Genomic DNA, 57,671 nt, shown 5'->3' with positions numbered 1-57,671 from the left:
ATAGGCAAAGCTGGTCAGAGCCGCAAATGCCAATACCACCGCGTGGATAATCATCACCCATACTGAGCGATCTTGCATGGCTTAGGCCTCCCGTCGAATGGCTACTGGCGTTGCGCCACCTTCGACGACGCTGACCAAGCCGACATTATTAACCCCAACAGGTACGACTACCACGCCTTCGGGCGCAAGTTTGGTACGGTGAACTGGCAAACTGAGGCTGCCACGGCCTGAGCTAACGGTGATCCGCTCGCCATTTTTGACCCCAAGCTTGTCGGCATCAACGGGGTTGAGCGCTGCCACGGCCTTAGCTTTGCGGCTGCTCAACAGGTTGGTGTCGGTCATCAAGCCAGCATCATCATACAAGAAGGTTGCGCCAACCAACGTCCATGGGCGGTCGGCAACGCTAGCTGGGGTATTGATGCTGAATGACTGCAAGCTCAGGGTTGTGCTGGTTTCAACTGCCGCTGGCAATTGCACGCCCAACCCACCAGTATTTTGGTAGGAAGTGCCATCGAAGTAGTAATTTTCGTTGGCTTGGCGACCCCATTGGCCAGTTGGGCCTTGCATCGAGGCATAGCTCACACCTTTGTAGCTTGGCACATTGGTTTGAATATCCATCAGAATTTCGGCTGGTGAAGCGTAATTCCATTCGGTACGCACCCGCGCTTTATCTTCTTCGCGGCGGGCTTGCTTGCGGCTCTTCTCGCCACCAGCCACATTCAACACCGCATCGGAGACCAATTGATTGGCCAGGGCTTGCAAAATTTGCCAATCGGGGCGAGCATTCAGGGTTGGGCGAATTGCTTGGCGGAAGCGTTGGACGCGGCGTTCGGCGTTGGTATAGGTACCTTCGCGTTCAGCCACGCTCAAGACTGGCAAGACCACATCGGCCAATTTGGCGGTTTCGGTCAAGAACAATTCTTGCACGACCAACAAATCAAGCTTCTTCAAGCTGTCGGCGGCAGCAGGATTATCGCCAACGGGATCAACTCCAGCCACATACAAGGCTTTGAGTTTGCCATCGCGGGCAGCGCTGAGCATTTGTTTGGCATCAAGCCCAGAATTATTCAAGGCTGCATAATTTGGCCCACGATCAGGCCGCACACCCAAATCGAGTGCGCCACGGGCATTCGCGCCTTTGAGCAAGCTGATCAAGCCGCTATTGGCAGCGCCAGCTTTGCGGGTCATCACCAAGAGGTTGGCTAAGCCAGCAGGCACGCTTGCTCCAGCCGTCAAGGCATCGCGGCCATAGAAAATCACCAAGTTTTCAGCAGCACCAATCAAATCGGCGACCGCTTTGAGCTTGTCGGCGCTGATGCCGCTAGCGTTTTCATCGAGATTGAAGCCTTTGAGCGAAGCCACTAAATCGTTGAAGCCGCGCAAGGTCGCACGTTTGCCATCGGCTGGGGTGCTATCGAGTAATGGCTTGAGCAATGCGGCCAAAACGCTGCTTTCGCTACCATATTTGTAGCGCAAGGCTTGCTTGGCGATGCTATCGAGTTTGGTTGGGCGACCGTTGAGCGTAATTACGCTGCCGCCACGGGTGTTGATGCCGCGAATCCGCAACAAATGAACTGGTGCTTCTTCTTCGGGATCAGCGCCAAACACAAGCACAACCGTGCCTTTGCCAAGCGTTGAAAGATCAGTGCCACTACGAATACCATAGAGTGCGCCAACATCATCAAGCGGCAAGTCTAAAGCTGAGCCTGAGCGATGATCGAGATTGGCTGAGCCAAGCGTTTCGCGGAAGAAACGTTGGAAGGCGTAGAGATCTTCGTTGGACAACGATGTGCCTGCCAAACCGCCGATGGCCTTGCCGCCAGTCGTGCTGCGAATGCCATCAAGTTGTTGCGCAACCAAGGTCAAAGCTTCTTCCCAGCTGGCTTCTTGCAATTTGCCTGCCTTGCGCACCAAAGGCGTGGTCAGGCGTTGCTTGCTGCTGGTGAAGTGATGGCCGAAGCGTCCGCGATCACACAGCCAAATTTCATTGACTGCATCGTTTTCGCGCGGCATGACCCGTTTGATTTCGTTGGAGCGGGTATCGAAGGTCATATTACAGCCAACTGAGCAGTGATTACAAACCGTTGGAATTGGCTGCAATTCCCAAACCCGTGCTTTGAAGCGGAAGTCGGCAGAGGTCAACGCGCCCACCGGACAGATGTCGGTAGTGTTGCCTGAGAACTTGCTATCAAATTCGGGGTCGGATTGCGAGATGATATGCCAAGCGCGGCCACGATTGTAGAAACCGAGCACCGGATCGCCAGCGATTTCATCTTGGAAGCGCACACAGCGAGCGCACAAGATACAGCGTTCGCGGTCGAGGTAAATTAAATCGCCCAGTGGCACTGGCTTTTCGAAGTGAACTTTATCGTTGTAGTCGAAGCGGGTTTTGCCTGGCCCCCAACCCATGGTCAAGTTTTGCAATGGGCATTCGCCACCCTTATCGCAAACTGGACAATCGAGTGGGTGGCTGGTGAGTAAGGCTTCCAAAACACCGCGTTGGGCGTGTTCAACTTCGGCATCTTGGGTTACCACGACCATGCCTTCGCTGACTGGCGTGGTACAGGCGGTTTGCAAACGTGGCATCATCGCAATCACTGATTTGCCATCAGCATCAACGACTGGCTGGCGGGTGGCGGGGTCCATCTTGGGCGTGCCCACCTTGACCACACACATGCGGCACATGCCAACGGGAGCCATTTTGGGGTGATAGCAGAACACCGGAATCAGATTTTCGACTTGACGGGCAGCTTCGACGACCAAGGTACCTTTTGGCACCGAGACCGTCTGCCCATCAATCGTCAACGTAACCATATCAGGCATGAGGCTGCCCTTTCTTGTATAAAGTACGTTTCAATTATTATTTTTTAGCCACGAACTTTTTAGCCACAGATTAGCACAGATTAGCGCAGATTAGATTATTTAGCGCACTAAACGCTTGTATTGCAATGATGTACTGCCAAAATTAAGTAACAAGGCAATGTTCAAGCGTGTAATTGCTAAATAATTAAGGGTTTGTGCAACATGATTGGGATGCAATTTATCAATTGCTTTAATCTCAATAATGAGGCTCTGCTCAACCACAAAATCTGCGATAAAATCCCCAACAACGATTTGTTTATACCAAACAGGCAAATGTTGCTGTTCGACAAAAAGAACATGGCGTTGTTGCAACTCATAAGCTAAGGCCTTTTGATATACCGATTCTAGCAGACCTAGCCCAAGTTGCTGATGAACTTCCATCGCGGCCCCAATAAGCGTGTAGGTCAACTCACCGTGTATAAATTTAGGCATCTTGACACCTTTGGTGATTCGCACAATGCCAGTCGATGGTCATCTGTGTCATCTGTGTCAATCTGTGGCTAAAAATGTGCGCTATAAAACTTCACTGAAACGATCAATAATGCTTAGTGTTGTGCATCGATCGCTGCATCAAGCTCAGGCCGGAAGAATTTGATCGCGCTATTGACGGCTGAAACTGATGAATCGCCCAGTGGGCAGAAACACTTGCCAAGCATTTGCTTGCCAACATCAGCCAATAATTCAATATCGCCAACCCGCCCGTGGCCCTCGTCGATCCGCTCCCACACCTTGACCAAGAAGTGCGTGCCTTCGCGGCAGGGCGAACACTTGCCACACGATTCGTGTTTGAAGAATTCGTCAACCTTCAAGGCAGCTCGCACCACGGGAACCGAGGTATCGAGCACGACCATCGCGCCTGAGCCGAGCATTGTCCCGGCAGCGGCCATATCATCCCATGTCATTGGCAAATCGAGGTGTTGCTCGGTCAGCCAGTTGGATGAAGCGCCGCCTGGGATAATAAACTTCAAGGGCAAATTAGGGTCGCGCATGCCGCCAGCCCAATCGAAAATGAACTCGCGAATCGTGATGCCCAAGGGAATTTCATAGTTGCCCGGGTTTTTGACGTGGCCGCTAATTGAAACTGCTTTGGTGCCAGGCGATTTTTCGGTGCCGAACGAGCGGAACCAATCAGCGCCTTTTTCAATAATCCGTGGCACGTTGGTCAAGGTTTCGACGTTGTTGACCACGGTTGGTTTGGCATACAAACCAGCGACAGCAGGGAAGGGTGGCTTCAAGCGTGGCTGGCCGATTTTGCCTTCGAGCGATTCGAGCAAGGCAGTTTCTTCGCCACAAATGTAAGCGCCAGCCCCACGATGGACATAAATTTCCACATCGTAGCCAGTACCAAACAAATTCTTGCCGATCAAGCCACGTTCGCGGGCTTCGGCAATTTTTTGCTCAAGGAAGCGTGCGCCATAGGCAAATTCGCCGCGAATGTAGATATAGGCCACATTTGCGCCAATTGCAAAGGCACTAATCACAATCCCTTCGAGCAATTGATGCGGATTTTCGTCGATAATTTCGTGGTTGTTGAACGTGCCTGGCTCGCTCTCATCGGCATTAACCACCAAATATTTGGGGTTTAATTCCTTAGGAACGAAGCTCCATTTAACCCCAGTCGGGAAGCCAGCGCCGCCACGACCGCGCAAGCCCGATTTTTTCACTTCGTCGATAATCGCGGCTGGAGTCATGCTGGTCAAGGCTTTCTTGGCCATTTCATAACCGCCATTTGCCAGATACACATCGAGATCGCGAATATTTTCAATTTCGCGATTGCGCATCACAATATATTCTTTGAGTTCAGTCTTAGGCATAAGCACCCTCACGAATGATGAAGTATGAATTATGAAGGATGAACATAACCGTAGCTACTTCATCTTTCATCCCTCATCCTTCATCCTTTATATTAGCGTTCTGCAAGGCGGCCAGAGATGCTCACGGGCTTGCCAGATTCGACATCGTTACGCAGCTTGGTGAGCATGGCTTCGACTTTATCGGGCAAGACGCGGTTGTGAAACTCTAAGTTGGCTTGCAGCACTGGGGCTTGATCGCAAGCGGCAATACATTTCACGCGGCGCAAGGTGAAAACCTTATCTTTGGTAGTTTCGCCAGCTTTGATCCCCAGGCGATTTTCCAAATCGGCGACCAACTCTTCAGCACCACAGAAGCAGCATGGCACGTCGTCGCAGACATCGAGCACAACCTTGCCAACTTCTTCGTTATAAAAGAGTGTATAAAAACCTACGACCTCAAAAACATCGGTATAGGGCAAATCAAGAATCTCGGCCACTTCGCGAATTGAATCGCGATCCAAGCGGCCATAGACATCTTGGGCCAAATATAACAACGGCAACAAGGCCGAGCGTTTGCGATCTACAGGATAGCGGGCCAAAATTCCATCAATTTCAGCCTTGTGTTGTTCGTACAGCACCCGAGGCTCCTTCTTAACGATCCACTTCACCAAGCACCGGATCGATGCTCGCAATCAATGCCACCAAGTCGGCCATCAATTTGCCTTTGGCGATGTGGGGCAAGGCTTGCAAATTAATAAATGACGGTGCGCGGAAGTGGACACGCCATGGTTTGGGAGTGCCATCGCTCACCACATAACAGCCAATTTCACCTCGTGGTGATTCGATTGCCGCGTAGGCCGAACCACGCGGTGGGCGGAAGCCTTCCGTCCACAGCTTAAAGTGGTGAATGAGCGATTCCATGCTGTAGGTAATTTCGCTCTTGGGTGGTGGCGCAACCTTACGATTTTCGGTCACATAGGGCTGGCCATGCATTTGCTTGACGCGCTCGATCGCTTGACGGGCAATCTTGACGCTTTCGCGCATTTCTTGCACCCGACAGCGATAGCGATCGTAAATATCGCCAGCTTGGCCGACTGGTACATCGAATTGGTAGGTTTCGTAGCCACTGTAGGGCATGGTTTTGCGCAAATCCCAATCGACACCACTGGCGCGTAAGTTCGCGCCCGATAAGCCGAGGGCAATTGCATCAGCAGCATTGACCACACCAACGCCTTTGGTACGTTGCTTCCACAACAAGTTGTTGGTCAACAAATCTTCATATTCATCGACCTTTGGCAAAAAGTGGGTCAAGAAATCTTCCACCGTTGGAATGAAATCGGCTGGAATATCCCAAGCCAAGCCCCCAACCCGGAAATAGCTGGTCATCATACGTGCGCCAGTCAGCATCTCGAAAATATCGAGAATATACTCACGTTCGCGCATCGCATAGAAAAACACACTCATCGCGGCCAAGTCGAGCGCGTGCGTGCCCAACCAAACCAAGTGCGAGTTGATCCGCGTCAGTTCCAGCAACAATACCCGCAAGGTTTGGGCACGTTCTGGCACATCTTGCTGCATCAATTTTTCAATCGCCGCCACATACACCATATTATTCGACATCGGCGCAAGGTAATCCATGCGGTCGGTCAGCACAATTGATTTGGTGTAGGTTTTGGTTTCGATGGTTTTTTCGATGCCAGTGTGCAAAAAGCCCACGTCGGGAGCCAGTTGCACCACGTTTTCGCCATTGAGTTCGACGGCTAGCCGGAGCACCCCGTGGGTTGAAGGGTGTTGCGGCCCCATGCTTAGCACCATGGATTGCTCGCCGTTTTCATCAGGCTCGTTATTTAATGCCACCGCCGCAATTTGCGAAGGTGTTGGAATTTCAATATCGGGATACGCATGTGCGTGCATCACCATAGCGCATTACTCCTTCGCGAAGGGCTTATTGGCGTAAATCCAATCTTCGTTATGGGTGAAAGCCACTTCCTCATAGCCCAAGGGATGATCCTTGCGCTGGGGATGGCCTAGCCAATCTTCGGGCATCAAAATACGTTCCAAGCCAGGATGCCCGGTGAAGATAATGCCAAACATATCGTAGGTTTCGCGCTCTTGGAAGTTGGCAGTTGGAAAGAGCCGCGCCAAGGTTGGAATAGTTGGATCAGCTTCGGGCACTTCAATATGCAACGTTACCCGCATTTTATTTTGAAATGAGGTCAAATGAACGACCACCTCAAAGCGTGGATCACGCCCCAGGTAATCGACCCCACATAATTGATTTAAAAAGGTAAAGGCGAGATCTGGCTCATCGCGCAGCCAACCAGCCAGCGCTGGCAATTGCTGGCGTTCGACGGTGAAGCACAAATCGCCGGATTCATCGCCAATGCGAACGGTAGGGAATTGGGCAGAAACGCGCTGCTCCAAGGTTGCTCTATCAATCATAGCTTCCTCAATGAAGAGTGACGCAGCCACGGCGAGACGCTGCAACAGGGCGTTGCCAGCGTAATGGTGGCACCAAATACAACGTAGGGCAATGCCTTAGCACTTGATCGCCGGTGATCAAGGCCCATTGCCCCACGACAGATTGGCGACATTTAGCCAAGTGGCTTAAGTGCGCCACGTTCTGCTTGTTCGATCCGAATCGGCTTGCCATCGGCGTGATCGGTGATTTTGTCGCGCTTGATCTTCTCGTGCAATTGCAAAATCCCGTCGATCAAGGCTTCGGGGCGAGGTGGGCAGCCAGCCACATAGACATCAACTGGCACAATTTCATCAACACCTTGCACGATGGCATAGTTGTTGTAGACCCCACCACACGAGGCACAATCGCCCATGGCCACAACCCACTTGGGTTCGGGCATTTGGTCGTAGAGGCGGCGCAGCACCGGAGCCATCTTACGGCTGACCCGCCCTGCCACAATCATCAAATCGGCTTGGCGCGGTGAGGCCCGCATCAACTCCAGCCCAAAGCGTGACATGTCGTAATTTGAGGCTTGACCAGCCATCATTTCGATTGCACAGCAAGCCAAACCAAACAACATCGGCCACATGGCCTTGGTGCGACCCCAGTTGACGACTCCTTCGAGGGTTGTCGTAACAATCCCCAAATCGCCAGCTTTTTCTTCTAATCCCATCGGAGCGCCCCTTTCCGCCAGATGTAGACAAAGCCAACTAGCAGAATGCCCATAAATGCGCCCATTTCGGCTAGCCCAAATAGGCCCATTTGGCGGAAATAAAGTGCGTAGGGCATTAAAAAGATAATTTCAATATCGAACAAGATGAACAGCATGGCAACCACATAGAAACGGACTGGCATCCGTTGCATAGCATCGCCCAGCGGGGTCATCCCTGATTCGTAAGGGATGAGTTTGCGCTTTGTTGCTTTTTTGGGGCCAAGGATGGCCGACAGCACCAAGGCTGCCACGGGAATCACCACCCCAACAACAAAGATAATGAAGATCGGCAAAAATGGCCGTAGCATAAGCTGCTCCTCCGGCACGGACACAATCGGCATAACGAATTATATCCTTATTGATGATTGTGTCAAAAAGGACAAAGTACGCTCACCCGCGTTTTGCGGCAACCTGACGCGGCTAAATTGACTTTGCGTTCTACTGCCTATCATACCCGATTCAGCCAATTTTGAGTAGCGCACAAAGTCAAAAGTCAAAAGTCAGAAGTCAAAACGGGTTTAGGGATCAGGGGGCAGCGGCGAGGGGCTAGCTTTAACGCAGAGGCACAGAGCGATTGAAGGATGAAGGATGAGGGATGAAGTCCAAAAGGCAACATTTAGAGATCAGGTGGCCAGAGTCCAGGGGTTAGTTTTAACGCAGAGGCACAGAGCGATTGAAGGATGAAGGATGAGGGATGAAATTTAACGCAGAGACGCAGAGGATGTATAGCTTTGGGCTATTAGCTATTGGAACAATAATCAAGCTAATCTGTGCAATCTGTGGCTAAAACATACTTCGCGATCTTCGCGGTTTCTGGCTCTTTGGGTTCTTTGTAGTTTCGGTTTTTACCTTGAGGAGCATGTATAATGTTGCATTATGCTTGTACTTTTTCCTGCCGAACCATTTAATTTGCCGCATGTTGATGCTGTGTATGCTGCGGAAGTTGTTGCCGCTACTCAATTAGGGCTAGCTTGGGCGGTCATCGATCTTGAGGCTTTATTTGATGGTGCGATCAAGCAGGCCTTACGCCGTGTGCCTGTTGCTTCCGCGACAACTCTCGCCATCTATCGCGGTTGGATGCTCAGCCTTGCCCAGTATCAACAATTGGCACAGGGCTTGGTGGCTAAAAACTACCAATTAATTAATGATCTCGCTGCATATGTCGCTTGTCATCATTTGCCGAATGTGTTGCCCTTGCTTGGCGACCAAACTCCAGCTAGTTTAGTGTTTTCCCACGAGCAAGGTTTGGATGCAAGCAACATTGCAGCCCAGGCAGCAACGTATTTTAATCAGCACGCCTTGATCATCAAAGACTATGTAAAATCGCGTAAACATGAATGGTATGAAGCTTGTTTCATTCCCAATGCTAGCGACCAAGCCCAAAGTGCCCGCGTGATTCAGACGTTTATTGAGCGCCAAGCTGAGGCCTTGGTTGGTGGGGTGGTGCTGCGTGCATGGCATCCATTGCAGATTTGGCAAATGCACCAGCAAAGTGGCTTAGCCTTGGCCTACGAGTATCGCAGTTTTTGGCTTGATGGCAGGCTGTTGTGGGCTACGCCCTACTGGGATCATCAACCGAGCCAGCCAACCCCTGATTGGTCGCGCTATGCCGCGCTGGCCCAACAAATCCAAAGTCGCTTTTGGACATTAGATCTGGCCTTGACCCAAACAGGTGATTGGCTGATTATCGAACTTGGCGATGCTCAAGTATCAGGTTTGCCCGATCATGCTGATGCCCAGGAACTATTGCAGGCCTTGGCTCAACAGTTAACTATCTAAATCTTGGGCAAGCCAAGCTTCGGCTTCGGCAAGGGTTGCACAGAAATAACAATGGCCTTGTTTGTTTTCCTCGCCTGCCATCTCGGCAAAATATTGACTATGGGCTTGTTGGCTCAAATCAACAATAATTGCCAATTTCACATGATACTGACGGAGTTTTTGCAAAATTTCACCCGCCTCACGGGTGCTTAAATCAAAAAAGCCTAGGGTTAGGTTTTCAGCATATAACGCCAGATTCAGACAATCTTCGCCAAAACAATGCTCTAAAAGCAGGTTGATTTCACTTATTTTTTGCAAAACTGGTTGTTGCTGTGGCCCAAGCAGATAGCGCAGGGGTGGTTTTTCCACAAGCTCAAGCTTCATCAAAAGCGCTCCTTATCTCGCGTTTCAAAGATTAATGGTGCTATTGAACCATAGAATCAAGCAATTGAGCTACGGCTTTGGGCGCATTTAGCCTAGGCATCAAGCGGGATTTGGCGATTGTTAAGCGAAATACTGCAAAATCTCATCAAGTTCTTAGCCAGTTGGCACGGAGTTTGCAGGGTCGCTATGCTACAATGGCTGCCATGAAGCGCGATGAGATTATTATGCTTAAAAAATTTCCACACGTAGCCTTGATTGTGCTACTTTTAGCCAGTTGTAGCCGCGATGTCGTCGGTCAACCAACCGCCACGCCGCTAGCATCCCCCGCTCAGTTGTTGCAGCAAGCCGAGCAACATCAACAAGCCGACCAAGTTGATTTGGCCTTGAGCGATTATCAACAGGTTTTATTGCAATACCCTGATGCACCCGAAGCACGAGTTGCCAAATTTGGGGTGGCCTATAGTGCCTTCTTGCGCCAAGATTGGGCTGCTGCATGGTCGCAATTAAGTGCTTTTATCAACGAGCAAACCCATGATCAATGGCATTTGCGAGCACTGTTTTTGCTGGGACGGGTCGCTGAAATTCAAGGCGACCATGCGATCGCGATCGAGGCCTATCAACAATATGAAGATCTTAAAGGCTTGTTGAGTGGCTATGCTGCGCAACGCCGCGCCGCCCAACTGCAAGCAACCAACCAAACCGAGCAAGCGATTGCAGCCTATGCTGCCAGCGGACGCTATGATATGGCTGGGCCGCAGCGAGTCGCCAGCTTAAACAAAGCCTTAGAATTTTATGATCAAACGGGGCAGGCCGAGCAAGCACTTACTCAACTCGAAGTTATTTTGAGTTTCGCCCGCACCCCCAGTTTTCGTTCAACGACCTTGCTCGATGCGGCGCGGCGTGCTCAGCGCTTAGGTAAAACTGAACAAGCCCGAACATGGCTCCGCGAAATTATCAACCAACACTCAACCATGAGCGAAGCGCCAATTGCGATTGATGAACTGGCAGCTTTGGGCGAATCAACCCCAGTGCTGGCCGCCGCTGGGATTGCCTACAACCATGGTCAATATCTTGATGCGGTCAGTTTGTTCGACCAAGTGCTGGCCAATGGCCTGACTGGCGAAGAAGCCGCCGAAATCGAGCGCAAACGGGCTTTGGCCTTGCGCCAGCTCGATGATTATGCTGGTGCCCAAACAGCATTTAATAGTATTGCCGAGCGTTTTGCCGAGCTGCCGATTGGCCGCCAAGCGCGACTTGATGCGATTCAAACCCAAGGTCAAGCTGGCGATCGCGAAGGCTCACGGTTGGCTTATCTCGATTTTGTCGAGCGCCATCCCGATGATCCGTTAGCACCCGAAGCCTTGCGCCGCGTCGTCGAAATCACCTCATGGAGCGGCGATCCAGCGGCCACCGCCAATGCGCAAATTATGCTTGGCCAGCGCTACCCGTGGAGTCACGAAGGCCAACAAGCCTTGCACGCCGCAGGCCGTTATGCCTGGGATACGGGGCAGGTTGAGCAGGCAGCGGCAGTTTGGCAATTATTGGGCGATAGCAATATTGGGCCACCCCGCGCCGAAGGTTATTATTGGCTGGGGCGCTTGGAAATTAGCCGTGGCAATCGTGAAAAAGGTGAGCAATTGCTGCGTTCGGCTCAAGCAGCTGATCCCAATTCGTACTATGCGGCACGGGTCGCCGATGCCCTCAACATTAACGATGGCGATCAACTGCCAATTGGCTCACCAATTAGCCCTGAGGCTGAGCAAGCAGGCTGGCAATGGATCGCCAGTTGGTCAACCGCACCAACCAGCGACACCTTAGATACTGAGCCATATAGTTTACGCGCCGAAGAATTAAGCTGGACTGATTTGCACGGCGAAGCCCAAGCCGAGTGGATCGCCGCGCGTGATGCCGCTTTGAATAATCCATTTAGTATCTATCGAGTGGCGTTGGCCGCTTTACGAAGCGATATGCCCTATGCTACTGTGACCACAGCCCAAAAGTTGGTACAACTTGCACCAATTGAGGCTGGCGAGCCAAGCGTCGCAATTCGCCAATTGCTCTATCCTACGCCGTATCCTAGCGCTGTTGTGACCAAAAGCCAAGAGTTTGGGCTTGATCCACGGGTGTTGTATGCAGTGATGCGCCAAGAGAGTATTTTTAACCCGAATGCAACTTCATGGGTGGGGGCGCGTGGCTTGGCCCAAGTGATGCCCAGCACTGGCGAGGGTATTGCCCAGAATTTAGGCATTGAGGGCTTTAGCGTCGATGATTTGTATAATCCGGTGACCTCGATTCGTTTTGGAGCTTATTATATCGATGCTCAAATTGAATATATGAGTGGCAGCCTACCCGGCGCGTTTGCCGCCTACAACGGCGGGCCGGGCAATGCCGAACGTTGGGCTAATGGTCGAGTTGTGGCTGATCCCGACCGTTTTATTGAAATTATCGATTACGCTGAAACCCGCCACTACGTTGAAGTAGTTTATGCCAACTATGGAGCCTATCGGCGCTTGTATCAGCAACCATAAGCAAGAACATAGGACATAGAGCATAGAACATAGGGAGTTTTGATCCACGAAGGGCACGAAGAGCGATTGGCTATCGGCTATCGGCTTTGGTTTGTTGATCGTCCAATCCATTTCCGATAGCCGATAGCCATAGTTCCTTTGCGTCAAAAATTCTATGTTCTATGTTCTCCCTTTCATCCCTCATCCTTCATAATTCATCCTTTGTTAAGGGTTACATGGCAAATACTCGATACCACCGTAAACTTGAGATTTGGCCGATTGACCATCGCTGCCTTGGGCCAAAATGTAATATTCGAATGAGCCAAAACGTTGCCCTGACATTTCGCGTTTCGCGAGCAAGGTACGGCTCCAATTACCACCACCACCTTGCATCACCGTCGATTGCCAGCGGCTTGGTCCAGCGTGATAGTACAAGCTCACATCGCCAGCAGGCAAATTATCGACTGACACGCTAATCGTAATTTGGTCGGGCAGGCCACAGGCATTTTGTTCGGCAAAAGCGCGAGTTGAGGCTACTGGCTCGCCAATAATTGGTGGCAGAATTGGCATAGGCGTATCGGTTGGCGTTGGCGGCACTGGCGTATCGGTCGCGGTTGGCGGTACTGGTGTATCAGTTGGCGTTGGTGGCGCAGGCGTATCAGTCGCGGTTGGTAGCACCGGCGTATTGGTACTGAGCACCGGCGTATTCGATGGCCGAACGGTCGTTGGGGCTGGCCGGGTTGTATTGCTTGGAATTGGTCGCGTCGAAGTTGCGGTCAAGGTTGGTGAGCTCGTTGGAGTTGTCGTTGGGGTAGTGGTTGGCGTTGTAGTGGCACTCGGCACGCTGGTTGCACTGGGCAAGGCTGCTACTCGCAGGCTATTAATCTGGCCAACGGCGACCTCAGCACTCGCCGGATCGCTCCATTGGCCTTGGCTGCTTTGGGCACGCACGGCTAAACGGTAGGCGGCGGCTTGGCTCGGTTGCCATTTGAGATTGGCATAGCCAAATTGTGAGCCGCGCATGGTTGGTTGTTGGGTTGCCACAACTTGGCCATTGACGCTTAATTCAATCGTGCTGAGGCCCATTGGATGATAACCATGCGCCAGCACTTGAATCTCACCAAGTTCCAAAGCGCTGCCAGTTAGTGGTGCGTCGATCCACACTTGGGGCATAATTTGGGCTTGACTTGGTGCGGCGGCTGGTTGCTGTTGGCAAGCGCCCAAGAGGCCAATTAACAAAATTCCAAGCCATCGTTTCATGGTTGCACCGTTAGTTTCAATGAAAAATCGCCTAGCTCGCTACTGCAACGTTGGTTGCGATTGGCAAGCTGGCGCTCGGCTTGAAGTGTAAAGTTCAATTTGGGGTCATTCGATTGCCCAATTTGTTCGAGCAAGGCTTGATCAACAGTTACGGTAACCACACCATTCGTCGGCCAAGCAGCTAAATCAATTATTTGGCTAGCCCTCCCAAGTTGCAGGCTAGCGCTGGCGGGGCAAGCTTGATCGGCTGGCTCACGTTGACTTGCAATGCTAAAGCTTAATTCCAAGCCACCGACTGATTGATCGAGTCGCGGCAAAATAAAGCTCACACTGCCATCAAACCAGCTGGCCGTGTAGCGCCGACAGGCAGTTTCGGCGACGGCATTGCGCTGAAGCAGCAACAAACTGCTGACATAAGGATAATTCAGGCTGGTTGATTGGCTTTGGTCGATCGTCAAGGCTGGGCAGCCATCACCAACCGTTTGCTGGGTCACGCCTGCATTCAGATTAAACAGGCTTGGAGCGAGAGTATAGCTGCCGGCTGCCAATTTAAGTGCTGGCAAACAGAGCACTTCACTATCCAGCGAAACGGCCAAACCACGAAAAGCTTGCACGCTCAAACATTCATCGGTTGGGCTGGGCATGGTGCGCGGAGCCAAAAAGACTAGGCGTTGGGTAGAATTGACGCGGGTTAATTCGAGCGGTGTTCCAGCCAAGCGATCGTTAATTTGAAAGCCTTCAAGATTGGCGTTGGCACTACAATCTTGGCCGTCAGCGCTTGGGAAACAAGCTTGTTCGCTCCATTGCCAGGTTAAAACAGTCGCGCCCGCCGCCAGATTGGTGCTACAGGCAGTGCGCCAAAAATCGTCATCCTGTGGTGCTGCTTGCACACATGCTTCTAGATCGGTGGTTAAGGCGAGGTTGGTTGGCGGCGCAATTGTGCTAAGCGTGGGCACTTGCTGAATTTGGGTACTAGTGTTCAATTGGCCTTGCAAACTGAATAAATCGGCATCGAGGGCAATTATTTGCTCCTGCCCAAGATTTAATGTGGTGCTGGTGTTGCCCAATAATTGTGGCTGCGTGCCATTCCAACCCCAGCATTCCAAATTCCAAGTTTGGCTGGCACTGATCGCGGTTAGTGGTAAAGCGCTGGCTAAATCGTAGCCTCCAGCAATTGGCAGCAAAAAGCCTTGATTTGGCACTCGTTGCCATGGGCCGTTCGCTAACGAGCTATAACAATAAACATCGCTGACGGCAATTTTTGGTGTGAGCAGCAAACTAGCAAATTGAGGTATTTGCAACGTTGCACAGGCCGAATCGGCATTCTCTAGTGCCACCACTGGGCTAGCCGCTGCCCCTGCTGGATTAAACGCCACCACATAATAGAGCGTTTGGCCAAAATCCGCTGGTTCCTGCCAAAGCTGTGGGCCAGAACCGTTGGTGGCAACAGTTGCCACTAACTCAAAATGGCTTTGGGTTGGTCCAGCGCGATAGATAAAGAAGCCATCAGCATCATCTGATGTGGGCGTAAACACCAACTGGGTTTGGCAATTGCTGCTGCCAACCAGCGCCTCAGGAGCTAAGGGCACATCGGCTGTGCCAAAACGGCGCTGCAAATCAAACCAGATTGCATTAGGATCATAGGGCGTAGCCAACGGCAAATTGGCAACATCAGATGGAAGTGGCGCTTGAGTCGCACTCAGGCTAGTGGTAGTGCTAATTGGGGTAAATTGACCAGCTAGCTGAATCGTGATTGGTTGATCGCTGCCCAAGGGTTGGTTGAAGGGCAAATTACCAAGTTGGGGGTTGAGTTTCAGTAGGGTTTGGGGTGCAACATCAAAGGCCTTGCTCAGGCTTTCGAGGCTTTCGCTCGATGCTTGTTGCACCTGGAAGGTGGCAACTGGCTCATATGGCAGCACAGCATTCAAGCGCACAATCGCCGAGGTTGAGGGAATTTTGCTGGTATCGTTGGTGCGAGCAACCAAACTATGATCGCCCAAACCAAGCGATTGCCAAGCAAATAAACCTTCGTACAGGGTTGCATTATTCGCCGCTTGCAGCGCCCATGGCTGGCCATCAGCCCATAATTCGACGTTCTCGATCGGCTGGCTACCCCATGAGCGCGAATGCACCGTCAGCACCTTGCCCACTGGAATCAAACTCTGATTGAAAGGGTATTGCAGCTGGGTAAAGAGGGTTGGTGGCGTTGGTGAAAGTTGGGCGACAACCGGCTGCACCAACAAGGCATAGCCAATCAAGCCAACCAGAAGCGCCAAACTGAGAATGGCAATAATTAAAATTCCAGCACGTCGGCTCATCATAGCTACCTCCCGTTGAAGCTCAGCCATGGCTGCGCCTCAAACGGTTATGCGTAAAGACGCTGGTCAGATCGTGAGGTTGCGCAGCGTCGGATCACCGATGCGTAATCCGACGCTTGGTCTTTACGTTGCATTGCGCAATCAATCAATTAAAGGTTGTTGATTGCGCTTGTTTATGTCACTTTGAGCTATTGACGAATCGTTGCTGCTGCTTATTTCCCAATCAAGGGTAGGTAAACCACGTTGGCTTCGATCGTGAGTGTGCCAGCGGTAAAATTAATCTGGTAGTGCTGAGCCTGCAAACTACCTTGGCTAATTGGATACTCACCAAGCGGGCTGGTGAGAGTTGCGGTTGTGGTTAATGTGCCAGTTAATGCACTTGCAGCCGTATCTTGCAAGCGCAAGCCAGTTACTTGATAGCTCAAGGGCGGGTTGGGTTGGCCGAATAAACGACGTTGGTTATCAGCAACGACCTGTAATGGCGCTTTGGCAACGGTCAGCGTAAAGCTTTGCGTTACCATTGTACCAATTCCGTTGCTCACTTGGAAGATCAAATTTGGGAAACTACCACTAGTGGTCGGCGTGCCCGCCAAGATTCCGCTTTGGCTATCAAAACTTAAGCCTGCTGGCAAGCTGCCAACAAGATTGAGGGTTGGGGTTGGGATGCCGCTCGCCGTCAGGGTGTGGCTATAGGCCGTGCCATAGCTCGCCGCTGAAGGCAAACCACTGGTAATCAACGGGGCAACGCCAATCGTGGTCGCATCGCTGGCTTGAACCGTGGTTTGCAATTCGCCAGTATCGCGATAGCTAAGGCTGGCTTGATGCTGAATTGTGCCTGTGGCATTGGGCTTGACCGTAGTGGCAACTTGCAACAAACCTTGGCTAGCCGAGGCAAATGGTGTGGTCAGATTGAAGGTTACTACACCATTTTGCTGGCTACATGTGCCCACCAAGGGGCTAGCAATTGTACAACCGTTGTAGCTTAATTGGCTTGGCACAAGATACTGCACTTGAACTTCAGTTGCGGGGCGGGCGCTTGGCTCAGTTTGTTGATTATTTAAGTTCAGTGAGGCAATGACCGAGGTGTTGGGTTGCACGCTGGTTAAGCCATCGCTCAGGCCCAAGTGCATGCGAGGAGTTTGGGCGCTAATTTGATAGATTGAAACCGAGCCGCTCACTTCGTTAGCAACCAACAACAAGGATTTGCCAGTTGGGCTATCTTCGGCGGCGATCACATGCATGCCTTCAGGCCCAAGATCGTCAGGCGTGCCGGTTGCATAGCTGCTGGGGAAACTACGAGCAGCGAAATATTCGAGAAATTGGGGCGCGTGCGGGTTGCTCACGTCGTAGGCCATAATTCCGCCCATCCGCTCCAAGCCCACAAAGGCATAGCTGCGGCCATCAATCGTCGCTACCGCCAAGGCTTCTGGCTCTGGGCCTTTATCGTCGCTACGGTTATCGCGGCTGTGGGCGGTGTTGTTGGCATTGAAATTATTTGGAAAGGCAGCGGCAGTCCGGGTTTCCAAATCATCGCCACTATCAAACACCAACTGACCCGTCGTGCCATCCCAAATCGAGAATGAGCGTGCGCCAAATGAATAGAGTGCCTGATACTGCCCGCCAAAGTTGCCCTTGGTATTGGTGATATTCAAGCGCCCAAGTTGGGCATCTTGTTGCAGGCTGGCAGCGTTGGTAAACACGCTCGAATCAAGCACCACATTTTTGACCCGCACTTCTTCAGTAAATCCGGTGTAGTCGCGGGCATCGCCTTCATTGGCGGTTACCAAATAGGTTTGGTTGTTGGCAGCATAGCTATTAATCGTGTCTGGCTGATACATACCCAACATAGGCCAAGGCGCAATTGCATTCGCGCCATCACTATCACTGGGATCAAGCCCAAAGCCCGCGCTGTTATGATTTTTATAGCCCAAGCCTTTGAGCCATTGCACCCGCCCCGCATTCAGATCGATCAGCGCCAAGCCATTATTTTCTTGCAGCGTGACATAGGCTTTGCTCGAATCGGCTGAAATAGTTAAATATTCCGGCTCCAAATCTTGGGCGACACTGGCATTTGGCCCGAAAATGCGAATTTGTGGGTCAAGTTCAGCATGGCGACTGCCACCAAGATTAAAATCAGTAAAGCCAACCAAACTTGATGAAAGCACGCTGGTAGTTGTAATGCTGGCAAAATTTTGCGGCAAATCGATAATCGCCACTGCACCCTCAGGATCAACCGAATCAACTTGGTTGTAGCTGTTGGGTTCGCCCTCAATCGCCACCACGATTCGGCGGCCATCGGGCGTGAAGGTCAGCATATCGGGCACTGCCCCAACTGTGATTTCATTCAAAAACACGCCATCGCGATTGAACAACACCACCCGCCCAGGCTCGGTTTTGACGGCAGCATTGGCGGCCACCGCGACTAAACCATTGTGCACCGCCACGCTGTTGGGCACATTGCTGCTGGTAGGCGTGATGGCGATCGTTGTAAGCAGTTGCGGATTGGTTGGATTGCTCAGATCAACAATATCTAAGGCGCTGTTAAACCCATTGATCAAGACCATGCGCTGGCTTTGCGGATCAAAATCAACAATTTCTGCCGCCCGTGGATCAGCGCTACGAAATGGTCCTGGGTTATAACGGCCAATTCGCGTAAGTTTGATTGCGGGAGTCGGGTCGGTTGGAACACCAGTGGTGGTGAGCGCTGGGGTTGCCAAGCTCGCTTGAGGGAGTGTCGCTAATAATAAACTTAATCCTAGCCCGTATGCTGTTCGCCGAAAACGCATAGCCAATTGCTCCTCATAGAATAAATATTATTCACACAGCGATTTTTTGCACCAGCCCTAAGCCATCGAGTATCATAGGCGTTGATTAACAAACAACAATCAACAGGTTAAATCTGCTACGATAGGATTTTTGCAATGCGTTTTGATATTTTGACCTTGTTTCCAGCCATGTTTACTGGCCCACTGACTGAAAGTATTTTGAAACGAGCGGCTCAAGCTGAATTATTGCAATTTCACTTGCATGATATTCGTGATTACGCCACCGACAAGCATAAGATGGTCGATGATTCGCCAACTGGCGGCGGGGCGGGGATGGTGATGAAGCCTGGGCCGTTGGCGCTTTGCACTGAGACAGTATTGGCCGCCAATCCCAATCCAGCTCCAGTGGTGCTGATGACACCCAGCGGACGCGTGTTTAACCAAACGATCGCTCGTGAATGGGCGCAACTGCCGCGTTTGGTGCTGGTGTGTGGCCATTACGAGGGCATCGACGAGCGCTATATCGAACGCTATGTGACCGATCAAGTGTCACTGGGCGATTTTGTGCTGACTGGCGGCGAGCTGGCAGCCATGACAATTGTCGATGCAGTTGGCCGCCTTGTACCCGAAGTGCTCGACCCTGAATCGCTACTCCACGAAAGCCATGACGATGGCCTGTTGGAATACCCGCATTATACCAAGCCCGCCGAATGGAATGGGGTCGCCGTACCGCCAATTTTGCTAAGTGGTCATCACGCCAATATTGCTAAATGGCGGCATGAGCAGCGTTTACGCCGCACATTGGAGCGCCGCCCCGATATGTTGCGCCATGCCACGCTCTCCAAAAAAGATCGCCAGTTGCTCAAAGAATGGGGCTGGGAAGAAAAATCAGAAGGCAAAAATCAAAAGGCAGAAGGCTAAGGGAAGGGATAAGGGCTGAAGGGGTTTAACGCAGAGGCGCAGAGGGAGTAGGGGTCAGGGATCAGGGGCTAGAACTTTTTGGCCATGAATTTCACGAATTATTGTTTGAGAGCCAATGGCTCAACCCTGACAACTGACCCCTGACAACTGAACTCTACTCAATCGTTTTGGCGGTAATCTCAATTGCTTGCTGCAAGTTAGCATAGGTTTGCAAGTTTTGCTGAATTAAGCCAGTATGCACTAATTCTTCGGCCACAGCGGGCGTTACACCAACCAAGACTGGCTCACAGCCGAGCAACCGCAACATTTGCAATAATTGCTGCATACTGGCCGCCGCCGCTTGATCAATTGCTGAAACCCCAGTTATGTCAAATAGTAAGATTTTAATGCGTTTGGCTTCAACATAATGCCCAGCTGAATCGGTGGCGATTTTGATCCGCTCGGCTGATAAATTGCCAATCACTGGCATAATCGCCATGCGATTGCGTAATGGAATAATCGGAAACTGCATCTGCTGCACAGTCGTTTGCAAGGCACTACGTTCAGCCATACTTTGCTCTAAATCGGCCAAGGTTTTTTGCAAGGCCTCGTTTTGTTGTTGGGCGAGGGCATGCGAGCTGGCTAATTCGCGCTGCGATTGCTCAAGCGCGGTCGAACGCTCTTGCAATGCGCTATAGGCTTTTTGCAAGGTTGTATCAAAACGGCGGCGCGTCAGCAAAAAGAAAATTGGCGCTTGAATTAAAATTCCACCAAGCATAAATAAGAGCGTCACTCGCAAGCGTTCGAGCGATTGACGTTGAAATTGCGAGGCCCGATCAACAATCTGCCGCCGCTCATTGACCATTACGCGAGCATTTGATTCCATATTTACTAAAACAGGAATTAATGCTTGTACCGAATGATCTGAGATATTGAAGCGAGTTTGATTTTCAAGGGTAAAAAACTCCCGCTTAATCACTTCAAATGAGCTGCGTTCGAGCATACTGCGCTGATCATCCTGCTCAACGCGGTAAAAATCACTCAGCACATTAATTCGGCTACCCACTAAATTACGCCGCAATACAAACTCATTGCCTAAATTGGGCGTACCCATACTAATTTCATTGGCAATCACTCGCAACCGCAGAATTTCGCGCTCAAGCTGAGTTGGGTTCCAGATGCCGCCATCAAGGGTGAAAAAGCGCGTTGCCACACCTAAAGTTTGTAAATTAAAGCCCAACAGCACAAGCAAGATCAAAAAGATCAAGCTTGTGCCTGCCAGCACCAATCGTTGAATCCAACGGCGAGGTTGCATTATTTAATCTCCATACTCCGCAACTGCCAGATCCACATACCAACATATTTTTCATGCTCAAGTTTGTAGGCGTGGTATGGAAAAACAATTTCCAGCGGGCCTTTATCGGCGACGGCCATGCGCTCACCATCAATGCGGGTCGCCAAGATGACAGGCATTGTGCGTAATTCATCGATTGCAATATCAACGCTATAATCATTCAGCGCTACGGCTTTGACCGTTTTAGCTCCCTCAGCAACCTTGGCCGCCTCAAAAATACTGCTGATCAAAACGCCTTGGTAGGTGACGGTGCGACCCAAAAAGGGATCTTCGAGAGTATATTCAACCACGCCCAATTGCTCAAGCGTTTCCATACTAAAATCGAGTTGTTGGGCATTGTTGGTCTGGCCAATCAGGCCGCTGAGGCTCAAAATAACCTCTGAGCTAGGGGCTGGAATCGCCTCGCCTGCTTTGATCGAGGCTGGAGTAATAACCTTGTAGGTGCTCGCCGGGTCGATTGCGGTTTCGCCACAAGCAACCAAACTCCCCAAAACAATCATAGCAACCATCAATAATCGAAACCCAGTGTGCAACGAGCGGCCCATGCGGCAACCTCCTCAAACCACGGCAGACAACAAAGTGTAAAGTAATCTTGAGCGAAATATGTTTCATACCTATGCTACGCCAAGACTGCAATTTGTGCAATTTGCCCAAAGTCGTGTCTTACTATAGCCGTCATCCCCCATTATTGGGATTAGTTGAACCAAATTCATCCACCAAATAGGGGATGCTGCACGCCAATAACGTTTTACACTTAAATTAAAATTACGCCAAACGCTGGCTTGGGCTTAGTTTAGCGTCGATTTAACTAAAAAAGGGTTGTTATGCAACAACCCTTGGTAAGCAAACCTGAACTTGGTTATTTGGCAAAGACGCGGTAAATCGCGCCGCCAGCGTCATCGGAAAGATACAAACTACCGTCACGGCCCACAATTACATCAACTGGTCGGCCCCAAACGGCTCCAGCATCGGTGAGCCAGCCGGTGGCAAAATCTTGAGCATTGCCAGCTTTGCCATCAGTTACCGGAACAAATACCACTTTATAACCCGTTGGGCTTGAGCGATTCCATGAGCCGTGGAAGGCAACAAACAAGCCGCTTTGATAGGGTTCGGGGAAGTTACTGCCGTTGCCAAATGCTAAACCAAGCGGGGCGCTGTGGGCTTGCATCTCAACCGCAGGCGGCGTAACACCTTGGCAAGCATTGGCATCTTTGCCAAATTCAGGGTCGGCGATCCGCCCTGAGTGACAGCGAGGCCAGCCAAAATCCAAGCCAGCGCTGGTTGCCACATTGACGGTTTCTGGGGGCTGGTCGTCACCCAACATATCACGACCATTGTTGGTAGCCCACAATTCGTTTGTGCCAGGCCGCCAAGTAATGCCCACTGCGTTGCGCAAGCCCTTGGCATAAATTCGGCCATTGCTGCCATCGGGGTCATATTCCATCACGGTTGCCCGTCGTTCATCGTCTTCGTTACAAACATTGCACGATGAGCCAACCGCCACATACAACTTGCTTTCATCAGGGCTAAATAGCAAGGTGCGCGTGCTATGGCCGCCAGCAGGTAAGCCATCGATAATCGTTTGGCGTTGAGTATACTTGCCTTCAGGATCAGGCTGGGTTAATTTAATCACTTTGGTAGTTTCGGCCACATACAAATTCCCCGCTTGGTCGAAAATCATGCTTGATGGGGAATCGAAGCCATCAGCAATTACCTCAACGCCATCAGCCAAACCATCGGCGTTACGATCGGGCAAGCGGACAATCCGATCCTCACCACGCTCGGCGGTATAAATCGCGCCATCTGGGCCAATTGCCAACATGCGTGGGCCAGCCAGCTTACTTTGAAACACACTAATGCCAAAGCCATCGGGCAAAGTAACCGCATTGGTTGGCTCGACTACTGCGGTTGGCGCGTTGCGTGCCGGCTTGCCAGCACTTGTTGTTGGCTCAGGGCTTGGTACAATACTGGTTGTTGCAGTGGCAACTGGTGTCGTGGAACTGCCAGCGGCTTGGTTGAGCGGCACGGTGGTTGGCGCAATCGGCGCATCGACTTGTTGCTCACCACAGGCGGCCAACAAACCAAGCAAACTGATCAAAAGCAGAGCTTTGCGCATGGTACCTCCTAAACATCATCATAAGAAAGGTATCACAACTCATGGATTTATTTAGCTATCAAGCTAGTCAAAGCAATGATGCTCCCTTGGCGGCTCGTATGCGCCCGCGAACCCTCGCCGAATACGAGGGCCAAACCAAGATTGTGGGCGAAGGGCGTTTGCTGCGTCGCCTAATCGAGCGTGATCAATTGATTTCGCTAATTTTATGGGGGCCACCTGGCACTGGCAAAACCACCCTCGCGCGAATTATCGCTGGAGCTTCTTCGGCACATTTCGAGCCACTATCGGCGGTTAGCGCTGGCGTAGCCGAATTACGCAAAGTCGTTAAAGAGGCGAACGAACGTCGTGGAATGTACGGCAAGCGCACAGTGCTATTTATCGATGAAATTCATCGTTGGAATAAAGCGCAACAGGATGCCGTGCTGCCAGCAGTTGAGGATGGCACGGTCACCTTGATTGGTGCAACCACTGAAAATCCATCATTCGAAATTAATCGCGCGTTACTTTCACGTTGTCGGGTGATTGTGCTCGAAGCCTTGGAAGATGCCGCAATTGATAAGATTATCGAACGCGCATTAAACGACAACGAACGCGGCTTGGGCAAACAACAGGTTCAACTCAGCTCCGAAGCCCGCGATATGTTGATTCATTTGGCAAGTGGCGATGCCCGCGCCGCCTTGACTGCGCTCGAAGCTGCCGCATTAACCCAAGTTCCTGAGCCAAACGGCCAACGCCTGATCGATCTTGAGGCGATTGTTGAGGCCTACCAACGCCGCAACGTAGCCTACGATAAAACTGGCGAGTTGCATTACGACGCAATTTCGGCCTTGCATAAATCAGTCCGCGATAGCGACCCCGATGGCGGCTTATATTGGCTCGCTCGTATGCTTGAGGGCGGCGAAGACCCGCTGTATGTGGCCCGCCGCGTGATTCGCATGGCAGTCGAAGATATTGGCTTGGCCGACCCTTTGGCTTTGGGAATTTGCGTGGCGGCCCAGCAAGCTGTACATTTTATGGGTGCTGGTGAAGGTGCATTGGCCTTGGCTCAAGCCGTCGTCTATCTGGCCCAAGCACCCAAGAGCAACGCGGTCTATCGGGCGTATGGGGCAGTGCTACACGATGTTGAGGCTACCCGCAACGAACCAGTGCCGCTGCATCTGCGCAACGCGGTCACTGGCTTGATGAAGGGTTTAGGCTATGGATCGGGCTATCAATATGCCCACGATTTCAAAGATGCCCAGGTTGAGCAGGAGCATCTACCGGCGAATTTAGCGGGGCATCGCTATTACTACCCGACAGATCATGGCTATGAGGCGCGGGTTCAGCAGCGCTTGGCATGGCGTTACCCTGAGGATCAAGCTGCAACGTCGGAAGCTTCCACATCAGCCACGACACCCCAATCCCCACCGCCAAAAGCATGAGCCAAAGCCACCAAACTGGTTTGGCCCAGGCTGAAACGGCTAAGGTTGGCCACAAAATCACCAATGTGACAACCTTAGCCCGCAAGGGCATGCCCCGTTTATCGCGAAAATTGCGAATATAGCTGCCCAAATAGCGATTGTTGATCAGCCAGTTGTACCAGCGTTGCGAACCACGCATATAGCAGGCCGCCGAGGCCAACAACGGCCCTGTGGTGGGAATTAACGGCACGAAAATGCCAATTACGCCTAATATCAGAAAGATAGTCCCAAGACTAATCCAAAGCAGTTTGCGAATTGATGTCATACCACGAATCCTTCAATCTATACTACTGCTATTATAGCGCTGCTTGGGAGCAGTTTCCGTAACTTTTGTTGGCTAATTTGCTCGAACATCATTACAAATACCCACAAAAAAGCGCAGCAGGTTGATACTCTGCTGCGCTGAATCTGCAAATTAAATTATTCAGCGGGTTTTTCTTTGGCCTTGGCTTCTTCACGAGCTTCGATTGATTCTTGCCACATTTCGCAGGTCGTTTTGAGGCCTGAACTCAAAATCATTTTGGCAGCAATTGTTGCGCCAACCGAGGCAATAATTGGCAAATTGAAGGGCAACAGGCCAATCAACAACGGCGCTAGGGCCGTGGCAATATTATCAGCCGCTGCATTGCCACTATCGCCACCAACCACCGCCGCTGCTGTGCCGCCCTTCGATTCGGGCAATTGAGCCAAAATTTGGCTGCGCTCTTTGCTTTCGCTAGCACACAGCAAATTGTAAAGTTTTGGCTCGATTTCGGCCCACCAGCGTGCCCCAAAAGCCCGCAGATTTTCGCCCAAGCCCATTTCAACCCCAACTGGCTCGGCAAATGCGCCTTCAGCTTGGGCTACTTCGAGCGCGGCGGCATCGGCTTCTTCAGCTTGTTTGACTTGAATCCCAAGTTTGCGAAACAAATCATCTTCCGAAAGCTCCACCAAGGAACGAACTTGGCTTTCCAACACGGCTTGTTGATTGGTTGAATCGCTCACAGCAACTCCTTAAAATAACTCAATGATGCTTGGCTGCTGATAAAGGTTATCATACAGCTCTAACGTCACACTCCTAAACATGGGCATCGGCATCGCCATAATCACGGGGCCGATTCCCGCCATCTCCACCACTTCCTCTAAACATGGGCATCGGCATCGCCATAGTAGGTGTAGGCCAAGCCCAAGGGATTGCGCTCTTCTTCGATAAAATGGCGGCGTAGCGCTGGCAAAATATCGCCAATCGCCTCCCCTTGCCCTAGGCGTTCGATCAGTTTTTGGCCAAAGGCAGCAGCAAATGGCGCAAGCATTGGGCATTCAGTGCCTAAAATGCCCCGCGCCCCCAATTGGCTGAAAAATGGAATAAAGCCACTACTCAAGGTTGGCAGCACTTGAGCCGATTCACACATATTCAAAATTACCAACGGTTTGCGTTCGAGTTTTAAGCCCCACTGGCTCAGCAAGCGTAATGGCAACAGGCTTTGATTCCATTTCAGCCAGCTATCGCTAATATTTGGGTCGCTTGGTTGATATTCTTTCTGGCTCAAACTCAGCAAATCGCTATATTTGCTGCGCACATTGTCATCCAAACGCGCCATTTGATCGCGAAACTTGGCTAGCCAATCTGAAGTATCGTCAGGAGTTTTGGCGGTATGGCCATGGCAATACATATAGACAATATCGCTTTTACCGAATAAGCCGCCAAGGCTATTTTTATCGCCTGATTCACGTAAATCGAGCGCCACATTGCCTCGGGTTGTGCTCCAGGTTTGCAGCGCTTCACGATGTTGCTGGGTCACATCAACAACTGCATCAGCGATTGGCACGCGGAAATTGTAGGTTCCGCCGCTAATCTGCAATTGGGCTTGGGCAGTTGGCGCTTGCTGAGCATTTTGGGCCAGTTGCGGGGTCATAATTTCCAAACGATAGCGACAACCCCAAAATTTATTCAGATCAACGCTGTTGGGATCGTTGACTGGCTCAGGATAAAGCAAGCCCCATGGCACACCGCTGGGCATGCCTTCGTGGATAATTTGCAAGGCTGGTAAGGTTTGATCGGCGCTAATTGTTTCAAGCCATGTTCGCAGTGCTGCCAACGATTCAGCTTGCTCTGCGCTGGCTCCACTTGGCGCAAACAAAGCAGCATACAAACGATTGCCCACAACTGCTAGTTGATACAAACTTTCGCGGCGTTCGGCCAACTTGCCACGGCTGCCTTGGCGATACGATGGTTGCCAGGTAATATCGTAGAGCGTGTTTCGCGCTTGCACAATTTCGTTGCTCAAGCTGGCGGCATTGATTGGCAGTACCAAATTTAAGCCGCGTTGCTCGCTGCGAGTGCTCGTGCCTTCATCGGGCCAGGCCACGCTCATACGATAAAATTCACCATCACCTGTTAATTTGCAGGTTATTTTTTTCGGGCGAATTGCCGCTAAATCAGCAAAGCCAGCCGTGCGCGAATAGCTAACTCGCGCCATCAACGGTGCAGCTAAATCGCTCTCGACGGGCGTAATTTTGAAATGCAATTCAAGCGTTTGTAGCAAAGTCCAGTTGTAATAAACATTGATCCAAATTGGAATATCATCAATCGCTTGCTTGGCTGTTAGGCTAAATTGCAAGCTGGCACTATCGCCAGCAGGCGGCAAACTCAAGCACTGCATCGGCGCATCAAACACCACATATTCGCCGCGACTTGAAACGCTGATAAATAAGGGTAAATCTTCGCTTATTTCGGGGGTTGGCAAGGCTTGGGCATCAGTTAAACGCGAATCGCTCCGCCGCTCACCGATATTAATCCGCAAATGGTAACGACTTGCGACTGCCAAGGTTGTGGTTGGTGGCACAAGGTCGGGGGGATCATCGGCATAATACAGCGCTGCATTAACCACCCGTGGTGTAGTTGGCTCTGGCTCAATGCCTTCGTTATCGCCACGCTGATCATCATTTTGTTTAGTTGTGATCGCTTCGCCTTGCCAATGCACCGTGCGATCCGGAAAGATTCGCGTGATCGTAACGGTTAGGCCAGCCAATGCACCAACGACCGAAACATTGCTTTGTTTCAGCTCAGCTACAGCAATCAGCGTCGCTGCGTCACCCTCTTTGGGGTTGGGCGTAGGCGTGATCACCACCCAATCGATTTGACGTTGATTGACGATCATTAAAGCGGTTGCCAATGGCATACCCGCAGGCAAAATTAACGCAAGCGCAGAAGGAGCCACCATCGAAGTACCCTCCTAGCAGTACCAAGTGATGGCTCCATTGTACGTAGCAGCTTCATGGCTTGTCAACAGGCTAAATCCACAGAAACCCATAGACCATCTGATACACGGCTGGGGTTACCAACACTTCAATCAAGCCCGCCAGCACTAGTCCAGGCACAATCACCAAACAAAATACTTTGAGATACATGGCCCAAGCCCAGAGCAAATGCCTCCCCGCGCTATAGGTTGGTGGTACAAACGCCAAGGAAGCACCTAAGCGCAACGCTAGCGCTGCCGCCATAATGCTTAACGGAATTTCCAATAAGCCATGCGGCAACTCATAGGCGACTAGATAATTTAAGCCTGTGGCTAGCCCGCCAGTGGCCGCCAACGTGCTGGCCCGAAAACTAATGCTCATCAAATTGATCACTGGAGTCGTTAGGCCAAAAAAGCCGAGGCTAATCGCTGAAAATAGCCCAGCAAAGAAGAGCGAAAAGCTATTTCGCACCACTGTCACGCCAAACGAGGGACTCCACAGCGTACCTTGATTGGTATCTAAACGAGTCATAAGCTTCGCTAATGATTGTTCGCGATCGCTGATTGGCGTAAATTGGCTACCAAAGATGATCCCCGCAACACAGCAAACGAGCACAACCAGCAAAGCCAGTCGCGTTTCGCGCCAAACTACCGCTAATTCTTGGCGATAGAAGCGTTTGAGCCATGCCCCAGCATTGCGTTCTGGACCACGCGCAGTTTCAACATAAAACAACCCTAAATGGTTATCGGGGTTGCTCCCTGCTGGGCGAATTTCGCTGAAAAAGGCATTGAAGGCCCGATTGATTTGACCAACATTCAGCGCCAAATGCTCACGCGAGAGAATTGATTCGCGTTTAAAACTGCCAATCCCCGTGCGAGTTAGCACAATTGTCAAGATTAACATCACCGCCATAATCGCATTCAGAACATCGAAGCGTTCGCCGATGATCAGCACTGCCTCAAGCTGCACCATAATTGCAACTGGCACCAAAATAAAGCTAGCTAATAAGTTGGCCAAACGCACGGTGTTGGTATGCGACGAAATCACCACTGCCGCCGAGACCATCGCCAAAGCTTGGGCAATACTCAGCAACACCATTTGGCTAAAAATGCCCAGGTTGATCCGCTCAAGCAAGGCGGTTGGGGCAAAGACGTTCAGGCCAACCCCAAACAGCAGCATGGCAATTAGGCTTGCGCCAATTGGGGGCACAATCGCCGCCAACAACTTACCACGATACAACTGATCATCGCTGATTGGCATCGAAAATAGTGATTCCAACGAGCCACGTTCGCGCTCGCCAACAAAAACCTCAAGCGCCACAATCAGCGAAAACGAGGCTGGCAAGAAACCAACCAACAACACGATAAAGGGCATCAAATTGACCACCCCATCGGGCGTATCAACATTGGAAAAGGCATAGATCGCGCCAAACAACGCGCCAATTGGCACTAAAAACGTCAATAACCCAATCGGAATCAGAATCCTCCAGTCGCTCAGAGTATCGGTTGCTTCGCGTTGCAGAATTGTCATAACTGGGCCATAGCTTTTGGTCGATTGGCTCAGGCGTTGGGTTGAGCTGCGTTTGCTGATCGTTTCGTGCTCACGCGAGAGCAATTCCTCACGATTAAAGCTATACATGCCCCAACCAACCATGGTCAGGCCAACCACCAATAGCAAGCCATTAATTAGCACAATTGGCAAAAACATGCCATTAATGATGATCAGCGCTTCGATCTGCACCAAAATTGCCATCGGAATCAGGATGAAGCTCGCCAGCAAGTTAGCCGCGCGAATACTGGTGGTATGCGAGGAAACATACACCGCCGCCGCAACCATGGTGAAAACTTTAATCAACAAAATCGCCGTAATCCCAAGAATCCACACATTGGTCAGATAGTCGCTCAGAAAAACTCGATTTGGCAGCGAGGCCATGCGCACAGGCCGCCCTAATTCGATTGCCAAGCTATAAATGACCATCGCGACTGCTGATGAGCCAATTGGTGGCAAGAGTGCCGCAAAAAATTTGGCTAAATACAAGCCGCGATCACTCATTGGCATCGCCAACAACGATTCAAGAGTTGAGCGTTCGCGTTCGCCGACAAACGATTCCAAAGGGCCAATCAAAGAAAGTGAGGCAGGCAAGAAGCCTGCAATCAATAAGCCAAGCGGAATTAAGCTACGATTGATAAATTCATCATCGAGAAAACTCACTGCCTGCGCCACCCCGGCCCGCAGAATCAGCGGCAACAGCACCGAAAGAATACACAGCGGAATCAAGGTGCGCCAATCGCTGAGCGTATCGCGTAAATCGCGCCGCGTAATCGTCAAAGCTTGGTTGCTCATAAGGCAGCCTCGGCAACTGCCGCCGCATTAGGCTGCTCAAGCGTAGCGCTGACCCGTTCGCGATGGGTTTGACCAACAATCGTCAGATAGACATCTTCTAATGAGCGCTGCACTTCGTTGATTGAGAGCAATGGCCAGCTCCAGCCGCTAATCCGTTGAATCAGCACAGGATTGAGTTGATGCGGCTCAGTCGTGCGATAGCGTAACCAATCAGCGCCAACATCCTCAATTGTTAGCAAATCGGCTAGACGTTTGGCTAGCTCCGCTTGGGGTTGGGCTAGGCGCAACTCCCAAATTGGGTCGCCCATCAATTGTTGGCTCAGCTCGGCAATTGTGCCTTGCACGGCAATTCCACCATCGTGCACCACCGCAATGCGATCGGCCAACTCCTCGGCCTCATTCAAATTATGGGTACACAAAATGATCGAGCGCTGGGCCGAGCGCAAGCCAGCAATTGCATCGCGCACGGTGCGGGCTGAGTGTGGGTCCATCGCAGTGGTTGGCTCATCGAGATACAAAATATTCGGATCATGAATCATTGCCCGAATCAAGGCTAGTTTTTGTTTCATACCTTTAGAATAGCCGTCGATGCGTTTTTCGCGGGCTTCCCACAGGCCAAATTGTTGCAGCAACTGCACCGCCCGATTGCCACAATCACGATCATTCATGCCCTGTAAACGCCCAAAAAACAGCAAATAATCGAGCGATTTCATGCGATGGTAGAGGCCAGGGAATTCAGTCAGCAAGCCAACAGCATGGCGTACTTCACGTGCATGGGTTTCAACATTAAAACCACCAACGATTGCCCGCCCGCTGGTTGGCTTGAGAATTGCCGCTAGCATACGGATACTGGTAGTTTTGCCAGCGCCATTGGGGCCAAGCAAGGCCAAGACTTCGCCCGGCTTAACTTCAAGCGATACGCCCTTTACAGCGTGAAAATCTCCAAATTGCTTACGTAACTCTTCAGCAATGATCATTGCAGAACTCCTATCCAAACCGCCACCATCATCAAAAAGGGCGTATCAATACCAGACCGCAAAAACGCTCACTTGTCAAGGGCGCAATAGTCCAATTGTGCTGCTAGTGCTCACGCTTGAGCCAGCGCTGCCAAATTGCCATACTCTATAACACCTTCATTTTTGAATTAATCATCGAATAACAAGCTGGACTGAATAGCCTAAACCGTTGGGGAGGCATCATCCTGATCAAGCCGATGAAGGTGGAACCAGCGCTGCATCTGCCAGCCAACCAAGCCACTGGCTATAATAAAATTGAGCATCGGCAGATAAAGACTTAAAAGCTGAAACCCCCTAGGATTGAATTTCCAGCCACTCCACGATGAGGTTAGCCAATAAAAAACCATAGCCACGATTGCCGCTCCAGCAGCATAGTGCACCGCAAACCAAAACGCTTCATAGCGCTCAAACTGGCGTTTGTGCAATATCAAGGTGGTGAAAACACTAACCCAAAAGCCTAGAACTACGCCAATCAACAAACCAACCACGCCATAAATAATCCACCCATTAATTAACATGTTGATTCCACCTGTCATCGCAATGAGCCAACCCCAACTGCGCCAAAACCAACGTGACGCACTAATGCCATGATCGGGCAAAATAATCGGGATAAAATACTTAGGGGGAAACGGCGGATCGTTAGGATTACGCATCCAAAACCTCGCTTTTGTTTGAATGATTGATCTTGCTTTACTATAGCGAGAGGCAGTTGCGCCAAGTAGCAGATTTGCAGCAAATTAACAGCAGTTCGATCAATCTAAACGCTAGCACTAGGATTCGCCCCGCTTGAGCCAGCGCTGCATCTGCCAGCCAACCAAGCCGCTAGCTACGATAAAACTTGCTATCGGCAGCTCGAATAAGTTTTGGAATCGAAAGATCGTAATTTCTGGATACTTGAGGTGGATTAACGCTAACCCTCCACCCATCACAACCACAGCCCCAAACATATAATGCAGCACAAACCAAAAGAGTTGATACCGTTTAGGTAGTTTTTTTCTCAGCAGTAAAGTCGTGAAGGCGCTAATCCAAAATCCAAAAAATAGCCCCATGAGCAACCCTGTTGAGGCATATGAATCATACATTCCACTACCGATCATCTGCCACAATCTACGGATGGATAATTTATTGCCTAACCAAACGTTGAGCCACAGCCATCCCAGCAAGTTGCTCAACGTCAACCCAACAAGACTGGTTACCATTGCGGTCAGAATCAGCCGACCCCAACTGCGCCAAAACCAGCGTTGCCAACGAACTGCGCCAGCAGGTTCAATTGTCGGAACGTGATAGTCCATCAGACCCTCACTTTTGTATATGAATCAAGCAGCTTAGACAGTGGGTTATGCGAAGTAATGGCAGCAAATTAATACAGGCTCCAGTGTTAGTGCTCACGCTTGAGCCAGCGTTGCATCTGCCAGCCAACCAGGCCGCTAGCCACAATAAAACTCGAGAGTGGCAGATACACGATGTATTGCAGCCGAAAGTTAATAATGGTTGGATACTTGAAGTGGATTAGCGAAAATCCCCCAACCACCACAACCACAGCTCCTAGCATATAATGCAGCACAAACCAAAAGAGTTGGTAGCGTTTAGGTAGTTTTTTCCTCAGCAGCAAGGTCGTGAAGACGCTAATCCAAAATCCAAAAAATAGCCCCATGAGCAACCCTGTTGAGGCATATGAATCATATCGCCTAATGCCCAAGATTTCCCAAAGCTCACGCTTAGGCAGGTTATGGCCAAACCAGATGCTGAGCCACAGCCATCCTAGCAGGTTGGTCACCGTCACTCCAACAAGATTTGTTGTGATCGCCATCAGAATCAGCCGCCCCCAACTGCGCCAAAACCAGCGTTGCCAACGAACTGCGCCAGCAGGTTCAATTGTCGGAACGTGATAGTCCATCAGACCCTCGCTTTGCTTGAATAATCGATCTTGCTTTACTATAGCGACAGGCGGTTGCACCAAGTAGCAGATTTGCAGCAAATTAACAGCAGTTCAGCCAAAAGTCGGGTAGTACAAATCACCGAGTTTATGCTAAAATCAGCATACCGTATCCATTGATCATTACGCCTGCTGGAGCAGTGCTGCAATGGTGCAACACTGAAGCATTGACATGAAACTGGAGAATCCCTCATGACCATGGTTGAAGAACAGGTTCCAACCCGCGAGGAAGTAAGCGCCGAAGACACTTGGGATATTAGTAGTCTCTATGCAGACCAAGCGGCTTGGGAGGCTGATGTTGAACGAATTAGCAACGCTTTGCTGCCAGCCTTGACCAGCTTGCAAGGCACGCTCGCCAATGGTCCTGAGGCGTTGTTGGCAGTCTTTCAAGCCCAAGAAGCCCTTGGCATGGTGCTCGAACAAATTTATGTCTACGCCAGCCTACGCGCCGACGAAGATACCGCCAACCAACATTACCAAGCCCTCGAAGAACGCGCTGCCGCCCTCTCAATTAAAGTTAGTGCCGCCACCTCATGGTACGAGCCAGAGCTTTTAGCCCTTTCCGATGAGCAAATTCTGGGCTACATTAGCAGTTTGCCCGCCCTCGAACTTTATCGCCGCGACTTAGAAGAGCAAATTCGTTTGCGCCAACACACCCGTTCAGGCGAAGTTGAAGAGGTATTAGCCCAAAGTGGTGAGATTAGCCGCGGCGCTCAAACCACCTTCAACATGTTTAGCGATGCCGACCTCAAATTCCCGCCGATTGAAGATGAACAGGGCAAGCCGCTCGAAGTAACGATGGGTCGCTATGCAGTGTTGCTGGAAAACCCCAACCAACGCATTCGCCGCGACACTTTTATGAGTATCCACCGCACCTACCGCCAATTTCGTAATATGTTGGCGGCCAATTATGCGACCAACGTGCGCAGCAATATTTTCTATGCCAAGGCGCGTGGCTACGATTCAGCCTTAGATGCCAGTTTAAAACCAAAAGAAATTCCTATGAGCGTCTACGACAATTTGATCAGCACAGTCCATGAGCACTTGCCCAAATTGCATCGCTATGGCGCAGTGCGCAAGCGCATTTTGGGAGTTGATAGCCTGCATGCCTACGATTGGTTTGTACCATTAAACGGCGCAGCCCCAACCAAAATCGACTTTGAACAAGGTGCTTCGTTGATTTTGAGCGCCTTGGAGCCACTTGGGGCCGAATATAGCTCAAGCCTTGGCCATGGGCTAGAATCACGCTGGGTTGACCGTTACGAAAATAAAAATAAACGCTCGGGAGCCTATTCCTGGGGTTGTTACACCTCACAGCCCTTTATTTTGATGAACTACAAAAATAATTTGAATAGTCTCTTTACCCTAGCCCACGAGCTTGGTCACTCGATGCACTCGTTGATGACCCGTAAATATCAACCCTACACCTATGGCCATTACACTTTGTTTGTGGCCGAAGTCGCTTCAACCTTAAACGAGGCTTTGCTGGCCGAGTATATGCTCAAAACCAGCGATGACCCAGCTTTGCGCTTGCAATTGGTCACCCAGCAAATTGATGATATTCGCGGCACGTTATTGCGCCAAACCTTGTTCGCCGAGTTCGAGCGCGAAACCCATCGCATGGTCGAGCAAGGCGAAGCGCTGACTGCCGATAACCTTAGCGCCTTGTATCGTCGTTTGATCGAGCAATACTATGGCCCCGAATTGGTTATTGACGAAGAATTGGATATTGAATGGGCACGGATTCCCCACTTCTATCGCTCGTTCTATGTCTACCAATATTCCACTGGCATCTCAGCTGCCTTGGCCTTGGCCGATAAGATTTTGACCGAAGGCGCTGGTGCTGCTGAAAACTACGTCAACTTCTTGCGGGGTGGTAATTCCAAATCATCAATCGATCTGCTCAAAGGAGCCGGGGTCGATATGACCACCCCCGATCCAATTCATCGCGCCATGAATCGCTTCGGCGATTTGGTGACCAAACTCGATGAATTAACCGCCTAATCGCCTTTCATGCTCGCCCTTCGTTGTGAAGGGCGAGTGCTTGTGTTGTGTAAGGAGTTGGCATGGCCGATCCACGGGTTCTCAAAATGGCTCATACGTTGGTCAATTATTCGATGAAAATCAAAGAGGGCGAATTGGTGGTTTTGCAGAGTGAGCCTGCTGCTGCGCCCTTAGTTCAAGCAATGTATCGCGAAATTTTGCTGGCTGGCGGGCATCCCGTTGCTCACACGGTGATGCCTGGGCTTTCGCGAATTTTGCTCAATCATGGCAACGATAAGCAATTGCAATGGATCTCGCCCTACGATCGTTTGGGGATTGAAACTGCCGATGTGCGGATTCGGATCGATGCTCAAAGCAACACCCGCGAACTCTCGCATGTTGACCCTGAACGCCAATCGGTATTTCAAAAATCGCGCCGCGAATTGATGGGCAAATTGATGTCACGCACCCATGCTGGCGATTTTCGCTGGTGTGTTACACTCTTTCCAACCGAGGGCTTGGCTCAAGATGCCAACATGAGTTTGCCCGATTTTGAAGATTTTGTGTATGGCGTGTGTTTCTTGAACGAAGCCGACCCAATCGCCAAATGGCAAGAACTTCACGATATGCAAGCCCATTTGATCAATTACTTGCAAAATAAGCGCGAAGTGCATATCCTAGGTGAAGGCACCGATATTCGACTGGGAATTGCTGGGCGCAGTTTTGTCAACTGTGCAGGCGATGCCAACTTCCCTGATGGCGAGTTCTTTACTGGCCCCGAAGAAACCAACGTCAATGGCATTGTACGCTTTTCGTTCCCAGCGATCTATAATGGACGCGAAGTCGAAGATGTGCAATTAACCTTCGAAGCTGGTAAAGTTGTCAAGGCAACGGCCAAGAGCGGCCAAGATTTCCTTGAGCAAATGTTGAATGTTGATGCTGGCGCACGGATTTTGGGCGAATTTGCCTTTGGCACCAACCCCAACATCAAAAATTACACCCGTAACATCTTATTCGATGAGAAAATGGGTGGTACAATCCATATGGCAGTCGGCGCTTCCTACCCTGAAACTGGCGGCTTGAACCAATCGGCAATCCACTGGGACATGGTTTGCGATTTACGTCAAAACAGCGAAGTTTATGTCGATGGTCAATTGTTCCAAAAAAATGGCACATTCGTGGTCTAAACTTTCCCTTTTTCCTCCCAACTAAAGCATGTTCGAGGGTATGAACAGCACTGTTCATACCCTTTAGGCTATCGTTCAGGCAGTGACGCACGTTCTGGGTTATGTTGGTTTCTGGCCCAACGCCCATCGCAATGCGGCTGCTTGATTATTGAACCATTTCTGCTGTAAGGAGAGTCCGATGGTCGTATCTCGCTCACGGGCAGTGCTCAAAAACGTTGCATGGCTGACATGCGGCGCGTTGATCGCCCTGCTGATCGTCTATCTGCGGCGTGATCCGCAGGCCACCGCCGCCCCGAACATCACCACTGGTAAAGTCGAAATTGCCAACCAGAGCAATCGGGCTGGCTATGATCCACTGTCGCTAGCCGAAATCGAACAAGCCCAAAAGCTAGCCCAAGCTGAATGGCAAGCCAAACGCGGCAAATTTGTTGAAAACAAGGCCGTACCTGCTGATGCCCAGTTGGAGTTCGTCAAAACCGAACGCCACGAAGAAATCCAAGCCGTATATGATAAGGGTTCATGGCAACGACGTGCCGATGTGCTGATTTTCGATTATGCCAAAAACAGCTTGGTCGCTGTGTTGGTCAATCTCAGCACAGGCAAAGTTGATGCCTTAGAGCAAGCCCGTGGCAGCCAACCCCACCCAACCGATCGTGAAACTGCTCGCGCTTTACAATTAGTGCTCGATCATCCAACTTTTGGGCCACAACTACGCGGTGAATACCAAGCCTTGACGAAAAAGAGCTTGACGACAGCCAGCCAACTGCGTGCTGCTGGTTTTGTGTATATCGCCGAACCCCAAATTGATAACGCCGCAGTGCTGCGAAGTTGCCAACAAAATCGTTGTGTGCAATTGTTGCTCAGTGCCGATAATGAATGGGCGGTCAGTAGCACCCCGATTGTCGATCTCTCGAATGGCCTTGTGGTTAGTTTGAATCGTTAGGAGTTTGGTGATGAAGCTTTCAGCACGTTGGGGCATGCTGCTAGGGATGCTATTAATTGCAGTCAGTTTGTTTAGCACCCAGACTCAGCAAGAAGCCACTGCCCAGACCCGCGACCGCTGCTCAGGTGGCAGTTTCGCCATTAATAAAACCTTGGCAAATGGCGCTAATTGGATGTTATGTTGGGAAGAACGCAGCAGCGAAGGCATCGTGTTGCGCAGTATCCGCTATACGCCACCAGGCGGTAGCCAAATTTCGGTGATCAATCAAATCAATTTGGCCCAAATTCACGTACCCTATGACGATAACACTGCTCGTTTCCATGATCTCTCGGATTATGGTTTGGGTGGCGGCCATATGAATAACATGGTGGCAGCCGATTGCCCCGATGGCACGTTGATTCAAAATAACAGCCGGAATGTACTGTGTGTGACAGTTGTGCCAACTGGCTATGCCTACAAATACTATGCCCAAGTCAAACAAGGCTCGGCCTTGGTATTACGCTCGGTTTCGCATATTGGTGCATATAACTATGTTAGCCAATGGATTTTTCATGATGATGCCACGATTGAGCCAGGCATTGGTGCGACTGGTAAGTTGCAAAAATGTACCAATGTCGCCAAATATGGCTGGAAAATCGATGCCAGTAGCTGCCAATATGGTACATCGCACATTCACAATTACTACTGGCGGATCGATTTTGCCCTTGGTGGCAATACCAACAATGTGGTTGAGCAAATCGAATTCGATTCGAGCGGTGCTGCTCAGCGCAACCTTCAATTGCAAGATTACACGACCGAAACAGCAGTTAAGGTCAACCCTGAAAATTTCCGCTCATGGCGGGTCAAGAACAAAACGGTCACCAACACCGATGGTCACGTGATCTCCTATGAGTTGATCGGCAATTCAGATCATGTATTCCGTGGGCCAACCTTCGAGCCATGGACCAATAATGATGTGTATGTGACCGAAAATAACCCTTGTGAACGGTGGGTTTCACACAACGATGGTAGTGGTTGTGCCGATGATGTCAGTGGTTTCGTGAATAACCAAACCCTGACTGACCCGATCGTTTGGTATGGAATTACCTTCCATCACCTACCCCGCGACGAAGACGACCCGTTAATGTCATCGCACTGGAGCAGCTTCCAAATGGTTCCACGCGATTTATACGCGGCCCAACAACGCTAAAACATCAAACGCCCGCTCAAGCTTGAGCGGGCGTTTTTTTATGGCTATCTATTTGCCAGGAGTTGGCGTAATGGTAGGAGTTGGTGGTGGTGGTGGCGTTTGTTGTTCGTTCAAGAACTTCAGCGCCCAGAACAATTGTGAATCGGCACAGCTGGTTGCGCCATCGGCTGGGGTGCGATTCAAAATACATTCAACCGGATATTGAGCTGCATCATCCGAGAATGGCACCACATAATCCGGCGTAATCCCCAAGGTATGAATCGCCCGCTTGTTGGGAGTTAGCCAATGGGCCACGGTAATACGGGCTTCCGACTTATCAGTCAGGGTATGCACACTTTGAACTGAACCCTTGCCAAAGGTTTTTTCACCAATCAAGGTTGCCCGTTTGGTATCTTGCATTGCGCCAGAGACAATTTCTGAGGCACTAGCCGAACCACCATTCACGAGCACCACGACCGGAATATCAAACAACTCCTGCGGCGTACCTTGTTGCAAGGTGCGATATTCCTTTTGGACTCCATTGCTATTTTCTTGATAATGGGTCACGCCATCTTTGGTAAAGCGACCAAGGATATTTTGGGCTTGGGTAACATAACCGCCTGGGTTATTCCGCAAATCAAAAATAATCGCCTTAGGATTATTGGGCTTGAGTTTGGCAATCGCTTGGTCTAATTCATCGTAAGAGGTTTGCTTAAACTCGCTCAATTGAATATAGCCAATATCGCCAATCATGGTTGAGCGCACACTGATCAATGGAATCGTATCGCGCACGATTGTAATATCGATTTGTTTTTCTTCGCTGGTGCGATAGACCGTGATCACGACTTGTGAGCCTTTGGGGCCACGAATCAGCTTAATCGCTTCAGACAGCGCTTGATCGCGTTCAAGATTCTCAATTACTTCACTAATTTGCTTGCCATCGACCGCGACCACAATATCGCCAGCTCGCACATTGGCTTTTTCAGCAGGTGAGCCTTCAATCGGCGAAACAATTAAGATCTGGCCTTCTTTATATTCGACATAAGCGCCGATACCCTCGAAATTGCCGCGCATATCCTCGCGTGAACGTTCGGCGGCTTCGGGTTCTTGAAAGCCAGTAAAATCATCGCCAAGCGATTGGAGCATGCCGCGAATTGCGCCATACATCATTTGCTTTTCATCGATTGGCTCGGTATGATAAAACTCTTTATTGACCAGATTCCAAACTTCCCAAAAGGTCTGAAAATCTTTATCAGCGCCCGCAGGTGGCAACGCCTGAGCGGTAGCTTGCATAATCATGGCAGTTTCGGTCGCTAAAACTTGATTAGCTGCCGTCATCACCTGTTCTTTCGAGGTGCTTCCCCAATAATAGCCAGCCCCCAGGGCAATTGCGACCACCAACAAGACTCCAACAATCCCACTCAACACCACCCATATTTTTGATGATGCTGCTGAGCCGCCGCCCGACGTGGGCTGGAATTCGCTCATAGAAAACCTCGTTTCATGCAATTTAACCTAGGCTAATCCAGCCTGTATAGCAGTGTACAACTTAAGCACCTAGTTGTAGGTTAGGTTGGCATTAGCAATCGAATGGATGGGCCGCGTTGCCGCTCAGGCTATGGTTCATGCTAGCACGAATTTGGGCTAAACCATTGATCAAATTGAAACATAATCGCGGCCAAGGCGGCAATTGGAGCCGTCTCAGCCCGTAAAATGCGCGAGCCTAAACTAACGCTGACAAGGCCTGCTTGGCGAGCTGCCTCAAGCTCGTTGTCGCTCCAACCACCCTCAGGCCCGCTCCAAATTGCTAATTCTTGGCGTGGTTCTAAAGCCAAAGCTGACTTAAACGACAAGGTCTGACCAGTTTCGGCTAACAGCAAATGGCCACGGGCTTGAGGCAAGGCTTGGGCCACAGTTTGGGCTTCGTGTAAGCTTGGCAAACGCCCACGGCCTGCTTGCTCAGCCGCCTCGCGAATAATTCGTTGCCAACGTTCGCGTTTGGTGGCAGAAACATCGGCTTGCGAACGCTCACACAGCAAGGGCACAAAGGCGGTTGCGCCCAATTCGGTGCATTTTTGCAAGGCAATTTCAAAGCGTTCGCCACGGGTCAGGGCTAAATAAAGTGTCACATTGATACTTGGCTCGCCGTTCGCTGGGTAGCGTTGCAAAATCCGCCCCTGCGCTTCACGCTTGTTCAGGCTAGTCAATTCAGCAATATAGCCCATACCAAGGCCATCGAGCAAAGCAATATGCTGACCAACGCGCAAACGCAGCACGTTGTTCCATTGGTGCAGCAATTCGCGCTCGACCACTGCCAACGTTTCGCCCTGAATCGCCTCGGCGGGCACAAAAAAGCGGTAGGTATTTTTCATTAGGCTGGTTTGCGATGGGTAAAAGCGACCCAATCGCCTTGGGTACGCCGTTCAACTTGCTCTAAGCCAACTGCGTCAAACGCGGCCACCACATCAGCTTCGCGCTCGTTGATAATGCCAGATGTGATTAGCACGCCGCCTGGTTTGAGCGCCGCAAGGTAATCATTGCCCAACACAACGTGCACTTTCGCCAAAATATTGGCCAAAATCACATCAAACTCGTTGTGGTGACGATAGCTTTGCGGCGTGCCAAGTTGTGCGCCTTCCCAGCCGAGCCAATGCTCCAAGGGTGCATCGCCCAAGCTACCTTCCAAGGCGGTTACCAAGGTTTCGGCATGATTGATGCGGGCGTTTTCAGCAGTTGCTTCCACCGCGATTGGGTCGGTATCCAACGCCAAAACCCGTTGGGAGCCAAGTTTGGCCGCGCCAACCGCCAAAATCCCTGAGCCACAGCCAAGATCAAGCACTGTGGTGTTGTTAAATTCGATCAATTCCATCAACTCAAGGCAGAGCTGGGTGGTGGGGTGCAAGCCTGTGCCAAAGGCCATGCCTGGATCGAGATTCAGTACAACGTCGTTTTCGGCAGGCTCGTATTCCAGCCACGAGGGCACAATCACGAAGCGTTGGCCGATGCGGCGGGTGCGATAATGCTCCTTCCACGCATTGGCCCAATCTTCCTCAGCGATGGTTTTAACGTGCAAATCGCCAACTGGGCGCATCATGCCTAGCACCCACAAACCGCGCTCGATCTGGGTTTGGGCATCGGCGGCTTGCTCATTGGCCAGCAGGTAGGTGCGCACAATCACGGGTTTATTGGTATCAATTTGATATTCAGGTGAGTCGGGCGATGGAATGATCGCCTCTTCGACGGCCACACCACCGTTATAGCCATATTGGGCAAATAATTCCGACACACTTTCGACCGCTTCGGTATCGACGGTCACGCTCAGTTCGAGCCACTGCATAAAAACCCCTGTTTAGAAGGATGAAGGAAGAGGGATGAAGTATGAATATCATTCCTCAGCCTGTCACTCCTTTTTTTGATAGACAAAATAATTAAACGTCGCAATAAATCCCTCATCCCTCATCCCTCATCCCTCATCCCTCATCCCTCATCCCTCATCCCTCATCCCTCATCCCTCATCCCTCATCCCTCATCCTTTCGCCGTCCAGGTTGTGCCGTTGGGGCCATCTTCGAGTTGGACATCAAGCTCGCTCAGGCGGTTGCGTACTAAATCGGAGAGTGCCCATTGTTTGGCTTTACGCAACTCGGTGCGTAATTCAATCAACAATTCGATAAATGGCGCAGCATCGGTTTTGCTGGCGCTGGGCGCTTCTAAGCGTAAGCCGAGCACCGCAGCTAATTCGCGTAAACGGGCTTGACCTGCTGCGAATGGCTCGCCACCAACGCCTGCATCACGAGCAGCGTTGATCGAACGCACCAAATCAAACAAAACCGCCAAGGCTGCTGCACTGTTGAAATCGCTGTCCATTGCTGCACGGAAATCGGCTGGAGCTTTGGCAACAATTGCGTTCAGCGTTTCAACGACTGGGCCGCTGCTAGCAGTACCATGGGCTGGTTTCAACGCCGACATGATGCGCTCAAGTTTGCGTTGAGTATCAGCCAAAACCTCATCATTATAAACCAATGGCGCACGATACGAGCCAGAAAGCACCAGCAAGCGCATAATATCGGCAGAGTGCTCGCTTAAAAATTGATCAATTGTGATCAAATTACCCAGCGACTTGCTCATTTTCTCGCCAGCCAATTGCAACATGCCATTGTGCATCCAGACTTGGGCAAAATTTTTGCCAGTCAATGATTCGGTTTGGGCAATTTCATTTTCGTGGTGGGGGAAGATCAAGTCGTTGCCACCACCATGAATATCAATTTGCTCAGCTAATTCGTGCAAACTCATGGCTGAGCATTCGATATGCCAACCAGGTCGGCCTTGGCCCCATGGGCTTGCCCAAGCTGGCTCGCCTGGTTTGGCCGATTTCCACAGCGCAAAATCTAACGGGTCATCTTTGGCTTCATCAGGAGCAATTCGAGCACCAGAGCGCATATCATCGACAGCGCGACGCGAAAGTTTGCCATAATCTTCGTCGGCTCGTACCCGAAAATACACATCGCCATTGCTGGCGTGGTAGGCTGCATCTTTGGCAATCAGGCCTTCGATAAATTGAATAATTTGCGGAATGGTAGTGGAAACACGGGGGTAGGCCGTGGCGGGCAGCACATTCAATTGGCCCAATTGATCAAGAAAGGCCAACGTATAGCTCTCGGCCAATTCCATGGGATCGCGGCCCTGCTCGTTGGCACGGCGAATAATTTTATCGTCAACATCGGTAAAATTCATCACATGACGCACGGCGTAGCCCGACCATTCCAAATAGCGCCGCACCACATCGAACACCACCGCTGACATGGCATGGCCAATATGGGCATCAGAATACACCGTCGGCCCACAGACATACATCGACACATGGTCAGCAACCAACGGTGTAAACGGCTCGGTCTGGCGGGTAAGCGTGTTGTAAATTGCTAATGCCATAGATGTGGCTCCTCAACACAAAAAATTAAATACCGTCAGCGTAGTGCATCTCGTAACTTTGTAAATCATCAAGGCAATCGAAGGGATCATCGCCGTTGGTGCGTTGGGCACTGAGCGCGGCAATATGATAAGCTTGACTGCCCATGGCGCTTTCAAGCTCAACCACCCGTTGATTTAAATGTTGAACTGATTCGTGCAAGGAGCGCAACATCGCGCCCTCAGGGTCGGGCAACATTTCGACGCGGTTGGTTTGGCCCGTTTGGGGATCACGGGTGGCGACCACCCGCGCAGGCACGCCAATCGCAGTCGAATGGGCGGGTACAGGTTTAACCACCACCGCGCCGCCGCCGATCCGAGCGCCATCGCCGATCGTAATTGCCCCCAGCACCTTGGCTCCCACCCCAATCACCACATTATTGCCGATGGTTGGGTGGCGCTTGCCTGTTTCCTTACCCGTCCCACCCAGGGTCACACCTTGATACATCACCACATCATCGCCGATAATCGCAGTTTCGCCAACCACGATGCCCATGCCATGGTCGATGAACAGGCGCTGGCCAATTGTGGCCCCGGGGTGAATTTCAATGCCGGTGAAAAAGCGCGTAATTTGCGAGAGCAAGCGCGGAATAAACGGCAAGTTCAGACCCCAAAGCCAGTGGGTCAGCCTATGGATTTGCACCGCTTGAAAGCCTGGGTAGAGCAGCACCTCAAAAATTGAGCGAGCAGCAGGATCATTGTGTAAAATTGTCCGAATATCTTCGCGAACCAAACGCCACCAATGCCGCATAATGATCCTTCCTTTCGCAGACAAAAAGAAAGCCCAAGGCCATTAGCCTTAAGCCAAGTACCTTGGGTTCTTGAATGTCGCTTTAGGCCGCAGCCGATGATTCTGATTTGCTGGCTTCGGCTTTGGGTGCTTCAGGCTTGCTTTCGCTGGTAGCAGCGGCAGGCGCGGCACTGCTAGCATCGCTGCTGGCTGGTGCTGGAGTGCTTGATTTGCTGCTAGCGCTATTGTTATTGCCTGAACGACTATCATTAATATACCATCCACTACCCTTGAATACCACGCCAACCGGTTGAAACACACGCTTGATCATGCCTTGACAGCGCGGACAGATGGTCAGCGGCTCGTCAGAGAAGCGTTGAAATTGCTCGAATTGTGCGCCACATGCTTGGCACGCATACACATAGGTTGGCACGCTACCATACCTCCGACAGGATGAAAGTTTAACGCAATAAAGCCCCAAAAGGCACTCTAGCTCATTTTACCGTAATTATGGTTGCTGATCAACCGGACGGAAGAACATAGATCAAAGAACATAGAACATTAGGTGGGGGTCGGTTGTTGGAGGTTGGGGATCGGTTTTGATCCACAAAGGACACGAAGCGCACGAAGGGTTGAAACCGCGAAGATCGCGAAGATCGCAAAGAACTTCAAGCTCAATGTGGAGAGCATATCCCTTCATCCTTCATCCCTCATCCTTCATCCCTCATCATTCATCCTTCTCAACACTCTGCGCCTCTGCGTTAAAACCTCGCCTCAATGCCTGACCTCTGACCCCTAGCCCCTGATCCCTCATCTTCATCCTTCATAATTCATCCTTCATCCTTTTCCACTCTTGATCTTCAATTGGTTCTTTGTGATAATGGGCTTGGGCAATGTAGCTCACATTAATGCCGCCCGATCAGCGTTCTCCATTTCAGCCACAAGGGAGATAGTATGCAGATCGATCCATCCACCACCGCACTGGTCTTGATTGAATTTCAAAACGATTTCACCTCGGAAGGCGGGGCGCTCCACGGCGCTGTCGCCGAAAGTATGCAAGCCACCAATATGCTGGCCAACGCGATCGAAACGGTCAAACAAGCCCGCGAGGCAGGCGTGACGATCATTCATGCCCCAATTTCATTTGCCGAAGGCTACCGCGAAATTACTAGCCATCCCTATGGCATTCTCAAGGGCGTGGTCGATAACAACGCCTTCCGCAAGGGCACTTGGGGCGCGGAATTGGTTGATGTGCTGGCTCCAGAAAGCAGCGATATTGTGATCGAGGGCAAGCGTGGCCTCGACACCTTCGCCAGCACCAACCTTGATTTTATTTTGCGCAGTCGGGGCTTGACCAACTTGGTTTTGGCGGGCTTTTTGACCAACTGCTGCGTCGAATCGACCATGCGCTCAGGCTATGAACGTGGCTACAACGTGATCACCCTGACCGATTGTGTAGCCGCCACCAGCGCCGAAGAGCAACAAGGCGCAATCAGCAAAGATTATCCAATGTTCTCGCATCCCATGGATCACCAGCAATTCCTCGAAATTTTGAGCGGACGCAGTGCCATGGTTAATGCTAGTCGCGGCTATTAATCGATGAGCCACGCAGCAGAACTTCAGGCTGAGGTTTTGGCTGCACTTCAGCGGTCGGTTCGTGGCAAGGTTCACGCCGACCGCTTGACATGTGCGCTGTATAGCACCGATGCCTCATCCTACGCCGTCATGCCCAAAGCGGTGGTTATTCCGCGTGATCGCGCCGATTTGCAGGCAATCGTCGAAATCGCTCAACGTTACCATGTGCCAATTGTGCCGCGTGGCGGTGGCACAAGCCTCTCGGGTCAAGCCATTGGCGCGGGAATTATTGTTGATCTCTCGCATTCATTCGGTCAAATTGGTGAGTTTGATCCAGGCAGTCGCCAAATTTGGGTTGAAGCTGGCTGCACCCTCGACCGTTTGAATAATTTCCTCAAACCGCATGGCCTGATGTTTGGCCCCGACCCTTCGTCGAGTGCTTCGGCGACGATCGGCGGCATGCTCGGCAATAATTCAACTGGCTCGCATTCAATTGTCTATGGCATGACTGTTGATCATACCCTCGCCATGGAAACGATTTTAGATGATAGCTCGCTGGCGATTTGGTCAACCCACTCAGCCAATAATCCGCGTCAGCAGCAGATTCAAGCTCAAATTGGCCAAATTGTTGAGCGTTATGCCCCCAACATTGAGCGCGATTACCCGCAAGTTTGGCGCAATGTCGCGGGCTACAATCTCCAGCGCATGCTGCAACGCCAACAGCAACAACAACTATTTAGTGCTGTGCCAATTTTGGTTGGTAGCGAAGGCACACTCGGCTTGACGGTTGCCGCCCAACTTAGTTTGGTAGCCCGACCAAAGGTCACACGGCTAGCACTCTGGCATTTTGATGATCTGCAACGAGCTTTGGCTTTAGTACCCGAAATGTTGCGCTTTAACCCAAGCGCGGTCGAATTATTTGATCGTTATTTTATTAATTTGACCTGCCAAAACCCTGAGTACGGTTCGCGCCTGAGCTTTGTGGTGGGCGAACCACGCGTGGTCTTAATTGTTGAATGGGCGGGAACCGATTCCACTGAATTAGCTGCCAACGATGCGGCCTTAGAAGCGCATTTACGAGCGTTGGGCGAAACTGGCCTGATAGTGCGCGAAACCACGCCCACTGCCATTGCCAATGTTTGGGCAGTGCGCAAGGCTGGCTTAGGTTTGTTGATGAGCCAACGTGGCGATGCCAAGCCGCTAGCTTTTGTTGATGACGCAACCGTGCCAGTCGCTCACTTGGCCGAATATGCCCGTGGAGTTGAAGCAATTTGCCGCGAAGCTGGCACTGAAGCCACATTTTATGCCCATGCCTCGGTTGGTTGCTTGCACATCAATCCATTAATTAATTTGAAAACTAAGCAGGGTTTGGCCCAGATGGCTCAAATCTCGCAGGCCGTTGCGAGTTTAGCGATTAGCCTTGGCGGCACAACCACGGGCGAACATGGCGAAGGCTTAGCCCGCTCCGCCTTCAATCAACAATTGTATGGCGCAGCATTGCACCAAGCCTTTGGCGAAATCAAGCAATTGTTCGACCCAAACCAAATCTTCAATCCAGGCAAGATTTTGGCTGCACCCCAGCCATGGCAACCTGAAATCCTGCGCATCAACCCCAGCTACCAAACGCCGCATGCGCCCAGCGTAACCTTTTTCGATTTCACGCCTGATGGTGGTTTTGCTGGCTTAGTCGAGATGTGCAATGGCCAAGGAGTTTGCCGCAAAGATGATGCAGGCGTAATGTGTCCATCGTATATGGCGACTCACGACGAGGCCAACTCGACCCGTGGCCGCGCCAATGCGCTGCGAGCAGCCATGACTGGTCAGCTTGGTGCTGATGGTTTGAGCAGCCCTGAATTGCACGAGGCCATGGATTTATGCCTTGAATGCAAGGCGTGTAAACGCGAATGCCCATCGATTGTTGATATGGCGAGGCTCAAATCGGAATGGCTAGCCCAGTATCAAGCAACTCATGGCGTACCGTGGCGCAGCCGTTTGTTTGGCCAAATCGCCAAAATCAACCAACTTGGCATGTTGGTTCCACGCTTGAATAATTGGCTGTTGGCTCAACCAGTCACCCGTTGGCTACTTGATCGCAGTTTGGGCATCGATCAACGACGGCAATTGCCAGCCTTGGCAAATAGCTCATTTCGGACATGGTTTAAACGCCAAAGCCAAACTCACGCTGCACCGCGTGGCCCGCTAATTCTTTGGGATGATACCTTTACACTTTACAACGAACCTCAGATCGGCCAAGCAGCGGTTAAAATTCTCAGCGCGGCGGGCTACAAGGTTTATTTAATCGAAGAACGGCGTTGTTGTGGCAGGCCATTAATTTCCAAGGGAATGTTGGCCGAAGCTCGGGCCAATGCAGAGCATAACATCGCACTACTCGCGCCATTTGCCGAATTGGGCGTGCCAATTATTGGCCTAGAACCAAGTTGTATCGCCAGCTTTCGCGATGAATATCCAGCGCTGGTGACGACCAACGCTGCCAAAATCGTGGCGGCGCAAAGCTATTTCATCGAAGAATTTTTAGTCAAACTGGCAGCTGAGGGCGTGACGTGGCATTGGAAAAAGCAACGACCAGCCGATCAGGTTTTAGTCCATGGTCATTGCTATCAAAAAGCCTTGATCAGCACCAACCCACTCTTGGCGATGTTGCGACTCGTGCCAAACTTAGCAGTCCACGAAATTGAGAGCGGTTGTTGCGGCATGGCTGGCTCGTTTGGCTATGAACGCGAACATTACGAAGTTTCGCTGGCTTGTGGCGAACAACGCCTATTTCCAGCGGTTCGCAGCAGCCAACAGCCAATTCTCGCCGCTGGCATGTCTTGTCGTCATCAAATTGAGGCTGGCACAGGTGTAATCGCTCAGCATCCGATTGTTTTTTTGGCCGATTGTTTAGTCGATTAAGCTACAAGCAATCGTAGGAATTTTCATATTTGTTCAATTGTTTGTTCATCCAACAAATTGACAAAAGCCATGGCTTTGGCGTATAGTATGGCCTTGAAGAGTCGTGTGTATTTAATGATTCCCCTAACCGATCACCATGCCCTGCCTACGGGGCTATTTGGCGGTTGCGCTGAGGCTATCGCTGCTCCATAGGCATCGCAACAATTCTAAAACTACAATCTAAAACGATGCGAAGGAGCCGTGTTATGTCAATAGCGACATTAGCGCCGATCACCGCCGACCGCACAGGCACAGTTTTTGTGCATGATGTTATCAGCACGCACGCCCAGCATTCGCCACAGGCTATTGCCATTGCTACCAGCAAATTCAAGTTGAGTTACGCTGAATTCGAACAGCGTACCAATCAGCTTGCTCATTATTTGCACCGCCAAGGTGTGCGCCGTGGCCAGACAGTTGGCGCATGCTTTGAGCGCTCGGTTGAGGCAATGATCGCCGCCGTAGCGATTTGGAAGGCGGGCGCTGTCTACTTACCGCTTGATCCGAGTTATCCCCAAGAACGGCTTAAATATATGTTGGGCAACAGTGGCGCGAGTTTGGTACTGGCGACTCAACTCACCGCCAGCCAGTTTCCTGAGCAACAATTGCATATTTTTGAGCAATTAGCCGCTGAGCTGGCACAACAACCAAGCCATGCTCCCGAACATCAACTTACACCCGACGATCTGGCCTATATCATTTATACCTCTGGCTCGACTGGCAAGCCTAAGGGCGTGCTCGTGCCGCATCGCGGTTTGGCCAATTTGGCGGCTGCTCAAACCGAGCGCTTCGGCATCAACAGCCAATCACGAATTTTGCAATTTGCCTCGCCCAGCTTCGATGCTTCGATTTCTGAGATGCTGACGGCTTTTTTTCAGGCTGCAACTTTGTTTGTAGCCCCAACGAACGATCTTTTACCCGGACCAGATTTATTGACAACCCTGCGTGATCACCACATTACGGTTGCCACCCTGCCGCCTTCAGTCCTAGCGTTGCTCGATCCACGCGACTTGCCCAATTTACAAACCATCGTTTCAGCAGGCGAGGCTTGCACCGCTGAAATTGTGGCCCGTTGGGGCACAAACCGGCGTTTTATCAATGCCTATGGCCCGACCGAAGTCACGGTTTGCGCCACCATGAGCCAGCCTTTGCGCTATGGCATGGCCGTCAGCATTGGCAATGCCATCAGCAATAGCCAAACCTATATCGTCGATGAGCACTTAAATTTGGTCGAAGGCGAGGCGGTGGGAGAATTATTGGTCAGCAGCGTTGGCCTGGCCCATGGTTATCTTGGCCTTGGCGATCAAACTGCCGAGCGCTTTTTGCCCAATCCATGGAGCGAGCAATCGGGCAGTCGCATGTATCGCACTGGCGATTTGGTGCGACGCTTGAGCGATGGCAGCCTTGAGTTTCGCGGACGCATCGATCATCAAATTAAGCATCGCGGCTATCGCATCGATCCAGGCGAAATTGAAATGCTGTTGATGGAATACCCCAATGTGCGCCACGCCGTGGTCACGCTGCATCACGACCATAACCAGACCGAGCGTTTGGTTTCGTATTTGGTGTTACACGGCGAAGTTATGCCCTACTATCGCGATATTTACCGCTATTTGGAGAGCATGCTGCCCAAATATATGGTACCGCTCTCGTATACCGTCGTGAAAGAATTGCCACGCACGCCCAATGGCAAGCTCGATTTAGCAGCCTTGCCTGAACCAGATTTTGCCTTGCTGACCGTTAGTGAAAATTATGTTGCCCCACGCACGCCGCTTGAACAGCAGATCGCCGCGATTTGGGAAAATATTTTGGATACTCCCAACATTGGCGTGCTTGATGATTTCTTTGATGCTGGCGGCCACTCGCTGTTGGCAACCCAAATTGTTTCAGCGATTCGCAGCACGTTTGCGGTGGAAATTCCGCTCTCAGTCTTGCTTGGCGTTGAGCCAACCATCGCCGCCACTGCCCAGTTGATCGAGCAATATCAAATTGCTAATGCCGATGATGCCGAACTTGCCGACCTGTTGAACGAACTCGATGGCCTCTCTGATGAAGAAATTCAAGCCTTGTTAGCTGATGAAGGAGCGCTCACCGCATGAACTTTTTGCTGATTCAGCCGCTTGATTATTTGTTCGTCTCTGGCGGGGCACATAAAGCCAATCGCTTCTTGATGGAAGGCCTCGTCGAGCGCGGCCACAAATGTATCGTGCTCTACCCGCTGGAAGAAAATCGCGAAAAGAATGGCAAAGAAAAGTTGCTCAATCAGCTTGAACAACGCCAAATTCAGGTGGTCGATGCCAGCCATCCCGATATGGTGCATTACCACATGAATGGGGTTGATGTCTATGCCTCAGGCGGCTCACTGAGCTTCTTCACCAAACTCATTCACCGAATTACTAACGAATTTAACATCGATTGGACGATTGTCACCGAAGATCGCTCATTTTTATGGGTCGAGGTGGCGCACGAAGCCAATCCAGGCCGCGCTATTTTTCTCTCGCATAGCCAAGCAACTCTACCATTTGGCCCCGAATGCTTCGTTGACGACCCCACAAAAACCCGTACCTTACAACAAATGGCCGATTTAATCTGTGTCAGCGAATATCTACAACGCTACGCCAAAGAATGGGGCAATCTCGATTCGACCGTGCTGCGCTTTCCATCGTATGGCGCAGGCCCGTTCCCGTTCCTTGCCAACTTCGATCAAGGCGCGGTCACGATGATCAATCCGTCGATGCTCAAGGGCAGCCCAATTTTTATTGAATTAGCCCAGCGCATGCCCGAAGTGCAGTTTGCTGCCGTACCAACGTGGTCAACCACTGGCAAAGATCGGGCGATTCTCGAAGCCCTGCCGAATGTGCAATTTATTCAGCCCTCACCCGATATGAACGAGGTGCTCAAGCATGTCAAGGTGCTGCTGGTGCCATCGCTGTGGGGCGAATCGTTTGGCCAAGTGGTGGTTGATGCGATGTTGCGTGGCATTCCAGTGCTGGCGAGTGATGTTGGCGGCTTGCCCGAAGCCAAACTGGGCGTGGAATATCTGCTGCCAGTCACCCAAATTCGCGAATATAGCAGCATTTCAGCCAAAGTTTATACGGCAATTCCAGTTGTGCCCGCCCAAGATGTTACGCCGTGGGAAACCACCTTGCGCCGTTTGCTGAATGATCGTGAGCATTACAACGATTTGGCGCAACGGTCGCAAGCCGCTGCCCTCAATTTTATCAACAACATTGGCATCGAACATTTCGAACGCTATTTTCTCAACCTGCAACCACGCCAAACTAGCGTCGTGCCAAGCTTGACTCCCGACCCCAAAGTGCAACGAGCCGCCCAGTTGGCAGCCATGCCTGCGGAACAACGAGCGCTCTTAGCTCAACGCTTGAAACAACGCCGAGGTGAGCAAGTATGACCGAAGTCGCACGCCAGCTTGAAGATCTTTCGCCCGAACGCCGCGCCTTGTTGGCCCAACGTTTGCGCCAACGCCAAGCCGCCAAGCCAGTGCCCAGCATTCCAGCGCTGGCCCGCGTCGGCGAACGTCCAGCCTTTGAACTTTCGTTTGCCCAACAACGCTTGTGGTTTTTAAGCCAGTGGCAACCAGAAAGCGCCGCTTATCACATCCCAGCCACATTCAGCATTGCTGGTGAAATTAATATTTCTGTACTGCAAACTTGTCTTGATAAAATTATTCAGCGCCATGAAGTGCTGCGGAGCACAATCGAAGTGCTCAACGACGAGCCAATGCAGGTCATTCAACCATTCCGTAGCCTGAATTTAGAAATTTTAGATCTGCGGAATTTGAGCAACGAGCAGCAAGCCAGCCAACGCCAGCAGCAGATCGAACGCCACAGTCAGCAGCCGTTTGATCTCAGCAAGGATTTAATGCTGCGGGGATTGTTGCTGCACACGGCTGATGATCACGCTGAATTGGTATTGACGATTCATCATATTGCTTGCGATGGTTGGTCGATTGGGGTCTTGTTGCGCGAGCTTGGCCAACTCTATGAAGCGGGGTTACGTGGCGAGCAACTTGAGCTACCAGCACTGCCCATTCAATATGCCGATTTTGCGGTTTGGCATAAACGTTATGTGCTTGAGGAAGTTTATCAGCAACATTTAAATTTTTGGCAAGCACAATTGAACGGCACGCTACCATTGCTCAATTTGCCAACCGACCATGCGCGACCAGCGGTCAAACGCGACCTTGGGGCAACCGTCGAATATCATCTGCCTTGGAGTTTGGTCGAGGCGGTTGAGCGCTTGAGCCGCCAAGAGCGAGCCACGCCATTTATGCTATTTATGGCGGCTTTTCAGGTTTTGCTCTATCGCTATTCGGGCCAAAGCGATTTAATTATTGGTACGCCGATTGCCAACCGCACCCGCCGCGAAATCGAAGATTTAATTGGATTTTTCGTCAATACCTTGCCAATTCGGGTTAATCTGACAGGCTCACCCAGCTTTCGTAGCCTGATTGCTCAAGTGCGCCAAACTTCATTGGCCGCTTTTGAGCATCAAGATATGCCGCTTGAGCACTTGATTGATGTGCTCAAAGTCGAACGCAGTTTGAGCCATAACCCGCTATTCCAAGCCTTGTTTGTGCATCAAACTACCAGCATTCAAACGGTCGATTCAGGTGAATTTGGCTTGCAATTTGGCGGGGCAATTGAAACTGGCAGCGCTAAATTTGATATTAATCTGAATTTAGCCGCCAATCGTGCCACCTTCGAATACAATACTGATCTGTTTGAGCGCAGCACGATCGAACGCATGGCCAGCCATTTCCATAGCTTGTTGGAATATGCGGTGACCAATCCCGATGCCTGCATCGAGCATTTGCCTTTGCTGAGCAGCAGCGAACGCCAACAATTGCTGCAAACCTGGAACAGCACCAGCGCCAATTATCCAGCCGTCGATTCAATTGTGAGTTTGTTCGAAGCTCAAGCGGCGCGAGTGCCAGAGCGCACAGCCTTGCATTTTGAAGGCCAAACCCTGAGCTACACCGAACTGAATCAACGCGCCAACCAACTAGCGCATAGCTTGCATCAACGCGGCATTGGCTGCGATATGCGAGTTGGCTTGTTTATTGATCGTTCGTTGGATTTGTTGGTGGGAGCCTTGGGGATTCTCAAGGCGGGCGCGGCGTATGTGCCAATCGACCCAATTTACCCTCAAGATCGTATCAGCGCCATGCTTGAAGATGGCTCGGTGAGTATGCTGATTACCCACGCCGATCTAGCCGCCGATTTGCCAGCGCTTGATCTTGAGGTGCTTTGCCTTGATGAGGCTTGGCCGACGATTGCCCAAGCGCCAACCCAAAACTTGAATTTGGCGCTTGATCCACGCAGCCTGATGTACGTGCTGTTTACCTCTGGATCAACTGGCCGCCCTAAAGGCGTAGCGATCGAGCACCGCAATTATGTCAATTATATTCAAGGCTTATTGCAACGGATTGAAGCCGAAGATGGCTGGAGCTATGCCTTGGTTTCGACCTTCGCGGCAGACCTTGGCACTACCAACGTCTATGGAGCCTTGTGCAGTGGCGGCGAATTACACATCGTGGCCTATGAACGCGCCACCGATCCCGAAGCCTTTGCAGCCTATTTTCGCCAGCATCGTATCGATGTGATGAAACTTGTGCCCAGCCATTTCGAGGCCATGCGCGGCTTGAAAAACTTGGCCGATGTAATTCCCAAGCAGCGCTTGATTTTGGCGGGCGAAGCCAGCCTTTGGGAGCAACTGGCAGATATTCGCCAACTTCAGCCTAGTGTGCAACTGCAAAACCACTATGGGCCAACCGAAACCACGGTTTCGATGCTGACCTACCCGATTCCCAGCCAACCGCGCTACCCCAGCAGTACCGTGCCACTTGGCCGACCACTGGGCAATGTGCAAATTTATGTGCTCGATCGCCGAATGCAACCAACGCCGCAAGGTGTACCAGGCGAACTCTACGTTGGCGGCGCTGGCGTAGGGCGCGGCTACATCGGGCGGCCCGATCTGACTGCCGAGCGTTTTGTGCCCAATCCATTTAGTGCCGAAGCCGGAGCACGACTCTATCGCAGCGGCGATTTGGTACGCTACCAGCCTGATGGTGCGATTGAATTTTTGGGCCGGATCGATCTGCAAGTCAAAATTCGTGGCTATCGCGTCGAGTTAAGCGAGATCGAAACCGCGATTCAGGCTCAGGCACAGGTTGCCAATAGCGTGGTGATTTTGCGCGAAGACACACCAGGTGATAAGCGCTTGGTCGCCTATATCGTGCCAGAAGCAGGCCAAAGCCTGAATATCGGCAGCATTCGCGAGGCCTTGCGCAATAGTTTGCCCGATTATATGGTGCCAACTGCCTTTGTTGAATTAGATGGATTGCCGTTGAACCCCAATGGCAAAATTGAACGCCGCGCCTTGCCCGCCCCCAGCAACGAGCGCAATCTCGATAGCTATGTTGCGCCGCAAACCGCCACTGAACATGAATTGGCAGAAATTTGGGCCGAGGTTTTGGGGCTTGATCAGGTTGGCATCGACGATAATTTCTTCGATTTAGGCGGCGAATCATTTAAGGCAATTCGGGTTGTGCGCAAAATTGGCAGCCATGTCAGCGTCATGACACTGTTCAAATATCCGACAGTGCGCGAATTGGCCGCTCATCTCTTGGGTGCAAGCAGCGCTGAGAGCGGCGGCATGCTCTATGAATTGACCAAAGCACAGGCTAAACAGCACACCACGATTGTGGCAATTCCCTATGGTGGCGGCAGCGCGATCACCTATCAACCATTGGCCCAAGCCATGCCCAAGGGCTATCGGTTATTGGCCGCCGAACTACCTGGCCACGATTTCAGCCGCCCCGACGAGCCATTGCAAGCCTTAGAAGTGGTGGCAAATCAGCTTGCCAGCGAAATTCAAGCCAAAACCCAAGGGCCAATTGTATTGTATGGTCATTGTGTTGGCAGCGCCATGACCGTAGAAATTGGCCGCTTGTTGGAGCAAGCAGGCCGCGAAGTTCAGGGGATTGTGCTCGGTGGCAATTTTCCGGCGGCCCGCGTGCCAGGCCGCTTCTTTGAATGGCTCAACAAACTTATGCCCGCCGATCGTTGGATGTCGGATCGGACATATCGCGATTTTCTCCGCGCGTTGGGTGGCTTCACCGAAATTGTCGATCAAGCAGAACAAACCTTTGTAATGCGCAGTTTGCGCCATGATGCGCGTGAAGTTGAGCGTTATTTCACCCAAGCCTTTGCCCAAAAACAGCCGCAACAACTCAAAGCCCCAATCGCCTGTATCATCGGCGAGATGGATCGGGCAACCGAATATTACCAAGAGCGCTACCGCGAATGGGAATATTTCAGCAATAACGTCACGTTGCATGTAATTCCCCACGCTGGCCATTATTTTCTCAAACATCAAGCCGACGAATTGGGTCAAATCATCGAGCAACAAACCGAGCAATGGCAACAACCACGATCAATTCAAGCGGCAGTCAAATCAAAATCGCACAAAACCAGCATGCCCAGCCTACGAATCTTCTTTATGGTCGCCTTGGGCCAGCTAGTTTCGATGCTTGGCTCAAGTTTATCGAGCTTCGCCTTGGGCATTTGGATCTACCAACGAACTGGCACAGTCAGCGATTTTGCCTTTACCGCGATTGCCTCAATGCTACCAAGTTTGCTGGTTTCGCCATTGGCTGGAGCAATCGCCGACCGCTGGGATCGGCGCTGGATTATGATTATTGCTGATACAATTTCGGCGCTTTCGACAATTGTAATTGCCATGCTGCTATGGGCCAATAAACTTGAGGTTTGGCACATTTACCTCACGGCGGCGATTAGCTCGATTGCCGGAACCTTCCAGCGCCCAGCGTATGCCGCAGCCATGACCCAACTTGTGCCCAAACAATATCTGGGCCATGCCAACGGCGTGATTCAGCTTGGCTCAGCCACGGGCGGGCTGATTGCGCCGTTTATTGCAGGCGGCATGGTGGCCTTCTTTGGCTTGGGCGGAGTCTTTTTGCTCGACTTCATTTCGTTCAGCTTGGGAATTGGGGTATTGTTCTTGGTACGCTTCCCCAACACACTCTATCACAAGCGCGAGGAGCCATTGCTGCGCGAAATTGTGCGCGGCTGGGAATATATCATCAAGCGCCCAAGTTTAGTGGCGATGGTGCTGTTTTTCGCCTTGGGCAACATCTGGTTTGGCATCGCCAGCATTAGCATGAGTCCGTTGGTACTCTCGTTTGGTGGGCCTGCCGAATTAGGCATTGTCAGCGCAGCTTGTGCCTTGGGCGGCTTCCTCGGCGGCTTATTTATGAGCTTATGGGGCGGCTTGCAGCGCCGCGCCGAGGGCATGGTTGGCTTCGTCATTCTCGAAGGCTTTTTCATTGCCTTAGCAGGGTTGCGGCCTTCGGTATGGTTGGTGGCCTTGGCCATGTTTGGCATGTGGTTTGCAATTTCGCTAGTCAACGCCCACTGGCAAGTGCTCATCCAAACCAAAGTTGGCCTAGAGCTACAAGGGCGGGTGCAAGCAACCAACCAAATGCTGGCCATGCTCAGCATCCCGTTGGGCTATTGGCTGGCTGGGCCGTTGGCCGATAAACTATTTGGCCCTTTGCTCGAAGCAAATGGTGCACTCAGCAGCAGTTTGGGTTGGCTCTTCGGAGTTGGGCCTGATCGCGGGATTGGCCTGTTGATGGTAGTGGTTGGTTTAGGTGCGGCAATTTGGGCCTTGATCGGCTTCAACTATCACCCATTACGCTACATGGAAGATGCCCTGCCTGATGCCATCCCTGACGCTGAAATTGCCAGCGACCGCGATACGATTCAAGCCCAAGCCGATGGTATAATCGCCGTGACGATGAAAGGATGAAGGATGAGGGATGAAGGATGAGGCACTAGGATTCAGGCGATAGGCTATCGGAAACTGGTTAGAAACTTGAGATCCAAAGCCTAGAGCCAATAGCCTACAGCCAATTCTTCCTTCGTGCGCTTCGTGTCCTTCGTGGATCAAATGATCCTATGTTCT

General features: G+C 51.2%; 42 protein-coding genes and 1 pseudogene (1 of these 43 cut by a window edge). 13 read left to right on the top strand and 30 right to left on the bottom strand.

Going from position 1 to position 57,671, the window contains the following annotated elements; genetic code table 11:
• The 9 genes from nuoH to ndhC all read right to left on the bottom strand — a co-directional run.
• Window positions 1–78, bottom strand: the beginning of a protein-coding gene (gene nuoH, locus LCH85_12845) for an NADH-quinone oxidoreductase subunit NuoH (GenBank protein ID MCA0352877.1). It extends 996 nt beyond the left edge of the window; only the first 78 of its 1,074 coding nucleotides appear in the window; the start codon lies at window positions 76–78; its stop codon lies beyond the left edge, outside the window.
• Between the two features lie 3 nt (window positions 79–81).
• Complete coding sequence (nuoG, locus tag LCH85_12840; GenBank protein MCA0352876.1) at window positions 82–2,823, bottom strand: NADH-quinone oxidoreductase subunit NuoG; 2,742 nt, start codon at window positions 2,821–2,823, stop codon at window positions 82–84.
• Between the two features lie 99 nt (window positions 2,824–2,922).
• A complete protein-coding gene (locus tag LCH85_12835; protein ID MCA0352875.1) occupies window positions 2,923–3,294 on the bottom strand; it encodes a GxxExxY protein in 372 nt (123 codons plus the stop codon).
• A 113-nt stretch (window positions 3,295–3,407) separates the two neighbouring features.
• Complete coding sequence (gene nuoF / locus LCH85_12830; GenBank protein ID MCA0352874.1) at window positions 3,408–4,676, bottom strand: NADH-quinone oxidoreductase subunit NuoF; 1,269 nt, start codon at window positions 4,674–4,676, stop codon at window positions 3,408–3,410.
• Between the two features lie 92 nt (window positions 4,677–4,768).
• Complete coding sequence (locus LCH85_12825; protein ID MCA0352873.1) at window positions 4,769–5,293, bottom strand: NAD(P)H-dependent oxidoreductase subunit E; 525 nt, start codon at window positions 5,291–5,293, stop codon at window positions 4,769–4,771.
• A gap of 13 nt (window positions 5,294–5,306) precedes the next feature.
• On the bottom strand, window positions 5,307–6,575 hold the full coding sequence (locus LCH85_12820) for an NADH-quinone oxidoreductase subunit D (GenBank protein ID MCA0352872.1): 1,269 nt from the start codon (window positions 6,573–6,575) through the stop codon (window positions 5,307–5,309).
• 6 nt (window positions 6,576–6,581) lie between these two features.
• Window positions 6,582–7,097: an NADH-quinone oxidoreductase subunit C gene (locus LCH85_12815; GenBank protein MCA0352871.1), complete on the bottom strand. Its 516-nt coding sequence runs from the start codon at window positions 7,095–7,097 to the stop codon at window positions 6,582–6,584.
• 152 nt (window positions 7,098–7,249) lie between these two features.
• On the bottom strand, window positions 7,250–7,789 hold the full coding sequence (locus tag LCH85_12810) for an NADH-quinone oxidoreductase subunit B (GenBank protein MCA0352870.1): 540 nt from the start codon (window positions 7,787–7,789) through the stop codon (window positions 7,250–7,252).
• The gene (ndhC, locus tag LCH85_12805; GenBank protein MCA0352869.1) at window positions 7,780–8,136 is read right to left on the bottom strand and encodes an NADH-quinone oxidoreductase subunit A; all 357 of its coding nucleotides are present in this window, start codon (window positions 8,134–8,136) and stop codon (window positions 7,780–7,782) included. The genes LCH85_12810 and ndhC overlap by 10 nt, the downstream gene beginning before the upstream one ends.
• A gap of 568 nt (window positions 8,137–8,704) precedes the next feature.
• Between ndhC and LCH85_12800 the strand changes: the two genes are divergently transcribed.
• Window positions 8,705–9,607 carry an ATP-grasp domain-containing protein gene (locus LCH85_12800; protein ID MCA0352868.1) on the top strand — a complete coding sequence of 301 codons (903 nt, stop codon included), beginning with the start codon at window positions 8,705–8,707 and terminating at the stop codon, window positions 9,605–9,607.
• Here the strand turns inward: LCH85_12800 and LCH85_12795 are convergent.
• Window positions 9,596–9,970 carry a DUF4180 domain-containing protein gene (locus LCH85_12795; protein MCA0352867.1) on the bottom strand — a complete coding sequence of 125 codons (375 nt, stop codon included), beginning with the start codon at window positions 9,968–9,970 and terminating at the stop codon, window positions 9,596–9,598. The genes LCH85_12800 and LCH85_12795 overlap by 12 nt on opposite strands.
• A gap of 224 nt (window positions 9,971–10,194) precedes the next feature.
• Here LCH85_12795 and LCH85_12790 point away from each other — a divergent pair, with 224 nt between their 5' ends.
• The gene (locus LCH85_12790; protein ID MCA0352866.1) at window positions 10,195–12,498 is read left to right on the top strand and encodes a transglycosylase SLT domain-containing protein; all 2,304 of its coding nucleotides are present in this window, start codon (window positions 10,195–10,197) and stop codon (window positions 12,496–12,498) included.
• Window positions 12,499–12,702: 204 nt separating this feature from the next.
• On the opposite strand, the gene LCH85_12785 is transcribed toward LCH85_12790, so the two are convergent.
• The 3 genes from LCH85_12785 to LCH85_12775 form a co-directional block, all read right to left on the bottom strand.
• Window positions 12,703–13,737, bottom strand: coding sequence for a hypothetical protein (locus LCH85_12785; protein MCA0352865.1), 1,035 nt, complete (start codon window positions 13,735–13,737; stop codon window positions 12,703–12,705).
• Window positions 13,734–16,058, bottom strand: a complete 2,325-nt coding sequence (locus tag LCH85_12780) for a hypothetical protein (protein MCA0352864.1) — start codon at window positions 16,056–16,058, stop codon at window positions 13,734–13,736. Before LCH85_12780 ends, LCH85_12785 begins: the two co-directional genes overlap by 4 nt.
• 209 nt (window positions 16,059–16,267) lie before the next feature.
• Window positions 16,268–18,841 carry a choice-of-anchor I family protein gene (locus LCH85_12775; protein ID MCA0352863.1) on the bottom strand — a complete coding sequence of 858 codons (2,574 nt, stop codon included), beginning with the start codon at window positions 18,839–18,841 and terminating at the stop codon, window positions 16,268–16,270.
• 135 nt (window positions 18,842–18,976) lie between these two features.
• On the opposite strand from LCH85_12775, the gene trmD reads away from it, so the two are divergent.
• On the top strand, window positions 18,977–19,741 hold the full coding sequence (trmD, locus tag LCH85_12770; protein MCA0352862.1) for a tRNA (guanosine(37)-N1)-methyltransferase TrmD: 765 nt from the start codon (window positions 18,977–18,979) through the stop codon (window positions 19,739–19,741).
• Window positions 19,742–19,895: 154 nt separating this feature from the next.
• Here trmD and LCH85_12765 read toward each other — a convergent pair whose 3' ends face one another.
• The 3 genes from LCH85_12765 to LCH85_12755 all read right to left on the bottom strand — a co-directional run bounded on the left by LCH85_12765 (window position 19,896) and on the right by LCH85_12755 (window position 23,190).
• Window positions 19,896–21,035 (bottom strand): STAS domain-containing protein, encoded by a 1,140-nt coding sequence (locus tag LCH85_12765; GenBank protein MCA0352861.1) that lies wholly within the window; start codon window positions 21,033–21,035, stop codon window positions 19,896–19,898.
• A complete protein-coding gene (locus tag LCH85_12760; GenBank protein MCA0352860.1) occupies window positions 21,035–21,619 on the bottom strand; it encodes a molybdopterin-dependent oxidoreductase in 585 nt (194 codons plus the stop codon). Before LCH85_12760 ends, LCH85_12765 begins: the two co-directional genes overlap by 1 nt.
• A gap of 314 nt (window positions 21,620–21,933) precedes the next feature.
• Window positions 21,934–23,190 carry a PQQ-dependent sugar dehydrogenase gene (locus LCH85_12755; GenBank protein ID MCA0352859.1) on the bottom strand — a complete coding sequence of 419 codons (1,257 nt, stop codon included), beginning with the start codon at window positions 23,188–23,190 and terminating at the stop codon, window positions 21,934–21,936.
• Between the two features lie 41 nt (window positions 23,191–23,231).
• On the opposite strand from LCH85_12755, the gene LCH85_12750 reads away from it, so the two are divergent.
• Window positions 23,232–24,611, top strand: coding sequence for a replication-associated recombination protein A (locus tag LCH85_12750; protein MCA0352858.1), 1,380 nt, complete (start codon window positions 23,232–23,234; stop codon window positions 24,609–24,611).
• Here LCH85_12750 and LCH85_12745 read toward each other — a convergent pair.
• From LCH85_12745 to LCH85_12710, 8 genes and pseudogenes are all read right to left on the bottom strand, one after another.
• Window positions 24,556–24,915: pseudogene (locus LCH85_12745) on the bottom strand (YbaN family protein). The gene LCH85_12750 and the pseudogene LCH85_12745 sit on opposite strands and share 56 nt — an antisense overlap.
• Window positions 24,916–25,070: 155 nt before the next feature.
• Entirely contained in the window at window positions 25,071–25,634 is a 564-nt protein-coding gene (locus tag LCH85_12740; protein ID MCA0352857.1) for a hypothetical protein, read from the bottom strand.
• 137 nt (window positions 25,635–25,771) lie between these two features.
• Complete coding sequence (locus LCH85_12735; protein ID MCA0352856.1) at window positions 25,772–27,853, bottom strand: CHAT domain-containing protein; 2,082 nt, start codon at window positions 27,851–27,853, stop codon at window positions 25,772–25,774.
• A gap of 70 nt (window positions 27,854–27,923) precedes the next feature.
• Window positions 27,924–30,212 (bottom strand): stage II sporulation protein M, encoded by a 2,289-nt coding sequence (locus LCH85_12730; protein MCA0352855.1) that lies wholly within the window; start codon window positions 30,210–30,212, stop codon window positions 27,924–27,926.
• Window positions 30,209–31,189, bottom strand: a complete 981-nt coding sequence (locus tag LCH85_12725; GenBank protein ID MCA0352854.1) for an ABC transporter ATP-binding protein — start codon at window positions 31,187–31,189, stop codon at window positions 30,209–30,211. Before LCH85_12725 ends, LCH85_12730 begins: the two co-directional genes overlap by 4 nt.
• Window positions 31,190–31,389: 200 nt before the next feature.
• Entirely contained in the window at window positions 31,390–31,881 is a 492-nt protein-coding gene (locus tag LCH85_12720; protein MCA0352853.1) for a hypothetical protein, read from the bottom strand.
• 117 nt (window positions 31,882–31,998) lie between these two features.
• Window positions 31,999–32,520 (bottom strand): hypothetical protein, encoded by a 522-nt coding sequence (locus tag LCH85_12715; GenBank protein MCA0352852.1) that lies wholly within the window; start codon window positions 32,518–32,520, stop codon window positions 31,999–32,001.
• 86 nt (window positions 32,521–32,606) lie between these two features.
• Window positions 32,607–33,125 (bottom strand): hypothetical protein, encoded by a 519-nt coding sequence (locus tag LCH85_12710; protein MCA0352851.1) that lies wholly within the window; start codon window positions 33,123–33,125, stop codon window positions 32,607–32,609.
• 231 nt (window positions 33,126–33,356) lie between these two features.
• Between LCH85_12710 and pepF the strand changes: the two genes are divergently transcribed.
• The 4 genes from pepF to LCH85_12690 all read left to right on the top strand — a co-directional run bounded on the left by pepF (window position 33,357) and on the right by LCH85_12690 (window position 38,466).
• Window positions 33,357–35,168 (top strand): oligoendopeptidase F, encoded by a 1,812-nt coding sequence (gene pepF / locus LCH85_12705; GenBank protein MCA0352850.1) that lies wholly within the window; start codon window positions 33,357–33,359, stop codon window positions 35,166–35,168.
• A 62-nt stretch (window positions 35,169–35,230) separates the two neighbouring features.
• A complete protein-coding gene (locus LCH85_12700; GenBank protein MCA0352849.1) occupies window positions 35,231–36,334 on the top strand; it encodes an aminopeptidase in 1,104 nt (367 codons plus the stop codon).
• 178 nt (window positions 36,335–36,512) lie between these two features.
• Entirely contained in the window at window positions 36,513–37,277 is a 765-nt protein-coding gene (locus LCH85_12695; protein MCA0352848.1) for a hypothetical protein, read from the top strand.
• A gap of 10 nt (window positions 37,278–37,287) precedes the next feature.
• The gene (locus LCH85_12690) at window positions 37,288–38,466 is read left to right on the top strand and encodes a hypothetical protein (protein MCA0352847.1); all 1,179 of its coding nucleotides are present in this window, start codon (window positions 37,288–37,290) and stop codon (window positions 38,464–38,466) included.
• A gap of 48 nt (window positions 38,467–38,514) precedes the next feature.
• Here LCH85_12690 and LCH85_12685 read toward each other — a convergent pair whose 3' ends face one another.
• The 6 genes from LCH85_12685 to LCH85_12660 form a co-directional block, all read right to left on the bottom strand.
• Window positions 38,515–39,933: a S41 family peptidase gene (locus LCH85_12685; protein ID MCA0352846.1), complete on the bottom strand. Its 1,419-nt coding sequence runs from the start codon at window positions 39,931–39,933 to the stop codon at window positions 38,515–38,517.
• Window positions 39,934–40,073: 140 nt separating this feature from the next.
• Window positions 40,074–40,817 (bottom strand): 16S rRNA (uracil(1498)-N(3))-methyltransferase, encoded by a 744-nt coding sequence (locus LCH85_12680; GenBank protein MCA0352845.1) that lies wholly within the window; start codon window positions 40,815–40,817, stop codon window positions 40,074–40,076.
• Window positions 40,817–41,782, bottom strand: coding sequence for a 50S ribosomal protein L11 methyltransferase (locus LCH85_12675; GenBank protein MCA0352844.1), 966 nt, complete (start codon window positions 41,780–41,782; stop codon window positions 40,817–40,819). The genes LCH85_12680 and LCH85_12675 overlap by 1 nt, the downstream gene beginning before the upstream one ends.
• 189 nt (window positions 41,783–41,971) lie before the next feature.
• On the bottom strand, window positions 41,972–43,372 hold the full coding sequence (cysS, locus tag LCH85_12670) for a cysteine--tRNA ligase (GenBank protein MCA0352843.1): 1,401 nt from the start codon (window positions 43,370–43,372) through the stop codon (window positions 41,972–41,974).
• Window positions 43,373–43,397: 25 nt separating this feature from the next.
• Complete coding sequence (gene cysE / locus LCH85_12665) at window positions 43,398–44,159, bottom strand: serine O-acetyltransferase (protein ID MCA0352842.1); 762 nt, start codon at window positions 44,157–44,159, stop codon at window positions 43,398–43,400.
• A gap of 82 nt (window positions 44,160–44,241) precedes the next feature.
• Window positions 44,242–44,571, bottom strand: coding sequence for a zinc ribbon domain-containing protein (locus LCH85_12660; GenBank protein ID MCA0352841.1), 330 nt, complete (start codon window positions 44,569–44,571; stop codon window positions 44,242–44,244).
• Window positions 44,572–45,092: 521 nt separating this feature from the next.
• Here LCH85_12660 and LCH85_12655 point away from each other — a divergent pair.
• The 5 genes from LCH85_12655 (at window position 45,093) to LCH85_12635 (ending at window position 57,515) form a co-directional block, all read left to right on the top strand.
• Window positions 45,093–45,734 carry a cysteine hydrolase gene (locus LCH85_12655; protein ID MCA0352840.1) on the top strand — a complete coding sequence of 214 codons (642 nt, stop codon included), beginning with the start codon at window positions 45,093–45,095 and terminating at the stop codon, window positions 45,732–45,734.
• A gap of 3 nt (window positions 45,735–45,737) precedes the next feature.
• Window positions 45,738–48,626, top strand: coding sequence for an FAD-binding protein (locus tag LCH85_12650; GenBank protein ID MCA0352839.1), 2,889 nt, complete (start codon window positions 45,738–45,740; stop codon window positions 48,624–48,626).
• Between the two features lie 245 nt (window positions 48,627–48,871).
• The gene (locus tag LCH85_12645; GenBank protein ID MCA0352838.1) at window positions 48,872–50,761 is read left to right on the top strand and encodes a non-ribosomal peptide synthetase; all 1,890 of its coding nucleotides are present in this window, start codon (window positions 48,872–48,874) and stop codon (window positions 50,759–50,761) included.
• Entirely contained in the window at window positions 50,758–52,071 is a 1,314-nt protein-coding gene (locus LCH85_12640) for a glycosyltransferase family 4 protein (GenBank protein MCA0352837.1), read from the top strand. The genes LCH85_12645 and LCH85_12640 overlap by 4 nt, the downstream gene beginning before the upstream one ends.
• Entirely contained in the window at window positions 52,068–57,515 is a 5,448-nt protein-coding gene (locus LCH85_12635; protein MCA0352836.1) for an amino acid adenylation domain-containing protein, read from the top strand. The genes LCH85_12640 and LCH85_12635 overlap by 4 nt, the downstream gene beginning before the upstream one ends.
• Window positions 57,516–57,671: the final 156 nt, after the last annotated feature.

The sequence above is a fragment of the Chloroflexota bacterium genome, assembly GCA_020161265.1.
GTDB lineage: Bacteria > Chloroflexota > Chloroflexia > Chloroflexales > Herpetosiphonaceae > Herpetosiphon.
Note: the sequence above shows the minus strand (reverse complement) of the source record. Positions and strands in the feature narration are given on the sequence as shown.

What these genes read in the sequence shown, in the direction of transcription:
- nuoG (MCA0352876.1), bottom strand. Translation starts at nt 2,823, where the DNA reads ATGCCTGATATGGTTACGTTGACGATTGATGGGCAGACGGTCTCGGTG.
- LCH85_12835 (MCA0352875.1), bottom strand. Translation starts at nt 3,294, where the DNA reads ATGCCTAAATTTATACACGGTGAGTTGACCTACACGCTTATTGGGGCC.
- nuoF (MCA0352874.1), bottom strand. Translation starts at nt 4,676, where the DNA reads ATGCCTAAGACTGAACTCAAAGAATATATTGTGATGCGCAATCGCGAA.
- LCH85_12820 (MCA0352872.1), bottom strand. Translation starts at nt 6,575, where the DNA reads ATGGTGATGCACGCACATGCGTATCCCGATATTGAAATTCCAACACCT.
- LCH85_12815 (MCA0352871.1), bottom strand. Translation starts at nt 7,097, where the DNA reads ATGATTGATAGAGCAACCTTGGAGCAGCGCGTTTCTGCCCAATTCCCT.
- LCH85_12810 (MCA0352870.1), bottom strand. Translation starts at nt 7,789, where the DNA reads ATGGGATTAGAAGAAAAAGCTGGCGATTTGGGGATTGTTACGACAACC.
- ndhC (MCA0352869.1), bottom strand. Translation starts at nt 8,136, where the DNA reads ATGCTACGGCCATTTTTGCCGATCTTCATTATCTTTGTTGTTGGGGTG.
- LCH85_12800 (MCA0352868.1), top strand. Translation starts at nt 8,705, where the DNA reads ATGCTTGTACTTTTTCCTGCCGAACCATTTAATTTGCCGCATGTTGAT.
- LCH85_12795 (MCA0352867.1), bottom strand. Translation starts at nt 9,970, where the DNA reads ATGAAGCTTGAGCTTGTGGAAAAACCACCCCTGCGCTATCTGCTTGGG.
- LCH85_12790 (MCA0352866.1), top strand. Translation starts at nt 10,195, where the DNA reads ATGCTTAAAAAATTTCCACACGTAGCCTTGATTGTGCTACTTTTAGCC.
- LCH85_12785 (MCA0352865.1), bottom strand. Translation starts at nt 13,737, where the DNA reads ATGAAACGATGGCTTGGAATTTTGTTAATTGGCCTCTTGGGCGCTTGC.
- LCH85_12780 (MCA0352864.1), bottom strand. Translation starts at nt 16,058, where the DNA reads ATGATGAGCCGACGTGCTGGAATTTTAATTATTGCCATTCTCAGTTTG.
- LCH85_12775 (MCA0352863.1), bottom strand. Translation starts at nt 18,841, where the DNA reads ATGCGTTTTCGGCGAACAGCATACGGGCTAGGATTAAGTTTATTATTA.
- trmD (MCA0352862.1), top strand. Translation starts at nt 18,977, where the DNA reads ATGCGTTTTGATATTTTGACCTTGTTTCCAGCCATGTTTACTGGCCCA.
- LCH85_12765 (MCA0352861.1), bottom strand. Translation starts at nt 21,035, where the DNA reads ATGCAACCTCGCCGTTGGATTCAACGATTGGTGCTGGCAGGCACAAGC.
- LCH85_12760 (MCA0352860.1), bottom strand. Translation starts at nt 21,619, where the DNA reads ATGGGCCGCTCGTTGCACACTGGGTTTCGATTATTGATGGTTGCTATG.
- LCH85_12755 (MCA0352859.1), bottom strand. Translation starts at nt 23,190, where the DNA reads ATGCGCAAAGCTCTGCTTTTGATCAGTTTGCTTGGTTTGTTGGCCGCC.
- LCH85_12750 (MCA0352858.1), top strand. Translation starts at nt 23,232, where the DNA reads ATGGATTTATTTAGCTATCAAGCTAGTCAAAGCAATGATGCTCCCTTG.
- LCH85_12735 (MCA0352856.1), bottom strand. Translation starts at nt 27,853, where the DNA reads ATGGTGGCTCCTTCTGCGCTTGCGTTAATTTTGCCTGCGGGTATGCCA.
- LCH85_12730 (MCA0352855.1), bottom strand. Translation starts at nt 30,212, where the DNA reads ATGAGCAACCAAGCTTTGACGATTACGCGGCGCGATTTACGCGATACG.
- LCH85_12725 (MCA0352854.1), bottom strand. Translation starts at nt 31,189, where the DNA reads ATGATCATTGCTGAAGAGTTACGTAAGCAATTTGGAGATTTTCACGCT.
- LCH85_12720 (MCA0352853.1), bottom strand. Translation starts at nt 31,881, where the DNA reads ATGCGTAATCCTAACGATCCGCCGTTTCCCCCTAAGTATTTTATCCCG.
- LCH85_12715 (MCA0352852.1), bottom strand. Translation starts at nt 32,520, where the DNA reads ATGGACTATCACGTTCCGACAATTGAACCTGCTGGCGCAGTTCGTTGG.
- LCH85_12710 (MCA0352851.1), bottom strand. Translation starts at nt 33,125, where the DNA reads ATGGACTATCACGTTCCGACAATTGAACCTGCTGGCGCAGTTCGTTGG.
- pepF (MCA0352850.1), top strand. Translation starts at nt 33,357, where the DNA reads ATGACCATGGTTGAAGAACAGGTTCCAACCCGCGAGGAAGTAAGCGCC.
- LCH85_12700 (MCA0352849.1), top strand. Translation starts at nt 35,231, where the DNA reads ATGGCCGATCCACGGGTTCTCAAAATGGCTCATACGTTGGTCAATTAT.
- LCH85_12695 (MCA0352848.1), top strand. Translation starts at nt 36,513, where the DNA reads ATGGTCGTATCTCGCTCACGGGCAGTGCTCAAAAACGTTGCATGGCTG.
- LCH85_12690 (MCA0352847.1), top strand. Translation starts at nt 37,288, where the DNA reads ATGAAGCTTTCAGCACGTTGGGGCATGCTGCTAGGGATGCTATTAATT.
- LCH85_12685 (MCA0352846.1), bottom strand. Translation starts at nt 39,933, where the DNA reads ATGAGCGAATTCCAGCCCACGTCGGGCGGCGGCTCAGCAGCATCATCA.
- LCH85_12680 (MCA0352845.1), bottom strand. Translation starts at nt 40,817, where the DNA reads ATGAAAAATACCTACCGCTTTTTTGTGCCCGCCGAGGCGATTCAGGGC.
- LCH85_12675 (MCA0352844.1), bottom strand. Translation starts at nt 41,782, where the DNA reads ATGCAGTGGCTCGAACTGAGCGTGACCGTCGATACCGAAGCGGTCGAA.
- cysS (MCA0352843.1), bottom strand. Translation starts at nt 43,372, where the DNA reads ATGGCATTAGCAATTTACAACACGCTTACCCGCCAGACCGAGCCGTTT.
- cysE (MCA0352842.1), bottom strand. Translation starts at nt 44,159, where the DNA reads ATGCGGCATTGGTGGCGTTTGGTTCGCGAAGATATTCGGACAATTTTA.
- LCH85_12655 (MCA0352840.1), top strand. Translation starts at nt 45,093, where the DNA reads ATGCAGATCGATCCATCCACCACCGCACTGGTCTTGATTGAATTTCAA.
- LCH85_12650 (MCA0352839.1), top strand. Translation starts at nt 45,738, where the DNA reads ATGAGCCACGCAGCAGAACTTCAGGCTGAGGTTTTGGCTGCACTTCAG.
- LCH85_12645 (MCA0352838.1), top strand. Translation starts at nt 48,872, where the DNA reads ATGTCAATAGCGACATTAGCGCCGATCACCGCCGACCGCACAGGCACA.
- LCH85_12640 (MCA0352837.1), top strand. Translation starts at nt 50,758, where the DNA reads ATGAACTTTTTGCTGATTCAGCCGCTTGATTATTTGTTCGTCTCTGGC.
- LCH85_12635 (MCA0352836.1), top strand. Translation starts at nt 52,068, where the DNA reads ATGACCGAAGTCGCACGCCAGCTTGAAGATCTTTCGCCCGAACGCCGC.